Source organism: Micromonospora marina (genome assembly GCF_900091565.1).
GTDB classification, from domain to species: domain Bacteria; phylum Actinomycetota; class Actinomycetes; order Mycobacteriales; family Micromonosporaceae; genus Micromonospora; species Micromonospora marina.
In genome coordinates, this window is the sequence record NZ_FMCV01000031.1 from 1 (window position 1) to 54,675 (window position 54,675).

General features: G+C 72.6%; 50 protein-coding genes, 1 tRNA gene and 1 pseudogene. 27 read left to right on the forward strand and 25 right to left on the reverse strand.

Annotation, left to right across the window (positions count from 1 at the left end):
- The coding region (locus tag GA0070215_RS29360; RefSeq protein ID WP_244167152.1) for a transposase family protein at positions 1-196 on the reverse strand (196 nt) is incomplete at its 3' end.
- Positions 197-313: 117 nt separating this feature from the next.
- On the opposite strand from GA0070215_RS29360, the pseudogene GA0070215_RS25860 reads away from it, so the two are divergent.
- Positions 314-550: pseudogene (locus tag GA0070215_RS25860) on the forward strand (IS701 family transposase); the annotation flags it as partial.
- On the opposite strand, the gene GA0070215_RS28200 reads toward GA0070215_RS25860, so the two are convergent.
- Together GA0070215_RS28200 and GA0070215_RS29365 are read right to left on the reverse strand one after the other, a co-directional pair.
- Positions 547-1,209 (reverse strand): hypothetical protein, encoded by a 663-nt coding sequence (locus GA0070215_RS28200; protein WP_141708249.1) that lies wholly within the window; start codon positions 1,207-1,209, stop codon positions 547-549. The pseudogene GA0070215_RS25860 and the gene GA0070215_RS28200 overlap by 4 nt on opposite strands.
- A gap of 317 nt (positions 1,210-1,526) precedes the next feature.
- Positions 1,527-1,835: a hypothetical protein gene (locus GA0070215_RS29365; RefSeq protein WP_244167153.1), complete on the reverse strand. Its 309-nt coding sequence runs from the start codon at positions 1,833-1,835 to the stop codon at positions 1,527-1,529.
- Positions 1,836-2,045: 210 nt separating this feature from the next.
- On the opposite strand from GA0070215_RS29365, the gene GA0070215_RS25870 reads away from it, so the two are divergent.
- On the forward strand, positions 2,046-2,255 hold the full coding sequence (locus tag GA0070215_RS25870; protein WP_091050905.1) for a hypothetical protein: 210 nt from the start codon (positions 2,046-2,048) through the stop codon (positions 2,253-2,255).
- A 693-nt stretch (positions 2,256-2,948) separates the two neighbouring features.
- Here GA0070215_RS25870 and GA0070215_RS25875 read toward each other — a convergent pair.
- Positions 2,949-3,137: a hypothetical protein gene (locus GA0070215_RS25875; RefSeq protein ID WP_141708250.1), complete on the reverse strand. Its 189-nt coding sequence runs from the start codon at positions 3,135-3,137 to the stop codon at positions 2,949-2,951.
- A gap of 610 nt (positions 3,138-3,747) precedes the next feature.
- Here GA0070215_RS25875 and GA0070215_RS25880 point away from each other — a divergent pair.
- The 3 genes from GA0070215_RS25880 to GA0070215_RS25890 are packed head-to-tail and all read left to right on the forward strand — an operon-like array spanning position 3,748 to position 6,712.
- The gene (locus GA0070215_RS25880; RefSeq protein WP_091051025.1) at positions 3,748-5,298 is read left to right on the forward strand and encodes a replication initiator; all 1,551 of its coding nucleotides are present in this window, start codon (positions 3,748-3,750) and stop codon (positions 5,296-5,298) included.
- Positions 5,295-5,492 carry an excisionase family DNA-binding protein gene (locus GA0070215_RS25885; RefSeq protein WP_091050912.1) on the forward strand — a complete coding sequence of 66 codons (198 nt, stop codon included), beginning with the start codon at positions 5,295-5,297 and terminating at the stop codon, positions 5,490-5,492. The genes GA0070215_RS25880 and GA0070215_RS25885 overlap by 4 nt, the downstream gene beginning before the upstream one ends.
- Positions 5,492-6,712, forward strand: a complete 1,221-nt coding sequence (locus GA0070215_RS25890) for a tyrosine-type recombinase/integrase (RefSeq protein WP_091050915.1) — start codon at positions 5,492-5,494, stop codon at positions 6,710-6,712. Before GA0070215_RS25885 ends, GA0070215_RS25890 begins: the two co-directional genes overlap by 1 nt.
- A 78-nt stretch (positions 6,713-6,790) precedes the next feature.
- Here the strand turns inward: GA0070215_RS25890 and GA0070215_RS25895 are convergent.
- Both GA0070215_RS25895 and GA0070215_RS25900 read right to left on the reverse strand, forming a co-directional pair.
- Positions 6,791-6,862: transfer RNA gene (locus GA0070215_RS25895), tRNA-Val, on the reverse strand.
- 50 nt (positions 6,863-6,912) lie between these two features.
- A complete protein-coding gene (locus GA0070215_RS25900) occupies positions 6,913-7,452 on the reverse strand; it encodes a TIGR02611 family protein (RefSeq protein WP_208600424.1) in 540 nt (179 codons plus the stop codon).
- A gap of 274 nt (positions 7,453-7,726) precedes the next feature.
- Between GA0070215_RS25900 and GA0070215_RS25905 the strand changes: the two genes are divergently transcribed.
- Entirely contained in the window at positions 7,727-8,158 is a 432-nt protein-coding gene (locus GA0070215_RS25905; protein WP_007457244.1) for an SsgA family sporulation/cell division regulator, read from the forward strand.
- 74 nt (positions 8,159-8,232) lie between these two features.
- Here GA0070215_RS25905 and GA0070215_RS25910 read toward each other — a convergent pair whose 3' ends face one another.
- Positions 8,233-9,009 carry a RhlG family 3-oxoacyl-ACP reductase gene (locus GA0070215_RS25910; RefSeq protein ID WP_091050926.1) on the reverse strand — a complete coding sequence of 259 codons (777 nt, stop codon included), beginning with the start codon at positions 9,007-9,009 and terminating at the stop codon, positions 8,233-8,235.
- Between the two features lie 187 nt (positions 9,010-9,196).
- On the opposite strand from GA0070215_RS25910, the gene GA0070215_RS25915 reads away from it, so the two are divergent.
- Complete coding sequence (locus GA0070215_RS25915) at positions 9,197-10,114, forward strand: helix-turn-helix transcriptional regulator (protein ID WP_018788169.1); 918 nt, start codon at positions 9,197-9,199, stop codon at positions 10,112-10,114.
- A gap of 7 nt (positions 10,115-10,121) precedes the next feature.
- A complete protein-coding gene (locus tag GA0070215_RS25920; protein ID WP_091050931.1) occupies positions 10,122-10,577 on the forward strand; it encodes an RrF2 family transcriptional regulator in 456 nt (151 codons plus the stop codon).
- A 13-nt stretch (positions 10,578-10,590) separates the two neighbouring features.
- On the opposite strand, the gene GA0070215_RS25925 is transcribed toward GA0070215_RS25920, so the two are convergent.
- Positions 10,591-11,151, reverse strand: coding sequence for a flavin reductase family protein (locus GA0070215_RS25925; RefSeq protein WP_091050935.1), 561 nt, complete (start codon positions 11,149-11,151; stop codon positions 10,591-10,593).
- A gap of 362 nt (positions 11,152-11,513) precedes the next feature.
- Between GA0070215_RS25925 and GA0070215_RS25930 the strand changes: the two genes are divergently transcribed.
- A complete protein-coding gene (locus GA0070215_RS25930) occupies positions 11,514-11,693 on the forward strand; it encodes a DUF4236 domain-containing protein (protein WP_013284922.1) in 180 nt (59 codons plus the stop codon).
- Positions 11,694-11,803: 110 nt separating this feature from the next.
- Complete coding sequence (locus tag GA0070215_RS25935; RefSeq protein WP_018788172.1) at positions 11,804-12,322, forward strand: potassium channel family protein; 519 nt, start codon at positions 11,804-11,806, stop codon at positions 12,320-12,322.
- On the opposite strand, the gene GA0070215_RS25940 is transcribed toward GA0070215_RS25935, so the two are convergent.
- Complete coding sequence (locus GA0070215_RS25940; protein WP_091050941.1) at positions 12,288-13,190, reverse strand: hypothetical protein; 903 nt, start codon at positions 13,188-13,190, stop codon at positions 12,288-12,290. The two genes, GA0070215_RS25935 and GA0070215_RS25940, sit on opposite strands and share 35 nt — an antisense overlap.
- Before the next feature lie 113 nt (positions 13,191-13,303).
- Here GA0070215_RS25940 and GA0070215_RS25945 point away from each other — a divergent pair, with 113 nt between their 5' ends.
- Positions 13,304-13,597, forward strand: a complete 294-nt coding sequence (locus GA0070215_RS25945; RefSeq protein ID WP_244167154.1) for a hypothetical protein — start codon at positions 13,304-13,306, stop codon at positions 13,595-13,597.
- 48 nt (positions 13,598-13,645) lie between these two features.
- Complete coding sequence (locus tag GA0070215_RS25950; protein ID WP_091050945.1) at positions 13,646-15,205, forward strand: tetratricopeptide repeat protein; 1,560 nt, start codon at positions 13,646-13,648, stop codon at positions 15,203-15,205.
- A gap of 4 nt (positions 15,206-15,209) precedes the next feature.
- Here the strand turns inward: GA0070215_RS25950 and GA0070215_RS25955 are convergent, their stop codons facing one another.
- Positions 15,210-16,613, reverse strand: a complete 1,404-nt coding sequence (locus GA0070215_RS25955) for a sensor histidine kinase (protein ID WP_091050950.1) — start codon at positions 16,611-16,613, stop codon at positions 15,210-15,212.
- Positions 16,610-17,266, reverse strand: coding sequence for a response regulator transcription factor (locus GA0070215_RS25960; RefSeq protein WP_018788177.1), 657 nt, complete (start codon positions 17,264-17,266; stop codon positions 16,610-16,612). Before GA0070215_RS25960 ends, GA0070215_RS25955 begins: the two co-directional genes overlap by 4 nt.
- A gap of 95 nt (positions 17,267-17,361) precedes the next feature.
- On the opposite strand from GA0070215_RS25960, the gene GA0070215_RS25965 reads away from it, so the two are divergent.
- Complete coding sequence (locus GA0070215_RS25965) at positions 17,362-18,468, forward strand: LolA family protein (protein ID WP_091050954.1); 1,107 nt, start codon at positions 17,362-17,364, stop codon at positions 18,466-18,468.
- A gap of 241 nt (positions 18,469-18,709) precedes the next feature.
- A complete protein-coding gene (locus GA0070215_RS25970) occupies positions 18,710-20,932 on the forward strand; it encodes a HelD family protein (RefSeq protein ID WP_208600426.1) in 2,223 nt (740 codons plus the stop codon).
- A 198-nt stretch (positions 20,933-21,130) separates the two neighbouring features.
- Here the strand turns inward: GA0070215_RS25970 and GA0070215_RS25975 are convergent, their stop codons facing one another.
- Positions 21,131-21,553, reverse strand: a complete 423-nt coding sequence (locus GA0070215_RS25975; protein WP_167361574.1) for a hypothetical protein — start codon at positions 21,551-21,553, stop codon at positions 21,131-21,133.
- Positions 21,554-21,817: 264 nt separating this feature from the next.
- Here GA0070215_RS25975 and GA0070215_RS25985 point away from each other — a divergent pair, with 264 nt between their 5' ends.
- Positions 21,818-22,192: a hypothetical protein gene (locus GA0070215_RS25985; protein WP_036346738.1), complete on the forward strand. Its 375-nt coding sequence runs from the start codon at positions 21,818-21,820 to the stop codon at positions 22,190-22,192.
- Between the two features lie 61 nt (positions 22,193-22,253).
- Here GA0070215_RS25985 and GA0070215_RS25990 read toward each other — a convergent pair whose 3' ends face one another.
- The 3 genes from GA0070215_RS25990 to GA0070215_RS26000 form a co-directional block, all read right to left on the reverse strand.
- A complete protein-coding gene (locus GA0070215_RS25990; protein WP_018788182.1) occupies positions 22,254-23,243 on the reverse strand; it encodes a sporulation protein in 990 nt (329 codons plus the stop codon).
- Between the two features lie 102 nt (positions 23,244-23,345).
- Positions 23,346-24,122, reverse strand: coding sequence for a DeoR/GlpR family DNA-binding transcription regulator (locus GA0070215_RS25995; protein WP_091050961.1), 777 nt, complete (start codon positions 24,120-24,122; stop codon positions 23,346-23,348).
- A 34-nt stretch (positions 24,123-24,156) separates the two neighbouring features.
- Entirely contained in the window at positions 24,157-26,166 is a 2,010-nt protein-coding gene (locus tag GA0070215_RS26000) for a beta-galactosidase (RefSeq protein WP_091050966.1), read from the reverse strand.
- A gap of 243 nt (positions 26,167-26,409) precedes the next feature.
- Between GA0070215_RS26000 and GA0070215_RS26005 the strand changes: the two genes are divergently transcribed.
- From GA0070215_RS26005 to GA0070215_RS26020, 4 genes are read left to right on the forward strand one after another with little or no spacing between them, the layout of a single operon-like run.
- The gene (locus GA0070215_RS26005) at positions 26,410-27,777 is read left to right on the forward strand and encodes an ABC transporter substrate-binding protein (protein ID WP_244167155.1); all 1,368 of its coding nucleotides are present in this window, start codon (positions 26,410-26,412) and stop codon (positions 27,775-27,777) included.
- Positions 27,778-27,799: 22 nt separating this feature from the next.
- A complete protein-coding gene (locus GA0070215_RS26010; protein ID WP_091050975.1) occupies positions 27,800-28,753 on the forward strand; it encodes a carbohydrate ABC transporter permease in 954 nt (317 codons plus the stop codon).
- Positions 28,750-29,628, forward strand: coding sequence for a carbohydrate ABC transporter permease (locus GA0070215_RS26015; protein WP_091050979.1), 879 nt, complete (start codon positions 28,750-28,752; stop codon positions 29,626-29,628). The genes GA0070215_RS26010 and GA0070215_RS26015 overlap by 4 nt, the downstream gene beginning before the upstream one ends.
- Positions 29,625-31,832 carry an alpha-galactosidase gene (locus GA0070215_RS26020; protein ID WP_091050983.1) on the forward strand — a complete coding sequence of 736 codons (2,208 nt, stop codon included), beginning with the start codon at positions 29,625-29,627 and terminating at the stop codon, positions 31,830-31,832. Before GA0070215_RS26015 ends, GA0070215_RS26020 begins: the two co-directional genes overlap by 4 nt.
- On the opposite strand, the gene GA0070215_RS26025 is transcribed toward GA0070215_RS26020, so the two are convergent.
- Both GA0070215_RS26025 and GA0070215_RS26030 read right to left on the reverse strand, forming a co-directional pair.
- Entirely contained in the window at positions 31,829-32,785 is a 957-nt protein-coding gene (locus GA0070215_RS26025) for an SDR family oxidoreductase (RefSeq protein ID WP_091050986.1), read from the reverse strand. The two genes, GA0070215_RS26020 and GA0070215_RS26025, sit on opposite strands and share 4 nt — an antisense overlap.
- 207 nt (positions 32,786-32,992) lie before the next feature.
- Positions 32,993-34,357, reverse strand: coding sequence for a cellulase family glycosylhydrolase (locus GA0070215_RS26030; protein ID WP_091050989.1), 1,365 nt, complete (start codon positions 34,355-34,357; stop codon positions 32,993-32,995).
- 293 nt (positions 34,358-34,650) lie between these two features.
- Here GA0070215_RS26030 and GA0070215_RS26035 point away from each other — a divergent pair, with 293 nt between their 5' ends.
- A complete protein-coding gene (locus tag GA0070215_RS26035) occupies positions 34,651-35,613 on the forward strand; it encodes a TIGR03557 family F420-dependent LLM class oxidoreductase (RefSeq protein ID WP_091050993.1) in 963 nt (320 codons plus the stop codon).
- 263 nt (positions 35,614-35,876) lie between these two features.
- Here the strand turns inward: GA0070215_RS26035 and GA0070215_RS26040 are convergent, their stop codons facing one another.
- From GA0070215_RS26040 to GA0070215_RS26060, 5 genes are all read right to left on the reverse strand, one after another.
- A complete protein-coding gene (locus GA0070215_RS26040) occupies positions 35,877-36,674 on the reverse strand; it encodes an endonuclease/exonuclease/phosphatase family protein (RefSeq protein ID WP_091050997.1) in 798 nt (265 codons plus the stop codon).
- A 4-nt stretch (positions 36,675-36,678) separates the two neighbouring features.
- On the reverse strand, positions 36,679-38,169 hold the full coding sequence (locus tag GA0070215_RS26045; RefSeq protein ID WP_091051000.1) for a phosphatase PAP2 family protein: 1,491 nt from the start codon (positions 38,167-38,169) through the stop codon (positions 36,679-36,681).
- A gap of 98 nt (positions 38,170-38,267) precedes the next feature.
- The gene (locus tag GA0070215_RS26050; protein WP_026268559.1) at positions 38,268-39,269 is read right to left on the reverse strand and encodes a YihY/virulence factor BrkB family protein; all 1,002 of its coding nucleotides are present in this window, start codon (positions 39,267-39,269) and stop codon (positions 38,268-38,270) included.
- Positions 39,262-40,269 (reverse strand): diacylglycerol/lipid kinase family protein, encoded by a 1,008-nt coding sequence (locus GA0070215_RS26055; protein WP_091051004.1) that lies wholly within the window; start codon positions 40,267-40,269, stop codon positions 39,262-39,264. The genes GA0070215_RS26050 and GA0070215_RS26055 overlap by 8 nt, the downstream gene beginning before the upstream one ends.
- Positions 40,270-40,463: 194 nt before the next feature.
- A complete protein-coding gene (locus GA0070215_RS26060; protein WP_030275209.1) occupies positions 40,464-40,700 on the reverse strand; it encodes an HTH domain-containing protein in 237 nt (78 codons plus the stop codon).
- 98 nt (positions 40,701-40,798) lie between these two features.
- On the opposite strand from GA0070215_RS26060, the gene GA0070215_RS26065 reads away from it, so the two are divergent.
- The 4 genes from GA0070215_RS26065 to GA0070215_RS26080 all read left to right on the forward strand — a co-directional run bounded on the left by GA0070215_RS26065 (position 40,799) and on the right by GA0070215_RS26080 (position 45,901).
- Entirely contained in the window at positions 40,799-41,599 is an 801-nt protein-coding gene (locus GA0070215_RS26065; RefSeq protein WP_091051007.1) for a PP2C family protein-serine/threonine phosphatase, read from the forward strand.
- A gap of 83 nt (positions 41,600-41,682) precedes the next feature.
- Positions 41,683-42,510 (forward strand): universal stress protein, encoded by an 828-nt coding sequence (locus GA0070215_RS26070; RefSeq protein ID WP_018788199.1) that lies wholly within the window; start codon positions 41,683-41,685, stop codon positions 42,508-42,510.
- 128 nt (positions 42,511-42,638) lie between these two features.
- Positions 42,639-45,041, forward strand: a complete 2,403-nt coding sequence (locus tag GA0070215_RS26075; RefSeq protein WP_091051010.1) for a phosphoketolase family protein — start codon at positions 42,639-42,641, stop codon at positions 45,039-45,041.
- The gene (locus GA0070215_RS26080; RefSeq protein ID WP_091051013.1) at positions 45,038-45,901 is read left to right on the forward strand and encodes a universal stress protein; all 864 of its coding nucleotides are present in this window, start codon (positions 45,038-45,040) and stop codon (positions 45,899-45,901) included. Before GA0070215_RS26075 ends, GA0070215_RS26080 begins: the two co-directional genes overlap by 4 nt.
- Before the next feature lies 1 nt (position 45,902).
- Here GA0070215_RS26080 and GA0070215_RS26085 read toward each other — a convergent pair whose 3' ends face one another.
- Positions 45,903-48,251 (reverse strand): heavy metal translocating P-type ATPase, encoded by a 2,349-nt coding sequence (locus tag GA0070215_RS26085; protein WP_091051016.1) that lies wholly within the window; start codon positions 48,249-48,251, stop codon positions 45,903-45,905.
- Positions 48,252-48,418: 167 nt separating this feature from the next.
- Here GA0070215_RS26085 and GA0070215_RS26090 point away from each other — a divergent pair, with 167 nt between their 5' ends.
- Together GA0070215_RS26090 and GA0070215_RS26095 are read left to right on the forward strand one after the other, a co-directional pair.
- A complete protein-coding gene (locus GA0070215_RS26090; RefSeq protein WP_091051032.1) occupies positions 48,419-49,429 on the forward strand; it encodes an Acg family FMN-binding oxidoreductase in 1,011 nt (336 codons plus the stop codon).
- Between the two features lie 93 nt (positions 49,430-49,522).
- Entirely contained in the window at positions 49,523-51,190 is a 1,668-nt protein-coding gene (locus GA0070215_RS26095) for a sensor histidine kinase (protein ID WP_208600427.1), read from the forward strand.
- 6 nt (positions 51,191-51,196) lie between these two features.
- Here the strand turns inward: GA0070215_RS26095 and GA0070215_RS26100 are convergent, their stop codons facing one another.
- Positions 51,197-51,835, reverse strand: coding sequence for a response regulator (locus GA0070215_RS26100; protein WP_018788205.1), 639 nt, complete (start codon positions 51,833-51,835; stop codon positions 51,197-51,199).
- Positions 51,836-52,022: 187 nt separating this feature from the next.
- Here GA0070215_RS26100 and GA0070215_RS26105 point away from each other — a divergent pair, with 187 nt between their 5' ends.
- Entirely contained in the window at positions 52,023-52,997 is a 975-nt protein-coding gene (locus GA0070215_RS26105; protein ID WP_091051022.1) for an Acg family FMN-binding oxidoreductase, read from the forward strand.
- A 33-nt stretch (positions 52,998-53,030) separates the two neighbouring features.
- Here the strand turns inward: GA0070215_RS26105 and GA0070215_RS26110 are convergent, their stop codons facing one another.
- The gene (locus GA0070215_RS26110) at positions 53,031-54,032 is read right to left on the reverse strand and encodes an NAD-dependent epimerase/dehydratase family protein (RefSeq protein ID WP_091051035.1); all 1,002 of its coding nucleotides are present in this window, start codon (positions 54,030-54,032) and stop codon (positions 53,031-53,033) included.
- Positions 54,033-54,675 lie beyond the last annotated feature (643 nt).

Consider the following 54,675-nt stretch of genomic DNA (forward strand, 5'->3'; position numbering starts at 1 on the left):
TGTACGAGCGGTAGCCGGCAACCACGGCGCAGACCGCCGCGGTCACCACGACCGGCAGCCTGTGCCGCACACCCCGCCGGGCTCGCGGGTCAGGCAGACCGGCGAGTGCTGCGGGCAGCCCACCAGCGGTTTCGGCAACGGTCAGAGCCGGTGCGCAGGACAGAGAAGAGGTCAGCGATGATGGCAGTGCGGGCATGGCTCACTTCGGATAGGTCATCGTGGCGTAGAGAACCTTGATGATCTTCTGAACCGGTCATGCCCGTCTTGCTGCCACCAACACCGGCGCTTCTACTTCGAACCGCCCAAGCCGGACACCCTCACGACTTTGCCGGGGCCCTGGACCACACCCGACCAGCCACCACCGGCCGATCCCGGACTGATCCCGCTCACCGTGCCCGAGGTCGGACGACTCCTCGCCGACGCCCTGCACCACCCACCACCACCAGGACACGCCATCGACTGGCTCACCTGGCGACGCCGACACCAGGCCCGCGCCCGCTGGCACCACCAACGCACCCGCCTCAACCGCGAATACGCCCTGCTCACCTAGCAAATGGCGGCTGCCGTACTGGCGTCCTTACGGTCCCCACTGCGGGCATACACGGAGATTCCCCTACCGCCATGTTCGCCCCACTTCTTGACCACATCTTTGATATCGCGGAGCGCTTTGGCGGAATGGTGAATTCCGTAAATAACAAGCCATTGACTATTCTTGTATGCGGACCAATCAAGAACAGCCGTAGTTGGATCCATCTTCCGCCCACGCGAGTCCATGTACTCAACCTTCACGACATGCTCGTCGGGGAGATCAGTATCTTTGCGATTCATGCCGGAGTCCCAGAAGGTTCGCCATTCCTGTTGCGGCACCAAGATCGGCAGCACCTTGAAGAGTCCCACATCCTCGGTGCCGGCACCTTGCCCGGTACTCCTTTTCAGTGCCGGCTCGGCATAGATACGAACGTCACGCGCTGCCGTTGTCCCGAAATTCTTAATAACAAGATCGATGAATTCCATGTCCGCCTGGCTATGCTCCATGTAGGCCACCACATATGGTTGGGCCTGCTCCTCACGGAGTCGTCGAGCCTCTCGCACCTGCCGTAAGGCGGCGATGCTTGCAACAAGCGCAATCAATGCTGTCGTCCAACCTGCGCCAGCGGCCCATGCGTCGGGATTGGTTTTGGAGAGCCAGCCCCACAGTTCGGCGATCACAACCACTCCTACAATTTATCCCCAAGCGATACCATATTGTATGCGCTCAACGCTTCAGAAAATTGCGGCGACCCAACCTACCTGACAGGCGGACGCGAGCAGCCGGGCGACCCGCCGATGCCCAGAGGGTGTCGCCTACCGTCAAACTCCGGCAGCCTGACGACGACCTCAACCCGAATCCCGTCAACCCCTTGACCCCCAGGCAACCATTAGGATCTCTCCACCAGGGCCGCCCTTGGCCACACGCTGGCGCTCGCGTCCGGTGTCGTCCACGGAAGTCCAGCCCCGTGCACCCCGATCGTCACCCAGTTAGTCACTCAGTCGCCGGCTTCGACGTCGGCTGGCCGCAGTCGCACCTGCCAGTTGTGAGCAGCATGGTTGACCACGACCAGATCGAGGTAGACGCCAACGGCTGGAAGCTCGCCGCCGCGTGGAAGCGTGGTTATCTCCAACAGCCCAAGCGCATCCGGCTGGCTGTCGATCTCGACGAAGACGCCGAACGGCATCGCCGCGAAGACTCGGGCGCGGACTCGTTCACCAACAGGCAATGCCGACTTGACCTCTGACCACGAGCGCCTTGCGCGCTCACCTCTGCCGTCCAGCAGGCTCCAGGCGTCGGGGCTCATAGTTGCTCATCCTCGCACTGTCAGTTTGGGAATCGGGCTGACCTGTACCCTCAGTAACCCTTCCGCCCAGCAGACGAACACGCAGCGTCCGGTTTGCTGCTGCCAGAGTCCCGCTACGACCCGGTGTTGACCTCTACACCGGGCACGCATCGGGCACGCCCGCAACCCTGGCAATCTGGTCCTGTCGTACGTACCGGCCATACTGCCCACATGGATATTTCCCTGCGAACCGAAGAGTCTCGGGGCGACACCCCGGCTCTGAACCGTACCCGGGGGCCGGGCACGGACGAGATCGGCATCATCATCGACAGCGCGCAGGTCAAGAGGGGCCCCTATCTGGGGAAGACGATCTCGACGGTCCTCCTCGAGAGCACCGGCGAGTGCCGCTTCTACCTGGACGACCGCTTGGAGAAGCTGTAGAGCTAGCTCCAGTACATTCGCCATCCCGTCTGCCGTCGACCCGCACTCCTGTGGAGCGGGCCGCCGCCCGGCCCGCCACGTCAACCGGACCTTGACGCCCGTTCGGACGCTGGCGGGTCGGGCGGTGGTCTGCTCGGCTCGCCCGGGTCGACGGCGGGCGGGATGGCTCCCACCGCCACCACCCACGGACCGCGAGCCGCCGACGGAGCCCCGGCCATCCTGGAGCCGGAGCGCCCCCGCCGGAGGCGCAGTAACCGCAACCCCGCCACCGACCCGACAGCTGCCGACGCGGCCGGCGTGCGCTCCCCCACGCCGCGCGGTGCTCGCCGCGCGGCCCGGCCGGCTGCCGGCCCACCACCCCACCGGACAACGGCCTGTCGTCACTCGGCGGCCCACCGGGCTACCCGCCATCCGCGCCAGCCGCCGGGCGTGTTGCGTGATCGGAGTCGGAGCGCCAGCGGAGCGACGGGCACGCGCCCTGGCGGCGGCGCGTGCGGCCCGTCAAGGGCCGCCTTGATAGATGTACAGAAAGTTCTCCCAAACGGGCCGGCAACCGTGCCGGCAACCGTGCCCGCCTTCGCCTTACGCCCTCACGCGACGGCTTCCACATGATGCGCGACACGCCGCGCGCCCCGCCCGCTAAGCGGAGGAGGTCCGCGCTCCGCTTTCAGGCGCACCGATGCGAAGGAAGCACTATCGGGCCTTCGATGCGTCTTCTTCGTTCCAAATGGAAATGACGTGCCCGTCCCCGTACTCCTCGACCACGCCGATCCTCGCCTCATCGAGGGATCTGGCAAGAATGCGCAGGCGGATGCCCGGCTTGTCTTCGATCCAGATGAAGCCGACGTACTCCCGTAGCGGTGGGGTCTTGTCGGCGTTCACGGGGCGCTCCATTGGGTTACTTGATCGAGAAAGTGAGTCAGTGGCACCAGGGAATGATCTCCTGGCCAGACCTCTTACACATCCATTGTCGCCACGACCATCGGGATCACGGCGGGTTGACGTGTCGGTACCCGGTGCTACTCTGGCGCTCGTCGAGGACGCCAGCGCGGCCTTCCTGCCGGATCGCTGGACTTGACGTCGGAGATGCTGAGCGGCCTTTCTGCCGCTGATGCGGGCCACGTCCCGCCGGCTCTTGATCGCGCCGGCCACCATGCCGGCTCCCCGAATCCGCTGAGCGGCCCAGCACGGCCTTCCCTGCCGTCCACGATGGCCCGGATTCGCACACCTCACGGGTGGGGGCAGCCTGCGGCAACCCGCCGGATGCCGATATCCCAGGCTCCCCACCCGTGCCGGCCCTCAATTGCCAAGTCACGAGCGTGAAAGGACATGACCCATCGGCGGGCAGTGGCACGACCACACTTCCGCCCTCCGGCGTCAGCCGCCCTCTCGGCGGTGCCAGGAGACACGACGAACACCACCAGCGGACAGGCGTCCACGGCTGGTGGTGCCTCGTCTCCCGTCCCTGCCACCCCCGCACGAGGAGACAGCCATCTTCACCACCTACCGCCCCGGCCTCGCCGCCGGTCGTGACGCCCAGGTCCTGCACCGCGCCGCCACACCGGAGTTCTCCGGCTGGCTGGAGCACACCCGCCCCGCCGGCGGCTGCTCCCGCCCGATCCGCCTCACCGGCACCATCACCGCCGTCGACCGCGACACTGGCCGAGTTCTGAGCGAGCAGCACACCGACGAGCTACCCGACCGCACGCTGTACAAGGCGTGCGGCAACCGCCGCGAATCGGTGTGCCCGGACTGCGCCTGGGTCTACCAGGGCGACGCCTACCAAGTCGTCTGTCGCGGCCTGACCGGCGGCAAGGGCGTCCCCGCCTCGGTCGGCCGGCACCCGGTCGTCTTCGCCACCTTCACCGCCCCGTCCTTCGGACCGGTCCACCACCGCCACGTTCCTCGCCACACCTGCCGCCACCGGCAGCGCTGCGACTGCCGCCCCGCCCCCTGCCGCGCCCGCAGCAACGCCGGAACCTGCCCGCACGGGCAGCCCACGGCGTGCTTCGCCCGCCACGACGCCGACGATCCGCGGCTGGGCCAGCCGTTATGCCTCGACTGCTACGACCACGCCCACCAGGTCGTCTGGAACTACTTCTCCGGCGAGCTGTGGCGGCGCACCAAGCAGGCCGCTGATCGCCACGTCGCCGCAACGTGCCGTCGACGCGGCATCCGGAAGGTCGGCATCCTCACCGCCTCCGGCAAGGTTCGCTGGGTGCCGCCCGTGCGGGTGTCGCACGGCAAGGTCGCGGAGATGCAGCGCCGCGCAGCGGTGCATTTCCACGTCCTGCTGCGCCTCGACGGCGTCGACCCCGACGACCCGGACGCCCTCGTACCGCCGCCGGACGGCATCACCGTCGACGACCTGGAAGACGCGATCCGCGCCGCCGCCCGGCAGATCACCGTCACCACACCCGCGCACCCCGACCAGCCCGACGGCTGGCTGATCGCCTGGGGCGAGCAGGTCGACGTCAAACGCATCAACACCGTTGGCGGCGAACTGACCGATGCCAAGGTGGCCGCCTACCTCGCCAAGTACGCCACCAAGGCCACCGAAGCCACCGGCCACAGCTCCACCCGACTCACCCCCGCCACCGTCGACGACTACGCCGACCCCGGAGGCGACCACGTCGCCCGCCTCATCGACGCCTGCTGGCACCTCGGCCGCCCCACCCACACCGACACAACCGGTGGCGCCGCAACCGCCGACGACCGTCAAGACAGCCTTGACACCAAACCCAACATCTACGCCGGGCTGCGCCGCTGGGCGCACATGCTCGGCTTCGGCGGCCACTTCCTCACCAAGGCCCGCCGATACTCCGTCACCTTCGGCCAACTCCGCGCCACCCGCACCACCTACCGCCGCGAAGAGGACGACGAACCCGCCGACACCATCAGCGTCGGCACCCTCACCTACCTCGGCTCCGGCTGGCTCACCGAAGGCGACGCCCTACTCGCCAACACCGCCGCCCGACAGCGCCGCGAGAGCAGACGCATCGGCCGAGAAGAACTCGCCCACGAAACTTGGGTGGCCGCATGAGCCGAGACCTGACCCCGCGCTGGTACTCCCCCGCTGAGGTCGCCGTGCTGCTCGGCTTCGGCATCTCCAAGGTCAAGATGAAGATCGCCACCGGCGAGCTGCGCTCCATCAAGGACGGCAAGTACCGCCGCATCCTCCCCGAATGGGTCGACGACTACATCCGCGAACAGGTCGAACGTCAGGAGGCCGCCTGATGCCCGGACGCACCCGAGCCAACGGCGAAGGCTCGATCTTCCCGTACCGGAACGGCTTCGCCGCGTACGTATGGGTCACCAAGCCCGACGGGCGGCGCACCCGCAAGTACGTCTACGGCAAGACCCGCGAGGCCGTCCACGACAAGTGGATCAAGCTGCACCAGCAGGCGAAGCAAGGTCCGGTGGCGACCAGCGTCCCCACGGTCGGCAGCTTCCTCACGTACTGGCTGGCCGAGATCATCCAGCCGAACCGGGCACCCCTGACCTACGCCACCTACGAGACGTTCGTCCGCCTCTACATCGCCCCCGGCCTCGGGGCGAAGCGGCTCGACCGGCTCCAGTCCCGCGACGTGCAGACGTGGATCAACCAGGTGGCCCGGACCTGCCAGTGCTGCGCCCAGGGCAAGGACGCCGCCCGCCCCAAGCACAAGCGGCGCTGCTGCGCGGTCGGCCGCTGCTGCCAGGCAGTCCCGTCGACGCGGACGGTCAGCGACATCCGGGCCGCGCTGCGGGCCGCCCTCACCCACGCCCAGGCCGAAGACCTCATCGCCAAGAACCCCGCCGTCGCGGTCACCCTCGCCACGGTCCGCCGTCGGCGGGGTAGGTCCTGGTCGAGCGACGAGGCACGGAAGTTCCTGGAGTCCGCGAGAGCCGACGACGATCCGCTCTACGCCGCCTACGCCCTGGTACTCGTCACCGGTCTCCGCAAGGGCGAAGCGCTGGGACTCACATGGGAGGACGTCGACCTCGACGCCGGGGAACTGACCATCGGCCGCCAGCTCCAACGCGTACGCGGGCAGCTCCTGCACCGCGACACCAAGACCCAGGCGTCCGACGCCACCCTCCCCCTGCCCGACATCTGCCTGACCGCCCTCAAGCTCAGACAGCAACAACGCGACGAGGCAGAAGCAGCCGCCGGCAAGGCGTGGCACGAAACCGGACTCGTCTTCACCACCCGCTTCGGCACGCCCATCGAGCCCCGCAACTTCCAACGCTCCTGGCAGACGCGATGCGACAAGGCGAACGTCAAGCCGATCACCGTCCACGACGCCAGGCGAACCTGCGCCACCCTCCTGGCCGACCTCGACGTCCACCCTAGAGTCGCCATGCAGGTGCTCAGGCACGCCCGCTTCTCGGTGACGATGGAGATCTACACGCAGGTCACATCGACAAAGACGAGAGAAGCACTCAAGCGCCTCGGCGAATCACTGAGCCGCTGACGAGAACTGCTGTACAAAGCTGCTGTACGCAAGCAGAAAGGCCACCTCCCGAAGCCGGGAAGTGGCCTTTGACCTGCGTGGGCGATACTGGGATCGAACCAGTGACCTCTTCGGTGTGAACGAAGCGCTCTCCCGCTGAGCTAATCGCCCTCAGCGCGCATGACTCTACCCGATCACCGGCCCGGACCAAAAACCGGGCCTCAGTGCGTCGCGAGGTAGTGCAGCGCCTGCGCCACCACGTCGATGCCGAGGCTGTACTTGAGCGAGAGCCACACCACCACCGACACGAACACGAGCCCGACCGCGCCCAGCACGAGCCGCACGCCCAGCGACTGCCTGGTCACCCAGCGCGTCCAGGAGTTGACGTGCCGGCGGGTGAACGCGAGCAGCCGACGCGCCCAGTGGAACTCGACCGCCCAGACGCCGAGACCGGCGATGACCAGCAGCCAGCCGGGCCCGGGCAGCGGGATCAACGCGATGCCGACGGTGACGACGATGGCGCCGAGGATGCCGATAAAGATCTTCAGGGCAACGCGGCCGGTGGGGTTGGCGCGGATGAGGTCGAGCGTGGTGTGCAGGCGTCCGCGCCAGCCCCGTCGCCGCCGGCGCCGCTCCATGAGAGCGCCTTGCGACCGCCCTTCCACCGGCACCTCGTACCCCCGACTTTCGGCTGCTCGGGCCGCACCTTTCGGCGATTCGGCCGTGGTCCGCGACGTCACCGAGGGTCCCCTCGTGACCATTTCCACCCCTAGTGTCGCCCAGGACCGTCACCCCTGCTGACGACTGGACGTTACCGGAGTAAGTCGACGACTGAACCACCCGTTGCCGGGCGGGACGACGGAGTGGGCGGAACCCGAAATTCTATGCGGGGCCGAGCGGTCCCGGGGGCTTTCGGAACCCCTTCCCACCACTGGGTGAAGTCAGCGTATGGCGGAGCGTAGCCAGGAGCAGCACCTGAGTATGGGAAAAGCGGGACACGCGCGTTCCGCACGCGGTGCCGGGGGGAGAACGTCCATGAGTGTCATCCGACCGACGACCGTAGAGGTCGAGACGTCGCTAAGGCTCGTCGCGCCTGACGCCACCGCCTTGCCGGTGCGTGCCAGTCTGCGTTACGACCCTGCTGACCCGTATGCGGTCCATGTCCTGTTCCATGCCGAGTCCGCCGGCGGCGAGGCGGTGAGCTGGTCGTTCGCTCGCGAACTGCTGGTCACCGGGCTCGACGAGCCGGCCGGCATCGGTGATGTGCGGGTCTGGCCGTGGGCCACCCCGCGCGGCGACTTCGTCGCGCTGGCGCTGTCGTCGCCGGACGGCAACGCCCTGTTCGAGGTTCCGCGCAGCGTGCTGGTGCGCTTCCTGCGCCGGACCTACGTCGTCGTTCCGCGCGGTCGCGAGGCCGAGCACCTGGACGTCGACACCGCGGTGAACCGGCTGCTGGCCGGTCGCTGACAAGGCGGCACCCGGGGCCGCGCGGATCTGCCGAGTCCGCGCGGCCCCGGGCCGTTCCCGACCTGGGGTACGCCTCAGCCGCGCGTGGTGATCCCGCCGTCGACCGGGATGACCGCTCCGGTCAGGTACGCGCCGGCGCGCGACGCCAGGTAGATCGCGGTGCCGGCCATGTCCTCGGGCCGGCCGATCCGGCCCAGCGGCACCTGCTGTTCGATTGCGGCGCGCGATTCGGGGTCGTCCAGCGCGAACGCCATCATCTTGCTCTCGAACGGTCCGGGTGCGATCGCGTTGACGGTGATCTGCTCGCCGGCGAGCTGGTGGGCGAGGCCGCGGGTGAGCATGTGCACGGCGGCCTTGGTGGCCGAGTACGCGTACACCTCCATCCACGGCACCCGGATGCCGTCGATCGACCCGATGTTGATCACGCGGGCCGGGTCGTCGGCGCCGGCCGCGGCGCGCAGTTGCGGCAGCAACGCGGTGGTGAGCCGGAAGACGGCCTTGACGTTCACCGCCCAGAGCTTGTCGAAGGCGCTCTCCGGGTACTCCTCCAGCGGCGCTCCCCAGGTGGCGCCCGCGTTGTTGACCAGCACGTGCAGCCGGTCGTGGCGCTCCCGCACGGCCTCGGCGAGCGCCAGCGCGCCCGCGTCGCTGCCCAGGTCGGCCGGGATCGCCTCGCAGTGGCCCTCGGCGGACAGTTCCTTGGCCACCGACTCGCACACGTCGGCCTTGCGCGAGGAGATGATCACCCGGGCGCCGGCCCGGACGAAACCCCGCGCGATCATCAGCCCGATCCCGCGTGAGCCGCCGGTCACCAGGACCGTCTTGCCGTCGACCGAGAACAGATCCGTCATGTTCGTCCCATCGCCGTCTCCCGGCCGCGGGCCGGTCGGCCGGGGCCGCGTGGCCGGGTGCGGAGCGCACGCCGGTCCGGGTCTTACCGATCGGTAACCTAACCGCCCGGCTCGGCTGCCGACAAGAGCGGCCCGAGCGGGTGAAACCGTCGAGATGCAACGTGCGCGCGGGCCGGTTACCGTCGGGATGATGGTCACTACCGGTCAGCCCTCCCCGGCCACCCGCACCGGTCTGCCGGAGCTGCGCCCCGGCACCGACGAGATCGTCACCGGTGCGCTCGGCGACCTCGCCGCCGAGCCAGGCAGGCCCCGTCCGGTCCTGCTCGACCACGATCTGCTGGTCCTGGTCACCCACGGCCACGGCACCGCCGAGCTGGACTTCCGGCCGGTCCCCTGCCGTCCGGGCACGCTGCTGCGCGCGCACCCCGGCCAGGCGCTGCGGTTCGTCGGCACCCAGCTCGACGCGACCGTGGTGAGCTGGCGGCCGGACGCGCTGCGCGGCCTCGACGTCGACCCGGACGCGGTGCCCGCTCACCGTCAGCTCGCCGGTGAGGACGAGGACGCGGTGATCAGCGAGGTGAGCCAGCTCGCCGTGGACGCCGACCGGCACGCGCTGGTGCCGGCCGCCGCGGCGCTGCTGCGCCATCAGCTCGCCGTCCTGCTGCTGCGGCTGAGCCTGCTGCCGCATCCGGGCGACGGCGCGACGCCCCGGGCCGAGACCGAGACGTTCCGGCGGCTGTGCCGCGAGGTGGAACGCGGCTATCGGCACACCCGCCGGGTGGAGGACTACGCGGCCCAGATCGGCTGTTCGGTGCGTACCCTGACCCGGGCCTGCCTCGCGGTGACCGGCCGCAGCGCCAAGCAGGTGATCGACGAGCGGGTGGCGTTGCAGGCGTGCCGGCTGCTCGCCGCCACCGACGAGTCGATCGCCGCGATCGGCCGGGAGCTGGGCTTTCCCGAGCCGACGAACTTCGGCCGCTTCTTCACCCGGGAGGTCGGGGTGAGCCCGGGGACGTTCCGGGCCGAGCGCGAACGCCCGCTGGCCGTCCGTCTGGTGCGGCCCCGGCCGCCCGCCGACTCCCCCGCACCCGGCGGGCAGGCATGATGGCACTGTGCAGATCTCCGCGCGCGGCGACTACGCGGTCCGGGCGGCCCTGAGCCTGGCCACCGCGTACCCCACCCTGCTGTCCACCCAGGCCATCGCGGCGGAGCAGGACATGCCGCGCAAGTTCCTCGAGGCGGTCCTGGCCGACCTGCGCCGGGCCGGGGTCGTCCGGGCTCAGCGCGGCGCCGAGGGCGGGTACACGTTGGCCCGGCCGCCACGGAAGGTCACCATCGGGCACGTGTTGCGCGCCGTCGACGGTCCGCTCGCGGGGGTACGCGGGCTGCGTCCCGAGGAGACCCGGTACGAGGGGGCGGCGGAGAACCTGCCCCGGCTCTGGGTGGCGGTACGCGCCTCGGTGCGCCGGGTGGTCGACGAGGTGAGCCTGGACGAGCTGGTCAGCGGCCGGCTGCCGGCGCACGTGCGCAAGCTGACCGCGCAGCCGGACGCGTGGGAGCCGCGCTGATCTCAGCGCGCGGTCACCACGCCTCGGGCCGGTCGCCGAGCGTGGTGGTGTAGCCGCCCCGGTGATGCGGCAGCGGGTCGCCGTCCTCGCCCGCGCCGAGCGCGAGCGGCTCACCGAGCAGGAGGGTGTGGTCGCCCGCCTCGATCCGGCGTACGACCCGGCACAGCAGCACGGCGAGCGCGTCGCCGATCAGCGGCACGCCGAACGGGCCGATGGTCCAGCCCGGGTGGGCGGTGAACCGGTCGATGCCGGCGGTGGCGAAGATCTGCGCGGTCTCCTGCTGGCCGGAGGCGAGCAGGTGCACCGCGACGTGTTCGGCCTGCTCGACGGTGGGCCAGCTCGACGACGCGCCGAGGCAGACCGAGACCAGCGGCGGGTCGAGCGACACGGACGTGAACGAGGTGGCGGTGAAGCCGGCCGGTGGCAGGTCCGCCCGCATCCGGTTGCCGCGCAGGCCCGGGGCGGTGACGACGGTGACAGTGGACGCCTGGCGGCGCAGCAGGCCGCGGAACGAGTCGACGTCGACGGGCCGCAGCTCGACGGTGGCGGCACCGGGCCGGTCCACGGTGGTCACGATGCCACCGACTGCCGGCGCGACGGAGCGGGCACGTGGTCCACGGGAGCCTCCAGTCCAGGGGTAGCTGCGGCGGCACGGTGTTCTCTTCCGATACCCCCGGATGACCGAAGCGATGCGGGGCGACCAGCACTCATGGTGCCGATCGCTCTCGGCACCGGTCAACGCCGTTCCAAAGAGTGAGACTTTCCTCGCTGAGTCTGCCGCAAGCCTTCACCACCAGCATTTACAGCGCCGTAAGACCTACCCGTTGGATAGAGAACAGTCCTACCCTCCAGAGCGGACCGAGGCAGGGTTTCGCGAATCGTCGATCCGGGCATGTTCGATGCCGTAGAGGCAGGGAGACGAAGGAGGCACCCCCGATGGGCGTCCAGTTCCGCAAGCGCAAGAAGTACGGACCGCTGATCCTCCACTTCACCCAGAACGGCTTCTCGTCGTGGAGCATCAAGATCGGCCGCTGGTCCTGGAACTCGAACACCCGCGCCCACCGCGTGGACCTTCCGGGGCCGCTGTCCTGGAAGCAGGACAAGACCCGGGCCTGACACCCGGACGTGGATCGGGGCGCCGGCCGCTGGCCGCGCCCCGATCGTCGTGAGTACCGGCTTTTCCGGTTCTGCCGGCCGGGACGCTCCGGCGATCGGAGAATCGCCGCATGGCGGACCTGTCCCTGCGGCGGACACGACGGCGGGCCGTCGCGGCCTGCCTGCTCATGCTCGTCGGCTACTTCCTGGTGCCGGTCGAGGCCGATCCGAACGGCCTGCGGCTGGTCCTACGCTCGGCGGGCACCCTCGTCCTGGTGGCCGTCGTCGCGTTCCTGGTCACCGGCCAGGTCCGCCGTCAGCTCGTCCGCGACCAGCCGACCGGCCGGGACGCGGACCGGGCGCTGACCCGGCTCGCGGTCGCGCTGGTCGCCGGGCTGCTGGCCTTCGCGCTCGGCGACTACGTGGTGGCGAACACCCGGCCCGGCGAGTTCGCCGGCCTGCGGACCCGCGTCGACGCGCTCTACTTCGCGCTCGCGACGCTCACCACTGTCGGCTACGGCGACGTGCACGCCCAGGGCCAGATCGCCCGGGTGGCGGTCTGCGCCCAGATGGTCTTCAGCATCGGGGTGGTCGCCACCGGGGCGTCGATTGTGGTCAAGCAGATGACCCGGCGGTCGGCACGGCGCTGATCGACACGTCCCCGCCGAGCCGGCCGTGCTCCGGGTCGCGGGTCACCGCGCCCGAGGCGAGCAGCGAGGTCAGCGCACGGTTGACGTCGGCGGCCCGGTAGACCGTCGAGGTCGTGGCGAAGCGGCGCAGCTCGGTGACCGTACGCGGGCCGGTGCGGGCCAGCTCGGCCAGCAGTTCCCGGCGCAGCGGGCCGAGGTCGGGGTCGGACGAGAGGTCCAGCAGCCGGCCCTGCGGGTCGGCCGGGTCGCGGTAGCGCACGCCGGCGTACTCGTCGACCGCCCAGAGCGCCTCCTTGACCGCCTCCAGCCCGTGGTCGGAGCCGGTGCCGTAGCCGAGCAGCCGCGCCGGAGCGTCCCCGTCCGGCACCAGCTCGACCTCGGTGACGAGCGGAAACCCGGCGTCGATGAGCGCCGGGCGCAGCGACCGGCCGGGCGCGGTGACGAGCAGCAGTTCGGCCGGCCGCCCGGACACGGCGGCGGCGAGCAGTGCCGGGTCCGGGTCGGCGCCGTCGGCCACGGTGAGCAGCGGCGCACCGGCCGCGCCCGCCGCCTTGAGCGCCACCGGCAGCCGGTCCGGGCCGCCGGGCACCAGGTGCACGGCGACGTCGGCGGGCAGCGCGGCTTCCGCGGCGCCGAGGCGTGCCGGCAGGTCGGTGCCGTCGTCGGCCACCACCAGCACGGTCAGCCGCCGTCCGCGCAGCCGGTCGGCGAACTCGGCCACCACCCGCAGCGCCTCCTGGGCGCCGGTGGCGTCACCTCCGGCGTACGCGAGCGCGAGCGTGGCCCGCCGCGCCCGGTGCAGCGCGGCGGGAAGCCAGTGGTCGAGCCGGCGGACGAGCAGCTCGCGCAGGACGGCGTCGGTGGACATGCTGCCGTTTTTACCGCACGGCGCGGTGGGCCCGGCCGTGAACCCCCGCCGGTGGCTGGACCCCGACGAGCAGCGGACCCTGGTGGCCCTTCCTGACCGCCTCCCGGGCGCTCATGGACGTGCTCGACCGCGAGCTGCAGCACGACGGCGGCATGCCGCACGCGTGCCACGAGATCCTGGTCCGCCTCTCCGAGGCCGCCGGCCGGCGGCTGCGGATGAGCGACCGCCGCGGGCAGGCCGCCGTGCTCACCGACGAGGGCTTCGCCACCCTGGCCGCCGCCGCACCCGGCCACGTCGAGGGGGCGCGCCGGCACCTGTTCGACGCGCTCAGCTCGGCCCAGGTCGACCAGCTCCGCCGGATCAGCGAGACGCTCGCCGACCACTTGACGGATTCGGGACCAAACTGATCCACTCCGGGTCTTGTACATACCGTCGCCGGACGAGCACGATGGGGCGTGTCCTCCGGCTTCGCTGACCTGACCGTCCAGGCGCACCAACTGGTGGCCGAAGGCGACCTCGACGGCGCGCAACGGCTGCTCGCCGACGCGCTCAGCGACGCGGATCCCCGTCCCGGCAACGCCTCCCCCGAGCTGGCCGAGGCCGCCGGTCTCCAGGCCCGCGTGCTGGTCGCGCTCGGTGAGCCGCACTCCGCCCGTGGCTGGGCCGCGTTCGCGTACGCGGCGGCCACCCGCCTGTTCGGCCGCTCCGACGAGCGCACCGTCACCGCCGCCGCGACGCTCGCCGCGGTGCTGCACCGGGTCGGCAGCGACGCCCGGGCCGCCCGGCTCTACTCCGACGTCATCATCGAGCTGACCGCCCGCGACGGCCCGGAGTCCCAGCGGGTGCTCGCCGCGCACGCCGACCTGGCCACCGTGGAGTACGCGCGCGGCCAGTGCGAGGTGGCCCGCGACCGGCTGCAGGACGCCTGGGAGCTGCACCGGGAGGTCTACGGCGACGGCCACCCCAGCGGCATCAAGATGCTGGCGAAGCTCGGCGCGATGGAACGCGACTGCGGCCGGTACGCCGACTCCCACGAGCACCTGACGCTCGCCGAGGAGCTGTGCCGCCTGCACCTGGACGCCGACGACCCGCTCGCCGCCCAGGTGGCCGGGCTGGCCCGCGCCGCCGCCGACCCGGACCATGTCTGTCCCGAGCCCGCGCCCGCCCCGGCTCCCGAGCCGCCCGCCCGGACGACGCCGGTGGTGCCCGCCGCCCGGGTGCCCCCGCCGGCCGAAGGGCCGCACGACCTGCCGCCGTACTCGCCGCCCGCGCTCGACGACCCGGTCGAGACGCCGCTCTACCATCCGCCCGGCCGGGCCGCCGAGACCGCGCACGTGCCGACGCCGCGTACCGCGCCGGAGGCCGACGGGTTCGACGACTACCCGTGGCCGCCCTCGGCCGAGCAGCCGTGGCGCCCGGACGCCGACCCGCTGCCGCCCACAGTGGTCGGGCTCGCCGACGACCAGGCCGGGGTACGCCGGGTGTCGCCGCCCCCGCCCGAGCCGCCGTCGCGCTACCTGCCGGTGCACGTGCCCCGGCCGCCGGCGGCCGAGCGGCGCGCCCGCCCGTGGTTGCCGCTCGTGGCGCTCGGCGTGGCGGTGACGCTGCTGCTCGGCACCATCGCGGTGATCGCCGGGGTGTCCCGGGTGGACGACGGCCGCGACACCCCGCCACCGGCCACCAGCGCGCCGCCGCCGACCTCCGCCGGTCCCGCGCCGACCACTCCCGCAGCCGCCGAGCCGGGCACGCCGCCCGGGCGGTTCACGCTCACCGACCGGCGCGACAGCATCGTGCTGAGCTGGACGTACCCGGCCGGCGCGGAAGGGCCCGTGGTGGTCGCCGGGGGCCGGTCCGGGCAGCCGCAGGGCACGTTCGCGACGCTGCCCGCCGGGTCGGCCGACTACATCGCCTACGGGCTCGACCGCACCACCGACTACTGCTTCACGGTGGCGCTCGTCTGGTCCACCGACACGGTCGCCCGCACCGGCCCGGTCTGCACGAAACGCCGCCGTTGACCGCTCACTCCGGGTCCGGCTCGGCCAGCGCGGGCAGCCGTACCGTCGCGCGCAGCCCCGGCGCGGCGGCGCCGGGCGTCGCGTCGGCCAGCTCCACCGTGCCGCCGGCCCGGCGCACCAGCTCGCGCACGATGGCCAGGCCCAGGCCGGCGCCGCCCGCGTCCCGGGCCCGCGCGTCGTCGAGCCGGGTGAACCGGGCGAACACCCGCTCCCGGTCCGCCGCCGGGATGCCCGGCCCGTCGTCGGTCACCATGATCAGGTGGTACGCGCCGTCCGGCCCGCTCACCGCCAGCTCCACCGCGCAGGACGCGTGCCGCAACGCGTTGTCCACCAGGTTCACCAGCACCCGGCGCAGCTCCCCCGCGTCCCCCTCGACCCAGCGCGGCGCGTCCGGCGGCGTCAGCCGTACCGGCGGCGACGGGTAGCGGGCGGCCACACCGCGCAGCAGCTCCCCCAGCTCCACCGGGCCGATCGGGGACGGGCGGGCGTCCAGTTCGTCGAGGCGGGCCAGCAGCAGCAGGTCGTCCACCAGGCGGCTGAGCCGCTCGGTGTCGGCGAGCAGGTCGTCGGCGACCGCCGGCCAGTCGGTGTCGTCGCCGAGCCGCCGGGCCACCTCCAGCTCGGTACGCATGTTCGTCAGCGGGCTGCGCAACTCGTGCGCGGCGTCGGCGACGAACGCCCGCTGCCGGTCCCGGGACGCGGCCAGCCGGTCCAGCATGTCGTTGAGCGTCACCGCGAGCCGGTGGATCTCGTCCTGCCCGGCCGGTACGGGGAGCCGCTCCGCCCCGGCCCGCCCGGTGATCTCGGCCGCGCCGCTGCGCAACTGCTCGACCGGGCGCAACGTCGCCCCCACCACCCGCCAGGCCACCACGCCGAGCCCTGCGACCAGCAGCGGGAAACCGACGAGCAGGAGGTTGCGGACCACCTGCAGGCTGTGCCGCACGTCGGTGAGCGACTTGGCGACCAGCACCGTACGCGGCTCCTGCGCGGTGCCGGCCGGCACCGTGACCACCCGGACCGGGCCGGGCATGCCGACGCGCCGCCCGTCCACCACCAGCCGCTGTCGCTGCCCGGGACGCAGCTCGTCCGGGCCGAGCATCGGCACGAGGCGGTCCGCGTCGATCGAGGCGGCCCGGATCCGGCCCTGCGCGTCGACCACCTGCACCCGCAGCTGCCCGCCGGCCACCGGCAGCGGATCCGGCAGCGCGTCCTCGGCGGTCAGCAGCGCGACCGCGTCGGCGGTGCGCAGCGCCTCCTCGTCGACCGAGCGCTGCAGCGTCCAGCCCAGCGCGCCGAGCAGCAGCGCCCCGCCGAACGCGAACCCGACCACCAGTCCCACCACGCCGAGCGCGAGCAGCCGCGCCCGCAGACCCAGTCGCGGCAGCGGGCCGCGTACCCACCGGCTCATGTGGCCAGCCGGTAACCGGCGCCGCGTACCGTCTCCAGCCGCTCCCGGCCGATCTTGCGGCGCAGGTAGCCGACGTAGACCTCCACCGCGTTCGGGGCGGTGTCGATCGAGGCGTCCCAGACGTGGTCCAGCAGCTCGGTCTTGGAGACCACCTCGCCGGGGCGGCGCATCAGGTAGTCAAGCAGCGCGTATTCACGGCTGGTCAGCACCACCTCGGCGTCGGCCCGGGTGACCCGGCGGCGGGCCGGGTCCAGGCGCAGGTCGCCGACGGTGAGCACGGCCGGCCGCCGGGGCGCGCCGCGGCGCAGCAACGCCCGCAACCGGGCCAGCAGGACCACGTACGAGAAGGGCTTGGTCAGGTAGTCGTCGGCGCCGCAGTCCAGGCCGTCGGCCTGGTCGTACTCGCCGTCCTTGGCCGACAGCATCAGCACCGGCAGCCAGCGCTGCTCGGCGCGCAGCCGGCGGACCACCTCGTAGCCGGAGAGACCGGGCAGCATCACGTCGAGGACCATCGCGTCGTACTCGCCGTGCCGGGCCGCGTCCAGCCCGTCCGGGCCCGTGGCCGCCACGTCGACCACGAACCCCTCCGCCGACAGGCCCCGGCGCAGCGCCGCCGCGAGCCTCGTCTCGTCCTCCACCACCAGCAACCGCACCGGTCCAGGGTGCCACCACGGGGTCACCCGTAGGGGATCTCCTCAGCGTGGTCACAGCCACGATCGCGCAGCATGGTGCGCAGGAGGTGCACACTATGTCCGTGATGAAGAACCGCGCCGTGCTGCGCTGGCTGGTCCCGGTGACCGCGGGGGTCGCCGTGATCGGCGGTGGCGCCGCCGTCGGCACGTTCGCCGCCGGCGCCGACCCGGCCCTGCCGCCGCGCAGCGCCGCCCAGCTCCTGGAGGACCTGCGCACGTCCCGCCTGGACGGGCTCTCCGGCACCGTGGTGCAGCGCGCCGACCTCGGCCTGCCGCCGATCGCCGCGCTCGCCGGCCGGGCCGCCGGCAACGACCTGGCCGGCCTGGTCTCCGGTACGCACACGCTGCGCGTCTGGTACGGCGGCGAGGACCGGCAGCGGCTCGCCCTGGTCGACACGCTCGGCGAACAGGACATCCTGCGCAACGGGCGCGACGTCTGGACCTGGAACAGTCGGGAGAACACCGCCACGCACCGGGTGCTGCCGGCCGACGCCCCGGAGCGGGCCACCGTGCCGGCCACCCCGGCCGACGCCGCGGACCGGGCGCTGGAGGCGATCGACCCGACCACGGCGGTCACCGTCGGCCGCACCGCGACGGTGGCCGGGCGGGACGCGTACGAGCTGGTACTCACCCCGCGCGACACGGCGTCACTGGTGCACCAGGTCCGGATCGCGCTGGACGCGAAGGAGAAGGTGCCGCTGCGCCTGCAGGTGCTCGCCGACGGCCAGGACGAACCGGCGTTCCAGGTGGCGTTCACCCAGGTCGACTTCCGCACTCCGGAGGCGGACCAGTTCCGGTTCAACCCGCCGCCCGGGGTGAAGGTCACCGAGGCGACCGAGGGCGAGCGGCCCGCACCGGCCGGTAAGCGGTTCGACAAGAAGGACGCCGAGAAGCCGGACGTGCGTACCGTCGGCACCGGCTGGACCACCGTGGTGGTCGCCGAGATCGGCGACGCGGCGACCGGCGGCGCGAAGCCAGACGCGGACGCGCCTGATGCCCAGATGCTGGCGCAGGTGCTCGGTGACCTGCCGAAGGTCAGCGGCGACTGGGGCAGCGGGCGGCTGCTCAGCGGCAAGCTGTTCAGCGTGCTGCTGACCGACGACGGCCGGGTGATCGCCGGCCTGGTCACGCCGGAGCGGCTCTACGAGGCCGCAAAGGGCTGAGAACTGCCGTGCCCGGGGCTCGGCCGGCTGACGCCGGCCGGGCCCCGAGTCGTGTCCGGGCTTGGTCCGGTGGCGGCCGACGCGCTATCTTTCTCAGTTCAGGCACAAAAAAGGAATGGCTTCTGAATGCCATTCCTGCGGCAATTCTAGTCAATGAGGAGCCGGATTGTCAACGCACTCCGACGTGTCGGCTGACCTGCGCCAGGACGACGAGATCGGCCGGGAGCAGGAATACGTTTCGATGCTGTACGACCGGCTGGACGGTATGCGGGAACAGGCCGCCCGGCGGCTCGACGAGGAGTTGCGCCACACCGGTGGCACGCAGCAGGCCCGGTCGCAGCGCGACTCGACGGTGGCGATGTACGCCGACCAGGTCGAGCAGTTCGCCGCGGTGGAGAGCGGCCTGTGCTTCGGCCGCCTCGACGGCGACGACGACTCGGTCCGCTACATCGGCCGGATCGGGATCTTCGACACCTCCGGCGACTACGACCCGCTGCTGATGGACTGGCGCGCGCCCGCGGCCCGCCCGTTCTACCTGGCAACCGCCGCCAGCCCGCAGGGCGTACGCCGCCGGCGCCACCTGCGGACCCGGGACCGGAAGGTGACCGGGCTCAACGACGAGGTGCTGGACATCGCCGCCGCCTCCCCCACCGCCCACGAGGAGCTGACCGGCGAGGCGTCGCTGCTCGCCGCGCTCAACGCCGGGCGCACCGGCCGGATGCGGGACATCGTCGAGACCATCCAGGCCGAGCAGGACCGGATCATCCGCGCCGACCTGCCCGGCGTGATGGTGGTGCAGGGCGGGCCCGGCACCGGCAAGACCGCCGTGGCGTTGCACCGGGCCGCGTACCTGCTCTACACCCACCGCCAGCAGCTCTCCACCCGGGGCGTGCTGCTGGTCGGCCCGAATGCCACGTTCCTGCGGTACATCTCCCAGGTGCTGCCCACGCTGGCCGAGACCGGCGTGCTGCTGCGTACCCAGGCCGACCTGTTCCCCGGCGTGCACGCCCGGCGCACCGAGCCGGCCACCACCGCCGCGCTCAAGGGCCGCGCGGTGCTGGCCGACGTGCTCGCCGCGGCGGTCCGCGACCGGCAGTGGGTGCCGGACGAGCCGGTCACCATCGAGCTGCCGCAGCGGGAGGTGCTGACGCTCGACCCGGAGACCGTGCGGCAGGCCCGCGACCGGGTACGCCGCACCGGCCGCCCGCACAACCTGGCCCGCGCCCTGTTCGACGTGGAGATCGTGCACGCGCTCGCCGACCAGGTGGCCGAGCGGATCGGCGCCGACCCGCTGGGCGGGGAGAACCTGCTCTCCGAGGCCGACCGCGCGGAGATCCGCCGCGAGCTGCGCGAGGAGCCGGAGATCCGGGCCGCGCTGGACGAGCTGTGGCCGGTGCTGACCCCGCAACGCCTGCTCGCCGACCTGTACGCCTCGCCGGAACGGATCGCCACCGCCGCGCCGATGCTCACCGGCACCGAACGGGCCGCGCTGCACCGCGAGCCCGGCGGCTGGACGCCCGCCGACGTGCCGCTGCTGGACGAGGCCGCCGAGCTGCTCGGCGAGGACGAGCGCGCCGCCGTCGCCCGCCGGGAGCGGATCCGGGCGCTGGAACGCGAGTACGCCGAGGGTGTGCTGGAGATCTGGCGCGGCTCCCGCTCCATCGACGTGGAGGACGAGGCCGACGGCGGTGAGATCCTCGGCGTCACCGACCTGATCGACGCCGACCGGCTCTCCGAGCGGCAGGAGGAGTCCGACCGGCTCACCACCGCCCAGCGCGCCGCCGCCGACCGCACCTGGGCGTTCGGGCACGTGATCGTCGACGAGGCGCAGGAGCTGTCCCCCATGGCGTGGCGGCTGCTGATGCGCCGCTGCCCGAGCCGGTCCATGACGATCGTCGGCGACGTGGCGCAGACCGGCGCGCTCGCGGGCACGCCGTCGTGGGACGAGGCCCTGGCGCCGTACGTGGCGGACCGGTGGCGGCTGGAGGAGCTGACGGTCAGCTACCGCACCCCGGCCGAGATCATGGCGGTCGCCGCCGACGTGCTCGCCGAGATCGACCCGGCGCTACGGCCGCCCCGCTCGGTACGCGCCACCGGCGTACCGCCGTGGGACCGGACCGTACCGGCGGACCGGCTCGGGACGGAGCTGGTCGAGGCGACGGCCCGCGAGGCCGCGTCGCTGGGCGACGGGCGGCTCGGCGTGCTGGTGCCGACCGGCCGGGTCGACGAGCTGGGCGGCGCGGTCGTGGCGGCGCTGCCGGAGGCGGCGGTGGGCGAGCAACCGGAGCTGGCGAACCGGGTGGTGGTGCTGACCACCGAGCAGGCCAAGGGCCTGGAGTTCGACTCGGTGCTGGTGGTCGACCCGGCCCGGATCGTCGCCGAGTCCCCGAGGGGCCACAGCGACCTCTACGTGGCCCTCACGAGAGCCACCCAGCGCCTGGGCATCCTCCGCACCCCCTCCTGACAGTGATGATGTGGGAGCGGGTCACCCGCCCGTGCTCCTCGCGCCCCGGTACAAGATCGGCGCTCCTGCGCCAGATCGGGGAAGTTGCTATGTCACGCCCGCCCTGACCACACCACTTCCCCGAGGTGGCGGCGGCAGCGACCGCAGACAGGGTGGCGGGGGCGGCCGGCGGCCACCCCCGCTGCGCGTTCGTGCCGGTCAGCCCAGGTTGGGGCGGTCGTTGGTGAAGTTGCCCACCTGGGCACCGGTGGCCGAGTTGTCGCTCGTGGAACCACCGGCCGGGGTGCTCAGGCCGCCCGTGCTCGCGTCACCGGTCGTCGTCGGCGCGACCTTGCCCGGGTGCCTCTCCGGCTGGCGGGCCACCCGGCGCACACTCGCCGGGCCGGCCGTACCGCCGGTCGTGGTCACCGCACCCTGCCCCCGGGTCGGTCCGCCGTCGCGCAGCACCGTCGGGTCGACCGGCACGTCCGCCGGGTCGTCCGGGTCGAGTTCCTGCCGCACCCGCTCGACGTCGGTCTGCGGCACCGTGACCTCGTCCAGCGCACCCTCGCCGTACACGCCTCCGGCGACCCGCTGCTCGGCCCGCCGGGCGGCGTCCTGCCGCATGTCGTCCTCACGCACGTCAACCACCTCGCAGCTCTCTCGGGTATCGGTGTTGCGTGCCCGAGGGTGGGTCGCTGAAACCGGAACCGGCACCCGAACGGCCCGGCGCGTACCCGGATGTCCGGTTCGGGAACATCACGCCGACCGGCGGTTACCTTGTCTCCGGGCCCGGGTAGACCCAGGGTGCCCCCGCCAACGAGCGCGAACCGCGCCGTGGCCGACCTGCGGTAGCGGGGCGAGGGTGTGCAGGTTAACGACTCATCAAATCCTGAGGAGGACCAGATGAGCACGCAGGCTGCATCCACCAGGCCGATGAACCGGCCGATGTCCGACGTCCAGAACCGGTCGAGCATGCAGGACACGTCGACCCGGCAGATGCCGTCGATGCACGACGGCCACCGGGAGCAGATGCCGTCCCCGGGTACGGAGACGAAGCAGGCGTTCCTGACCACCGAGTTCTGGGTGTACGCCGCAGCGGTCGCGGTCGTCGTGATCGCCGCGTTCTGGCGAGGCGCCGCCACCGACGGCCTGAACATCAACAACCCGAATCAGGCCTGGTGGTACCTGACCGCGCTGACCGGCGCGTACCTGGTCAGCCGTGGCCTGTCGAAGGCGGGCAGCGCGCGCCGCTCCGGCAAGGAGCGCCGCGGACGCTGACCGCACGCCGCGCGAACGGCGACGCCCCCGGGATCCGTCCCGGGGGCGTCGTCGCATGTGCTCACTCCTCGCCGAAGTCCCCGAAGTCGTCGCCGCCCTCGAACGCGTCCTCGATCATCTCACCGGCGACCATGCCGCCGACGACACCGAGCGCGGCGCCCGCGACCACGCCGCCCATGCCCGGACCGCGCCGCCCGTGGCCGGCGTAGCCGTGGTGACCCGGGTAGCCGTGGCCGCCGCCGTGCGGCATGCCGAAGCCCTGGGCCCGCAGGCTGCCGTAGCGGCCGGTGGTCTCCCGCAGCCAGCCGTCGACGACCTGCACCCAGTCGGTGCGGCCGGCGTCGCTGTGCGGGATCGAGTACCGCCCGATGGCGTCGTGCCCGGCGCTGAGGAAGCCGCCGCGCTTGTCGCACTCCAGGATCACCTCGACGCCCTGCTGGCTGGTCACGAACGTCAGCTCGACCTCGGTGACCGTCTGCGCGTACTGCGGCGCGGCGAAGAACTCGATCTCCTGGTAGAACGGCAGCGTCTGCGGCACGCCGTAGATGTGGCCCCGCTCCAGGTCGGCGTGCTTGAACCGGAAGCCGAGCGCCTGGAACGCCTCCAGGATCCGCTCGTGGATCGGCAGCGGGTGCACCGACACCTGGTCCAGGTCCGACTTGTCGACCGCGCGGGCCACCGCCAGCTCGGTCCGCAGGCCCATGGTCATGCCGTGCAGGCGCTGGCCGTACACGTCGGTGATCGGGGTCTCCCACGGCACCGGCATCTGGAACGGGATGGAGAGCTGCTGCTTCGGTGCCAGCTCGAAGGCGCCGCTGACCGGCATCCGGTGGAACTCCATCACGCCCGCGAACTCGTGGTCGCCGCTCTCGATCTCGACCCGGGTCACCAGACCGACGGCGATCTGCTCGATGCGGGCCGGGGCGTCGCCGCCGACCAGGTTCACGTGCCCGTCCAGGGCCAGGCCCGGCCGGGTGTTCGGGTTGGTGAGCACCGTGTCGACGCTCGGACCGCCCACGCCGAACGCGCTCAACATCTTCTTGAAGACCATCGGTCACTCCCTGCGACTGCGCTCCGACATGGACCGTCGAGCGCCTCGTCAGGGCACCCTAGACGGTGGGGCTGAGAAGTGCCTGTGAGGCGCGCCGTGGCCTCAGTCCGCCCGGACCACCACCAGCTCGCCGACCTGCTCACCGAGCTGCCGGCGGGCCTCTGGCGGCAGGCCGGCGTCGGTGATCAGCAGGTCGGCCTCCTCCAGCGGCGCGATGGTGGCGATGCCGATGGTCTCCCACTTGGTGTGGTCGGCCAGCACCACCAGCCGGCGCGCGGACCCGATCAGCCGCCGGTTCACCGCCGCCTCCAGCAGGTTGGGCGTGGTGAAGCCGGTACGCGGGCTCATCCCGTGCACGCCGAGGAACAGCAGGTCGACGTTGAGCGCGGCGATGGCCGCCTCGGCGACCGGGCCGGTCAGCGCGTCCGACGGGGTACGGATGCCACCGGTCAACACCACTGTCTGGTCGGCGCGGGGATTCTGGTAGAGCGCGTCGGCGACCGGGATCGAGTTGGTGACCACCGTCAGCCCGCGTATCTCGGCCAGCCGGGCGGCCAGCGCAGCGGTGGTGGTGCCGGCGGACAACGCGACCGCCATTCCCGGCTCGACCAGCCCGGCGGCCCGCTCCACGATGGCGCGCTTCTCGGCCTGCTGGCGCACCGACTTGGCGGCGAAGCCGGGTTCCTCGGTGGAGCCGGGTCCGGCGAGCGTCGCGCCGCCGTGCACCTTGTCGATCAGGCCGCGGTCGGCCAGCACCTCCAGGTCCCGGCGGATCGTCATGTCGGACACGCCGAAGCGGCTGACCAGGTGACTGACCCGGACGCCGCCGCGCTGGCGGATCAACTCCAGGATGGCGCTCTGCCGTTGCTGGGCGAGCATGGGAACCTCCTCGGCGCGAACGGCCACGTACCGGTCAGGCGGTGGCGGGCACCGGCGCGGGCTGTTCGCGGACCACCGCCACCTCACCCGCCGGCACCTCCAGCTCGCCGTCGCAGCGGGTGCCGCCGAGCAGCTCGACGCCGCTGACCGCCAGCCGAACCGGCCGGCCGGTGTGGTTGACCACGAACAGCCAGCTCCGGTCCGCCGAACGGCGGCGGACCACCTCCACCCCGGCCGGCGCGCCGACCGGCGGGCGTACGCCGGTCTCGGTGAGCAACCTTGCCACCAGCCGGTCGGTGGCGTCGTCGTCGAGCCGGGTGCCGACGTACCAGGCGGCGCCCGCGCCGACCGCGTGCCGGGTCAGTGCCGGCACGCCGGGCAGGGGCCCGTCGGTGTACGCGGCCAGCACCTCCGCGCCCTCCGCGTGCAGCCACTCGGTCCACACGTCGGCGCGGGCGCCGTCGTCGAGGTGTACCGTCTCGCCGTCGCGCAGCGGGAAGAACTCCTCGACGCGTACGCCGAGCAGGTCGCGGAACGCGCCGGGGTAGCCGCCGAGCCGGATGTGGTCGTGCTCGTCGACGATGCCACTGAAGTAGGTGACCACAGCCGTGCCGCCGCCCTCCACGAACCGGCGCAGCGCTGCGGCGTCGGCGTCGCGGACGAGGTAGAGCGTCGGCGCCAGGACCAGCCGGTAGCGGGACAGGTCGGCCGACGGGTGCACCACGTCGGCGGTGATCCCGGCCCGCCACAGCGCGGCGTGCAGCGCCGACAGCCGATCGGTGTACGTGACGTCGACGCTCGGGTGGGAGTCGAGTTCGGCGCCCCACCACGCCTCGTAGTCGAACAGGATCGCCACGTCGGCGTCGACTCGGCTGCCGCGTACCTCCGCGAGCGCGCGCAGGTCGGCGCCGAGCCGGCAGACCTCGCGGAACACCTTGGTGTCCGGCCCGGCGTGCGGCACCAGCGCGGAGTGGAACTTCTCCGCGCCGGCCCGGGAGGCCCGCCACTGGAAGAACAGCACACCGTCGGCGCCGCGCGCGACGTGGGCGAGGCTGTTGCGGCGCATCTGGCCGGGTGTCTTCGCCACGTTGCGGGGCTGCCAGTTGACGGCGCTCGTGGAGTGCTCCATCAGCAGCCACGGCGCACCACCGGCGACGCCCCGGGTGTGGTCGGCGGCCAGCGCCAGGTTGACCTGCGGCTGCGGGTCGGCGGCGGTGAGGTAGTGGTCGTTGGCGACCACGTCCACGTCGGCGGCCCAGGAGTGGTAGTCCAGGTACTTGATGCCGGTGCCGATCATGAAGTTCGTGGTGACCGGCTGCGGGACGAGCCGGTTCAGCAGTTCCCGCTCGGCCCGCAGCTGGGCGCGCTGCTCGTCGGAGGAGAAGCGCAGGAAGTCCAGTTGCTGGGTGGGGTTGGCGAACGTCGGCGCGGTACGCGGCGGGTTGATCTCGGCCCAGTCGTGGTAGCGCTGGCTCCAGAAGGCGGTGCCCCAGGCCGCGTTGAGCGAGTCCAGGTCGCCGTAGCGCTCGCGCAGCCAGCCGCGGAACGACTCGGCGCTGACGTCGCAGTAGCAGTGCACGTTGTGGCAGCCGAGTTCGTTGGAGACGTGCCAGAGCACGACGGCGGGGTGCCGCGCGTACCGGCGGGCGACGGCCTCGACCAGGGCGAGCGAGTGGCCCCGGAACACCGGCGAGCTGGGGCAGTACGCCTGCCGGCCGCCGGGCCAGAGCACCGTGCCGTCGGCGCGGCGTGGCAGCGTCTCCGGGTGCCGGTGCGCGAGCCACGGTGGTGGACTGGCGGTGGCGGTGGCCAGGTCGACGCCGATGCCGCCGTCGTGCAGCAGGTCGATCGCCCGGTCCAGCCAGTCGAAGACGTACCGGCCGGGGGCGGGCTCCAGCAGGGCCCAGGAGAAGATCCCGACCGAGACGAGGTTGACCCCGGCGCGTCGCATGAGGTCGATGTCCTCGGCCCACGTCTGCTCGGGCCACTGCTCCGGGTTGTAGTCCGCGCCGTACCAGATGCCTTCGCCGTGCCAGTTCCGCATGACAGCAGAGGTTGCCCTCGAACAGCACCCAAGTCAACACTTTCCAACATCGACTGAAGTTCCAACGTTTACCGGGGCTTTGCGCCGCCTGACCGCCGACAGCGTCGCCTTTTTGCCCCCTTGACAGCGCCACGCCAAGGGGTAGCTTCAAGCGCCACCGGCTGTTTGTGTTCGGACGTGTGGATTCTCGGTGGATCTACCGCTACCGACATGAACACCGGCCACCGCCAACGATCACGGTCCATGAGCGCAGCGCACCTCTTCCCCGCAGGAGGCACCATGTCCCGTCCCCGCTCGCAAGCCGAATACCTCGCCCGGCTCGTACCCCCGTCCGTCGCCGGCCTGAACCGGCGTTCGCTGCTCGCCGGCGCGGCCGGCGCGGGAGCGCTGCTCGGCACCGGTCTGCTGGCCGGTTGCGGCGACTCCGACTCCGGGTCCGGCGGCGACGCCACGAGCGTCTCCCTCGGCTCGAACCAGTCGGACCCGAAACCCAAGGACGTCGTCGCGAAGGTGATGGACGGCTTCAAGACGTCCTCCGGCGTGACCGTCGACATCAACACGGTCGACCACAACACGTTCCAGGAGAACATCAACAACTACCTCCAGGGCAAGCCGGACGACGTGTTCACCTGGTTCGCCGGCTACCGGATGCGGTTCTTCGCCGCCAAGGGCCTGGCCGGTGACCTCAGCGACGTGTGGGGCAAGCTCGACGGCTACTCCGACGCGTTCAAGAAGGCGTCCACCGGCGACGACGGCAAGCAGTACTTCGTGCCGGCGTCGTACTACCCGTGGGCGGTCTTCTACCGCAAGTCGGTGTGGCAGCAGCGCGGCTACGAGGTGCCCCGGACGCTCGACGACCTGAACACGCTCGGCGCGCAGATGAAGAAGGACGGCCTGGACCCGATCGCGTTCGCCGACAAGGACGGCTGGCCGGCGATGGGCACGTTCGACATCCTCAACCTGCGGATCAACGGCTACCAGTTCCACATCGACCTGATGGCCGGCAAGGAGGCGTGGACCTCCGACAAGGTGAAGAAGGTCTTCGACACCTGGGCCGGGCTGCTCCCCCTGCACCAGCCGGACTCGCTCGGCCGCACCTGGCAGGAGGCGGCCCAGTCGCTGCAGCAGAAGAAGAGTGGCATGTACCTGCTCGGCCTGTTCGTCGGCCAGCAGTTCAGCGGCGCCGACCTGGAGGACCTGGACTTCTTCACGTTCCCCGAGATCGACTCCTCGATCGGCGCGAAGGCGCTGGACGCCCCGATCGACGGCTACATGATGGCCCGCAAGCCCAAGTCCCAGGACGCGGCGCAGAAACTGCTGACGTACCTGGGTTCGAAGGAGGCGGCGGACATCACCGTCAAGAACGACCCGAGCACGCTGGTCGCGAACAGCGGCGCGGACACCGGCGCCTACACCGCCCTGCAGAAGAAGGCGGCCGAGCTGGTCGGCTCCGCCACCGAGATCGCCCAGTTCCTCGACCGGGACACCCGGCCGGACTTCGCCTCCACCGTGATCATCCCGGCGCTGCAGCAGTTCATCAAGGACCCGAAGGACATCAGCGGGCTGCTCACCAGCATCGAGAACCAGAAGAAGTCGATCTTCACCAGCTGACGGCGGAAGGGGGAAGGACACCATGTCCGACCTGCCCCTGATCCAAGCGGATCACGCCGTGCCGCCGCCGGCCGCGACCACCAAGGGTGGTCGCGGTCGCCGGCTACGGCTCCTGTCCCGCACCGACCGCGTGGTGATCACGCTGATGGTGCTGGTACCCCTGCTGCTCGTCACCGGGCTGGTCTGGCTGCCCGCGGTGGCGACGGTGCTGCTCTCCGGCACGAACTGGGACGGCATCGGCCCGGTCTCCGAAATCGAATGGGTAGGGGCCAAGAACTACGACGACGTGGTGAACATCTACCCGCCGTTCGTCCCCGCCGTGCAGAACAACCTGCTCTGGCTGGCCGCGCTATTCGTGGTGGCCACCCCGTTCGGCATGTTCCTCGCCGTGCTGCTGGACAAGGAACTGCGCGGCAGCCGCTTCTACCAGACCGCGCTCTACCTGCCGGTGGTGCTGTCGCTGGCGCTCATCGGCTTCGTCTGGCAGCTCATCTACAGCCGCGACCAAGGACTGCTCAACGGCGTGTTCGGCGGCGACACCGACTGGTACGGCGACCCGGACGTCAACATCTGGGCCGTGCTCGTGGCGGCCGGCTGGCGGCACGTCGGCTACATCATGCTGCTCTACCTGGCCGGCCTCAAGGGCGTCGACCCGTCGCTGCGGGAGGCCGCCGCGGTCGACGGCTCCTCGGAGACCAGCACGTTCTTCCGGGTCGTCTTCCCGGTGATGCGCCCGATCAACATCATCGTGCTGGTGGTGACGGTGATCGAGTCGCTGCGCGCGTTCGACCTGGTCTGGGTCATCAACAAGGGTCGCAACGGGCTGGAACTGATCTCCGCACTGGTCACCCAGAACGTGGTCGGTGAGGCCAGCCGGATCGGCTTCGGCTCCGCGCTGGCGACCATCATGCTGGCCGTCTCGCTCGTCTTCATCACCATCTACCTCTGGACCGTGATGCGGGAGGACAAGCGATGACCGCCGTCTCCACCGGCCGCCGCCCCGTGCGGCCCGGCCGGGTCGTCCTGCACCTGTTCCTGGGTACGGTCGCCGTGGGCTGGCTGTTCCCCATCCTCTGGGCGGTGCTCACCTCGTTCCGCTCCTACGAGTACACGGCCGTGAACGGCTACGTGTCGCTCGGCGGCTGGACGATCGACAACTACGTCACCGCCTGGCGTACCGCCGAGTTCGGCAAGCACTTCCTCAACTCGGCGTACATCACGATCCCGGCGGTGCTGCTGACGTTGTTCCTCGCCTCGTGCGTGGCGTTCGTGATCGCCCGGTTCAGCTGGAAGCTCAACATCGCGCTGCTCGGCCTGTTCACCGCGGCGAACCTGCTGCCGCAGCAGGCGCTGCTCATCCCACTGTTCCGGATGTTCACCGAGATCCCGCTGCCGGCCTGGATGAGCGACTCGGAGCTGCTGTACGACAGCTACTGGGGGCTGATCCTGGTCAACGTCGCGTTCCAGTGCGGCTTCTGCGTGTTCGTGCTCAGCAACTACATGAAGGCGCTGCCGCACGAGCTGTACGAGGCCGCGATGGTCGACGGGGCGAACGTGTGGCGGCAGTACTGGCAGGTGACGATGCCGCTGTGCCGCCCAGCGCTCGCCGCGCTCGCGACACTGGAGGTCACCTGGATCTACAACGAGTTCTTCTGGGCCACAGTGCTCATGCGGACCGGCGACAAGTTCCCGGTCACCAGTTCGCTGAACAACCTGCGCGGCGAGTTCTTCACCGACAACAACCTGGTCTCCGCCGGTTCGGTGCTGGTCGCGATCCCCACCCTGGTGATCTTCTTCCTGCTGCAGAAGCAGTTCGTCCGGGGTCTGACGCTGGGAGCCTCGAAGGGATGACGATCGTCCACCTGCGCCGCGCGCGGACCAGCCTGGTGCTCGACGCACGCGGCCCGGGCCTGCCCCGGGTCGTGCACTGGGGCGCCGACCTCGGCCCGCTGCCCGACGGGGACCTGCCCGCGCTGGCCGACGCCACCATGCCGCCGGTCGTGCCGAGCAGCTTCGACGCGCCCACGGTGCTGTCGCTGCTGCCCGAGGCGAGCGCCGGGTGGAGCGGGCGGCCCGGTCTCGCCGGTCACCGCGACGGCCGGGACTGGTCCACGGCGTTCCGCCTCACCGGCCTCGACGTGCACGACGACCTCGCCGCGCCGCCTGAGCTGTTAGGAGGGGACCCTTTACCTGCACCAGGCGTTAACAGGGGGCCCTTCCTTACCGCAGGGCGGGTGGTGGTGCGGGCGGCGGACCCGGACGCGGGGTTGAGCCTGAGCGTCGAGATCACGCTGGACGCGGCGGGCGTGCTGACGCTGCGGCACCGGCTGCGCAACGACGGCGACGGCCGGTACGAGCTGCGGGAACTGACGCCGGTGCTGCCGGTGTCGGCGGTCGCCACCGAACTGCTCGACCTGACCGGGCGGTGGTGCCGGGAACGCGCGCCGCAGCGGCACCCGTGGCCGATGGGCGCCTGGGTACGCGAGGGGCGGCACGGCCGCACCGGCCACGACGCCACGCTGCTGCTGGTGGCGGGCACCGCCGGGTTCGGTTTCCGGCACGGCGAGGTGTGGGCGGTGCACACCGCGTGGAGCGGCGACCACGTCACCGCCGCCGAACGTCGCCCCACCGGTGAGTCCACGCTCGGCGGCGGTGAACTGCTGGCGCCGGGCGAGGTCGTGCTGGAGCCGGGCGAGGAGTACGTCACTCCCCTGCTCTACGCGGCGCACTCCGCCGACGGGCTGGACGGGCTCAGCGAGGCGCTGCACACGCACCTGCGGGCCCGCCCGTCGCACCCGCGCACACCGCGGCCGGTGACGTTGAACGTGTGGGAGGCGGTCTACTTCGACCACGACCTGGACCGGCTGCGGGCGCTCGCCGACGCGGCCGCCGAGGTCGGTGTGGAACGCTTCGTGCTCGACGACGGCTGGTTCCGGGGCCGACGGCACGACCAGGCCGGGCTCGGTGACTGGTGGGTCGACGGCGACGTCTGGCCGGACGGGTTGCAGCCGCTGATCGACCACGTACGCGGGCACGGCATGCAGTTCGGGCTCTGGGTGGAGCCGGAGATGGTCAACCCCGACTCCGACCTGTTCCGCGCCCACCCGGACTGGGTGCTCCAGACGCCGGGCCGGCTGCCACCGCCGTGGCGGCACCAGCAGGTGCTCGACCTGGCCCACCCGGACGCGTACGCGTACCTGCTCGAACGGCTCGACGCGGTGCTGAGCGAGCACGACGGGATCGCGTACCTGAAGTGGGACCACAACCGCGACCTCACCGAGGCCGGGCACGCCGGGCGGCCGGGGGTGCACGGGCAGACCCTCGCGGTGTACCGGCTGCTGGACGAGCTGCGCGCCCGGCACCCGGACGTCGAGATCGAGAGCTGCTCGTCCGGCGGCGCCCGCGTCGACCTGGAGATCCTGCGCCGCACCGACCGGGTCTGGGCCAGCGACTGCAACGACGCGTTGGAACGGCTGTCCATCCAGCGCTGGACCGGTCTGCTGCTGCCGCCGGAGCTGATCGGCACGCACATCGGGCCGGAGCGCTCGCACACCACGCACCGCGTGCACGACCTGGGTTTCCGGGCGGTCACCGCGCTGTTCGGCCACCACGGCATCGAGTGGGACATCACCGCGATCGACGCCACCGAGCGGGCCGAACTCGCCGCCTGGGTGGCGCTTCACAAGCGGCTGCGTCCGCTGCTGCACGGCGGCCGGGTGGTGCGGGTCGACCATCCGGACCCGGCCGTGCAGGCCCACGGCGTGGTCGCCCACGACAGCTCCCACGCGGTGTACGCGGTCAGCCGGGTCGCCACGTCGGCGGCGCAGGTGCCGGGCGCGGTGCGGCTGCCCGGGCTGGACCCGGCCCGGCGCTACCGGGTCCGCCCGCCCGACGGGGCGCCCGAGCCGGCGCTGCTGGAGCTGTCCCCGCCGGGCTGGCTGGCCTGGCCGGGTGATGGCGTCACGGTGAGCGGTTCGGTGCTGGGTTCGGTGGGCCTGCAACTGCCGGCTCTGCACCCCGAACAGGCCCTCCTGCTGGAGGTCGTCGCGGCCTAGCGGAACAGGTGGGCGTGCTCGGCCGCCCAGTCGTCGAAGCTGCGCGGCGGGCGGCCGATGAGGTCCGCGACGCTGGGGCGCTGGGCGTATGTCCACGCGGTCAGCTCGTCGAACCGCAGGTGGTACTCGCGCAGGGCGTACAGGGTCACGTCGATGCCGCTGTCGGTCCAGCCGTGCCGTCGCCAGATCGCCCGGCTGTCCTCGGGGGACACCTCGACGCCGGTGATCTCACACCCGATGGCCCGGCCGATGCCCGCCAGGCGGGACCGGGTGCTGATCGGCGGCCCGACCGCCTCCAGCACGGCGCCCACGTGGTCGTCGGTCCGCATCGCGACGGCGGCGACAGCGGCGAGGTCGTCCTCGTGGATGAACGGGTACTGGCCGCTTTCGAGGAGCGCCTCCCGTACGGTGCGCTCGCCGCGGATCGTCTCCGGCCAGTCCGACCCGGTGGCGGGGTAGGTGCCCTCGATCGCGGCGCCCATCACCGCGGACGGGCGGATGTGCGTCCAGCGCAGGCCCGATCGCTCGACCGTCTGCTCGATGGCCAGCCAGAACCAGGTCTCGGGCGGGTAGTCCGGCTCGTACTCGGTGCCGTGCGAGGACAGCACCACCACCTTGGTGGTCCCGGCGTCGCGGGCCAGCCACACGACGTCCGACGTCGTGTCGGCCACGGCTCCGGCGAGGAAGACCGTCCCGACGCCGGCGAAGACCGCGGCATGGTCCAGGGGCCGGGTGATCGAGCCTTCGACAAGGTCCACGTCGTCGGGCCAGCCGTCGGTCTGACCGGGTTCGGCCAACACCCGTACCCGGTCACCGGCGTCGAGGAGGCGCCGGGCCAGGCACCGCCCGACGATGCCGGTGGGACTGCTGCCGGCGTCCTTGCGGGGAGCGACGGCGGTGATCAGATGCAGCGGCGCGCCGTCGACGTGCGCGACGGGGATGACTCGGCGCAAGGCAAGACCCTCCTGGGCGACAGGTGGGGATCTTGCGCCGTCCTCGACGCCGAGGACGGTTGCGGATCCGGTGGACTCAACCTAACCCTCGGTAGAGGGCCGGTCAATCACGATCCGCCACCGCCCCGCCCGCGCCCCGTGATCAAGGAGTTCGTGTCCCGATCGGATGCCGACGGTGACACGAACTCCTTGATCACCGGATAGGGGTCAGGCGGGGGTGCAGGTCACCGCGGGGATGGAGTTGGTGCCCTGCCAGGTGCCGATGAAGCCGAAGCTGGTGCTCGCGCCCGCGCCGAGGCGGCCGTTGTAGTCGACGTTGCGGGCGGTGTACGTCGACCCGCTGTTGCTGACGGTGGCGTTCCACGCCTGGGTGACGGACTGGCCGTTGGCGTACGTCCAGCGGACCGTCCAGCCGGTGATCGCGGCGGCTCCGGCGGTCACCTTGACCTCGCCCTGGAAGCCGCCCTGCCACGAGTTGCCGACAGTGTAGGTGGCGGTGCAGCCACCGGACGGCGGGGGCGTGGTGGGCGGCGGCGAAGTCGGGCTGACGGTGGGGCTGACCGTCGGGCTGGCGGTCGGGGTGCTGCCGGCGTACACCGACGCCTCGCGGGAGGTGGCGGCGATGCCGTTGGCACCGTTGAAGATCCGCTGCCCCCAGCTGGTGAGCTGGGCCGGGTTGAAGCCGGTGGTCATGTCCAGGTACTCCACGCCACCGCCGTTGCCGCTCCACGACCAGCCGAGGTAGCCGATGCCGTTGGCCTGGCTGTACGCCATGATGGCGTCCTCGTCGGGGTTGCCGTCGGAGTGGTTGAAGCCGAACTCGCCGACCACGATGGGCAGCCCGGCGGCACGGAACCGGCCCAGGTAGTCGCTGATCTCGGCGGCGGTGTCGAACACGCCGTACATGTGGATGGAGAAGACGGTGTTGCGCTGCGCGTCGGCGGCGAAGACGGTGCCGGCGTTGTCGCGCATGGTGAACGACCAGTCCTGGCCCCAGTTCGGCGCGTCCACCATGATCGTGTGGGTCAGACCGGCGGCGCGCAGCCGCTTGATCGCGTTCGACGTGTCGATGGTCCAGGCGCTGTAGCCCTGGTTGCCGAACGGCTCGTTGCCGATGTTGACGATGACGTACTTCTCCTGGCCCTTGAGCACGTCGGCGATGCTCAGCCAGTAGTCGGTGGCCTTCGCCAGCGAGGCGGCGGCGCCCTCCTCGCCGTACCCGGTGGTGTCGTGCACCTCCAGCACGCAGATCAGCCGGTTGGCCCTGCACAGCGAGATCACGTTGGCCACGTCGGCGGCGCTGTTCTTCGTCCAGCGGTCGCCGCTGGACAGCACCACCCGGACGGTGTTCGCGCCGAGCGCCTTGATGTCGGCGAACGAGCTGGTCTGCTGCGGGTACCAGGTGTGCGCGTGGTTGACCCCGCGCATGACGAACTCGACGCCGCCTGCGTCGTAGAGCCGCCCGTTGGAGACGGAGAACCCGGTGGCGGCGTGGGCCGGCTGCCCGAGGGCGAAGACGGCGGCGAGGGCCGTCAGCAGGGCGGCGCCCGCGACGGAGAGCAGTTTCTTCATGGCTGTCCTCAGGGGAAGGTCTCCCCCGTGCCCGAGCGGGGGTGCGGTGACGGTGACGAGGTGGTGGCGACTGAGCCCGGTAGCCGCCGCCCGGTTCCCGAACGGACGCAGGCATCAGCGTAGGGCGATGGACACCTTGAGGCAAACGGTTAAGCGGCATCAGCGGGGAGAAGGTGACACTCGCCGGAGCGTGGAAGCTTAACCGGTTAAGAGCACCAGCGAAAGCGGACAGCAGGGTTGAGGCGCGCCGCGCGGGGTATCCGGGGACGATCCGCCCGGGAAGGAGACGTGCCATGGTCAACGTCGGTTACACCCTCATGTGCGAGCAGGCCGGCCCGAAGGAACTGGTCGACCACGCCGTACGCGCCGAGGCCGCCGGCTTCGACCATCTGGTCATGTCCGATCACTACTACCCGTGGCTGGAGTCGCAGGGCCACTCCCCGTACGCCTGGTCGGTGCTCGGCGCGGTCGCCCACGCCACCAGCCGGGCCGAGCTGATGTCGTTCGTGACCTGCCCGATCCGGCGGTACCACCCGGCGGTGGTGGCGCAGAAGGCCAGCACCATCGGGGTGCTCTCGGACGGGCGGTTCACGCTGGGCCTCGGCGCCGGGGAGAACCTCAACGAGCACGTGGTGGGCGGATGGCCGCACGTGCAGCAGCGGCACGAGATGTTCGAGGAGGCGCTGCAGATCATCCGGCCGCTCCTCAACGGCGAGACGCTGACGTTCTCCGGCAACCACTTCGACGTGCCGGACGCGTACGTCTGGGACCGCCCGGAGCGGCCGGTGCCGATGGCGGTGGCGGCGTCCGGGCGGCAGTCGGCCACGCTGGCCGCCGAGTACGCCGACGCCATGATCGCCACCGACCCGCTGCCCCACCTGATCGACATGTACGAGGAGGCGGGCGGCGCGGGCCGCCCCCGCTACGGGCAGGTCGCCATCTGCTACGGCCCGGACGAGGACGAGTGCCGCAAGATCGTGCACGACCAGTTCCGCTGGTTCGGCCTGGGCTGGAAGGTCAACGCCGACCTGCCCGGCCCGGACTCGTTCGAGGCGGCCACCCGGTTCGTCCGGGAGGAGGACGTGGCCGAGGGCATCTCCTGCGGCCCGGACACCGACCGGCACGTCGAGGCGTTCAAGAAGTTCGTCGACGCGGGCTTCACCCACGTCGCCCTGGTCCAGGTGGGCGGCGGCACCCAGCCGATGTTCCTCGACTGGGCCCAGGAAGAGCTGCTGCCCCGGCTGCGCGAGCTGTGACAGTCGCACCGCTACCTCCCCCGCTGAGGAGTTGACGCCATGCGTATCGGGAACACCGAGATCCGGCCCGCCGGAGGCGGGCTCGGCTGCCTGCTGATGATCCTCTTCTCGATCGTCGCCTCGGTGGTGCTCACCGTGCTGCTCAACCTGGTCCTGTAGAACGCGGCCCGGCGACCCCGGCGGCGACACCGCGCCGCCGCTCGCTGGCCTTCCTGGGCGGCGTGACGCTCGGCGTGCTCGGGCCGTTGACGCTCTGGGGTCGTTCAGCCGGCCGCGAGGTCCACCTCGGCCAGCACCGGGTAGTGGTCCGACGCCGTCTCCGCGTCACCGTCGCGGACCACCCGCACCACGCGTACCCGATCGGCGAGCGCCGGGGTCGCGAGCAGGTAGTCCAGCCGCATCCCGGCGAACTCGGCGCCGCCGTGCCGGGTCGGCACGGTCAGGCCGCCGGGCTCGTCGCCGCCGGAGCGCGGCCACAGGTCGGCCAGCCCGGCATCGAGCAACCGGGCCACCGCGCGGGTGTCCACGGTACGGCCGTCGCGGCGCAGGTGCCGCCGCCGGTACGCCGTCGCAAGCCCGGCCAGCCGGGCGGTGTGGTCGACGGTGGGCTCCAGCGTGTTCAGGTCACCGGCGAGCAGAGCCAGCTCTCCCCCGGTACGCCCGAGCGCGGCGGCGAGCCAGTCCGCCTCCATCCGCCGCCGCCCACCCGAGTACGGGCTCAGGTGGGCGCTGAACACGGTGAGCGGTCCCGCGCCGGTGGCGACCTGGACCCGGGCGGCGGCGTGGTGGAACGGGCGGCGGACCGGGCCGGCGCGCAGCGCCCGCAGCGGCGGGCGGACCAGCACCGCCACGGGCTGACCGAAACAGGACCGGGCGAGGTGCGCCGTCATGCCGAGCCGCCCGGCCAGGCCGCCGAGCGTGGCGTCCATGCCGCGCAGTTCCTGCAGGGCCAGCACGTCGGGGCGCTGCGCGGTGACGACCGAGACGATCCGGTCCCGGCGGTCGGTGCCGTCGCCGTCCCGCCCGCCGGTCCGGATGTTCCAGGTCATCACCCGCAGCATCGGCTCAGCCCGGCCGCGCGGCCTTGGCCAGCTCGTCGTCCAGCTCGTCCACCTGCTCGGACTCGATCGCCGGCCGGTTGCCCTCGTGCACGTCGGCGTTGGGCCGGATCACCCAGTACAGCAGCGACAGCCACAGCGTGCCGAGCAGGATCGCGCCCATGAAGTCGGTCGGGTGGTGCATGCCCCGGTACAACCGGGAGGTGGCCACGCCGACCGGCATCAGCACCGCCGTGCCCACGAACAGCCACCGCCACCACCTGTCGGTACGCGGGAACACGATGACCGCGATGGCGGCCCAGAGGCAGATGGTCGCCGCGATGTGCCCGGAGGGGAACGACGAAGTGGGCATCGGCCCGTCCAGGTTCTCCACCGGCGGCCGGGGCCGGTCCACCACCCGGGCGCTGGCCAGGAACAGGCTCAGCTCGCCGAACATCGCCAGCACCACGTACAGCACCGGTCGCCACCGCCGCCACACGGCCAGCACGATCGGACAGAACACCAGCGACACGAGCAGGATCGCGTGGGTGTCGCCGAACTTGCTCCACCACCAGCTCAGCTCCGTGAGCGCGTCGGTGTGCCGCTCGGCGAACCAGCGCGGCACCTCGGTGTCGAGCGTGTCGAAGAACGTGCCCTTGGCGTAGTAGCTGACGAACATGCCGAAGGCGTAGAGCACACCGAAAACGAGCACCCAGCCGACCAGCAGTTCGGCCACCGCCGAGCGCGGGTGCTCCAGCACCTTCTCCTCCTCCGGCGCGAGCGCCAGCTCCTCGCCCGCCTCCGGTTCCAGGCCCTCGCGCAGCGGCGGCACCGGCCGGCCGCGCTCGCGCCGCCACAGCCGGAAGGCGTACGCGGTGACGCCCAGCCAGGCCGCGCCGAGCAGCCAGCCGCCGATCACGTCGGACACGAAGTGCACGCCCAGCGCGATCCGGGTCAGCCCGACCAGGAAGATCAGCACGGCGGCGACGGCGATGGCGGGCTTGCGCCAGCGCGGCGACATGGCCGGCAGGAACACCAGCAGCAGCGCGCCGTACGCGACGAACGAGCCGAGCGCGTGACCACTGGGGAAGCTGTTTCCCGGCGCGCTGGCGATCGGCACGTCCACCACCGGGCGCAGCCGCCCGACCAGCGCCTTGAGCGACGGGTCGAGGATCAGCCCACCGGCGCCGGTGACGATCAGGTAGACCGCCAGCCGGGGCTGGCGGCGGATCAGCAGGCCCACCACCGCGATGGTGACCAGCCAGATCAGCACCGGCCGGCCACCCAGGTCGGTGACCGCCTGGAGCACGGTGACCAGCGGTCCGTGCGGGGCCACCAGGCCGTTGAACCACTCGGCCACCGCGTGGTCGGCGTCGCCCAGCGGGCTCCACCGGAACCGGACCAGCATGAGCAGCAGCCCGAACCCGACGCCCGCGCCGGCCACGACGAGCAGACCCGCCAGGCTCCGCTCGGCGAAATGGCCCAGCGGCCGGCGCCCGGTTTCCTTGACCGTGGTCACACCGCACCTCCTCTTCCTCTGCGAGGCGCGCTGTACCCGATCGGCCTGTCCCGTACACGCGGCACCGGCGCGGCGTCCACGCCGGACGGGCCCCGGCGTCAGAGCGAGGTCATCTCACCGGTGTCGAACATCTCCTCGCGTTGCGCCTCCGGCTCCCACAGGTCCGGTTTCGCGGGCTCCTCCACCCCGATGCGCATCGCTTCGAGCTGCGCGGCGAAGGCCAGTCCGCCGAACAGCGCGATCCCGGTGAGGTTGGCCCAGAGCAACAGGGCCATCATGCCGGTCAGCGCGCCGTAGGTCTGGCCGAATCCGCCGCTGTACTTCACGTAGGCGGCGAGCAGCAGGCTGGCCAGCCACCAGAGCGCGATGGCGATGGACGCGCCGAAGAAGAGCCAGGACAGGCCGGGTTGACGGCGTCGCGGGGCGTGCCGGAACAGCACCGCGACGGCGAGCACGGTCAGGCCGAGGCTCAGCGGCCAGCGGATCACCTCCCAGGTGGCCATGGCGAGGTCGCCCCACTCGTAGTGCCGCCGCACCGACTCGCCCATCGCCCGGCCGCCGACCAGGATCAGGAACCCCGCAAGCGCCGGTACGCCGGCGAGCACCGCGAGGATCGCGGCACGCACGTACTTGGGCAGCGCCGGGCGGTCCCGCTCGACGCCGTAGATCCGGTTGGCGCCCCGCTCGATCTGCGCCATCGTGGTGGTCAGCGCGACCAGCCCGGTGAGCAGACCGAGGGTCAGCGCCAGCTCACCGGCGTCCTCGGTGCGTTCGCTGTCGGTCAACAGGTCCTGCACCATGGCTTCGCTCTGGCCGGGCGTGATGGCCAGCACCGTGTCGGCGACGACCTTGCCGCCCTCGTCCACGCCCAGGTCGGTGATCAGACCGGTGAGCGCGATCAGGAACGGCACCACGGCCAGGCAGAGCTGCAACGCCAGCGCCCGGGAGTGGCTGAACCCGTCGCCGTAGCGGAACCGGATGAACGCATCCCGCAGCAGGCACCAGCCGCCGTGCCGGCGCAGCGTGTGCCAGGCGTCGTCGGCGGACAGCTGGTCCTCGGCCATCAACCGGGTCTCGGGGACAAGCTTCGTGCTACTCACGGCGGGCCTCCTCGATCAGGTGCTCGCCGCGCTCACCGGCCGCGTCGGCGTCCACCGCCAGGTCGGGGTCCTCCTCCGGGCGCGGTACGCAGAGCCAGAGCGACTCCGGGCGGACGGTGGCCTTCAGCGAACGGCCCGGCTCGATCAGGTCGCCGTCGAGCTGCCGGGGCTGCGCCCGGGTGCTGGTGATCTCGACCGAGCGGGCCCGGAACACCTCCAGCCGGGGCACGCTGTCGCGGCGGCGCAGCACCGCCCAGCCCATGGCGACCCAGTGGCGCAGCGTACGCGGCGTCAGCACCGCCACGTCGAGCCAGCCGTCGTCCGGTTCGGCCTCGGTGAGCAGGCGTACCCCGCCCTGGAGGCGCCCGACGTTGGCGACCAGGACCGAGCGGGCCCGGCGGCGCATCGGCGGCTTGCCGTCGACGCGCACCGAGACCCGCATCGGCCGGTCGCGCAGGTGCCGGACGGCGCCCACCACGTACGCGGGCCAGCCGATCCGCTTCTTCGTGGTCTCGGAGGTGGAGTCGAGCATCTGGGCGTCGAAGCCCATCCCGGCCATCACCGCGAAGCACTTGTCGCCGACCACGCCGACGTCGAGGCGGCGCATCCCGCGCTCGACGGCGACCTGCAGCCCGGCGGCCAGGTCGTTGGAGAGGCCGAGGTTGGCGGCCAGCAGGTTGCCGGTGCCCTGGGGCAGCACTGCGAGCGCCACGTCGGTGCCGGCCAGCGCGGTGACGCAGGCCATCACCGTGCCGTCGCCGCCGCAGGCGAAGACGACCTCCGCGCCCGCCTTCACGGCCTGTTCCGCCTGGCCGCGGCCCGGGTCCTCGACTGTCGTCTCGTACCAGGCCGGGGCCGGCCACCCGGCGGCGGCGAGCGCGCCGTCCACGGTGCGGCGGAACTCGTCCAGGTCGGCCACCTTCACCGGGTTGACCACCACTGCCGAGCGCGGGGTGCGGTTCTCCGCGTTCACCGGGCGCTTGTCGTCTGCACCGTCCACGGCGACAGTGTGCCGGACACGGGGCGTGACGGCGACCCGGCGAAGCGGGACGTTGCGAGGACCGCAAACAGGTTTGAAAACCTGGTGGCCTCAGGCGGCCTCACGCAGCGCCGCGTCGACGCGGCGTCGCAGGTCGTCGATGTCCACCCCGACCTCGGTCACGGCACGGGCCCGGTCGGTGAATCGTTCGAACATCACGCCTCCCAGCTCTCGCGCACCGCCGGTCGCCCGGCGTGCTTCTTGTGGACCGCCTGCCGGCTGACCTCGAGGGCGTCGGCGATCTCCTGCCACGACCAGCCCTGTCGCCGGGCGTTGTCGACCTGGATCACCTCGAGCCGCTCCAGCAGCCGCCGCAGGGCGAGCACGGCACGCAGGCCGACCTTGGGGTCGGTGCTGCCGGCTGCCGCCGCGAGTTCCGTCGCCTGACTCATGCTGTCAATGTAGGTTGACAGCCCGTCACCTGTCAACCTTGGTTGACAGGTGACCCGGCCTGCCGCTGTCCGGCCCGTCCCGGTGTTACGGTCCGCTGGTGTTCCGCCGCCGTCCGCTGGACCGGCCGGTCGAGTCCGCGCGCCGGCTCACCGCCGGCCGCCTCACCCTGGAGATCGCCGGGGGCAGCGTGGTCGGGCACCGCTACCCGGAGAACTACGACGTGCTGCACGTCGACCCGGAACTGCCGCTCGCGGTGCTCTGCGACGGGATGGGCGACGGCGAGGGCAGCCGGGTGGCCGGCACGACCGCCACGGAGACGTTCACCGCGCAGGTCCGCGCCGGCTGGCCCGCCGTCGGCGCCGCCGCGCTGCGGGCCGCCGTCGCCGAGACCCAACGGCGGGTACGCCAGGCCGGCGCCGCGCAGCCGGGCCTGACCGGGTGCACGCTGACCGCGCTCGTTGTCGAACCCGACGGCGACCAGGGCTGGCTGGTCCAGCTCGGCGACTCGCGGGCGTACCGGCTGCGCGACGGGCTGCTGGAACTGGTCACCGTCGACCACACCATGGCGTGGCTCGGCCTGCTGCACGGCTGGTGGCCGGCGGACTCGCCGGAGGCGGCGCGGGCGCGTTACCAGCTGCTGCGCTACGTCGGCCACCCGGACCGGCCCGAGCCGGACCTGCTCGCCGTGCCGCTGCGCCGGGGCGACACCTGGCTGCTGTGCACCGACGGCATCAGCGACCAGCTCGGCTACCACCGGCTGCGCGACCTGCTCTCCGCGCGGCGCGACCCGGCGCGCACCGCCGAGGCCCTGCTCGCCGCCAGTCTGGACGAGGGCGGCGAGGACAACGCCACAGCCGTCGTGCTGCGCGTCCACCCGGCGCTGCCCGCCCCGCGCTGACCGCCAGTTTCGCCGACCCGCTCCGGCCCACCCGGTCCCGCGACTACGGTGGGTGAAAAGCAGGGGTCGGGAGGTGAGCCGGGGTGGCCGCACCCAGCCAAGGCGCGGTGGTCGTCGGCGTCGGCCGGTCCGAGGCCGATCTGACGCTGGTCCGCACGGCCGCCGCCGAGGCCGCCGCCCACGACCGGCCGCTGCACCTGCTGCACGCGTTCAACTGGCCCGCCACCGGCCCCGCCCCGGCCGGCGGCACCCGGGTGGACGCGGAGAACGTGCTGGAACACGCCGGACGGGTGGCCACCGAGTACGCGCCACAGGTTCCGGTCACCGGCGTGATCGTCGAGGGCTCCCCGGTCGAGGCGCTGCTGCGGGTCGCCGACACCGCGTTCCTGATCGCACTCGGTGACGGAGGCGGCTCGGCTCACCCGGACCGCGTACCGGCCGACACGCCCGCCGTGGACGTGGCCGCCCGGGCCGGCTGCCCGGTGCTGGTCGGACGCACCGAGCCGGCCCCGCCCGGGCCGCTGCTCGTCGGCTTCGACGGCTCGTCCAGCTCCCGCGCCGCCCTCGCGTACGCCTTCGACTGCGCGCAGCACCGCGGCGCCCGCCTGCTCGCCGTCCGGGTGATCGAGCCGGAGTCCGGCGACCCCGACGACGGGCGGCTGGACGAGGCGGTCACCCGGCAGGCCCTGCGGTACCCCCGGGTCGCCGCCGACTGCGAGACCGTCCACGGTGAGCCGCGCTCCGTCCTGCTCGACCGCTCCCGCGCGGCGCAGCTCGCGGTGGTGGCCGCCTGGGGAGACGGGCCGTTGGGGTCCACACTGGGCGCGGTCAGCCAGTCCCTGCTCTACCACTCGCCGGCCCCGCTGATCGTCGTCCGGGGAGTCGCCACGGACGCCGGGGACGGGTCATGACGCCCGCACGAGGCGGGACCAACGGCCCTGACCGGAGCCCCCGAACGGGGGCGAGGCTGGACGTGCCGGGGAAGAAGATGTGGTCCCCGAGTGGCAGCCGACCCCGAGCCACGAGAGGCTAAGGCAGCATGGACACCGCGGTGAACCTGCACAGCCCCCTGACCGAAGACGAGTTGCGCCGGCTGGACGCCTACTGGCGCGCGGCGAACTATCTGACCGTCGGCCAGATCTATCTGCTCGACAACCCGCTGCTGCGCGAGCCGCTCAAGCCCGAGCACGTCAAGCCGCGCCTGCTGGGCCACTGGGGCACCAGCCCCGGGCTCAACCTGCTCTACACGCACCTCAACCGGGTCATCGTGAACCGGGACCTGTCCGCCATCTTCGTCACCGGCCCCGGCCACGGCGGCCCGGCGCTGGTGGCGAACACCTGGCTGGAGGGCACCTACAGCGAGCTGTACCACCACATCCCCCGGGACGAGACCGGCATGCAGCGGCTGTTCCGGCAGTTCTCCTTCCCGGGCGGCATCCCGAGCCACGTGGCGCCGGAGGTGCCGGGTTCGATCCACGAGGGCGGCGAGCTGGGGTACGCGCTGAGCCACGCGTACGGCGCCGCGTTCGACCACCCGGACCTGCTGGTGGCCTGCGTGATCGGCGACGGCGAGGCGGAGACCGGCCCGCTGGCCGGGAGCTGGCTGTCGAACGTGTTCCTCAACCCGGCCCGCGACGGCGCGGTGCTGCCGATCCTGCACCTCAACGGCTACAAGATCGCCAACCCGACGGTGCTGGACCGGATCCCCGGCGACGACCTGCGGGACATGATGCGCGGCTTCGGCTACCAGCCGTACGTGGTCGAGGGCGACGACCCGGCGACCGTGCACCAGCTGCTGGCCGCCACGCTCGACCGGGCGGTCGACGAGATCACCGCGATCCAGCGCCGGGCCCGCTCCGGCGAGCACGTCGAGCGCCCCCGCTGGCCGATGATCGTCCTGCGCACGCCGAAGGGCTGGACCGGGCCGTCGCAGGTCGACGGCAAGCAGGTCGAGGGTACGTTCCGCGCCCACCAGGTGCCGATCTCGCAGGTCCGGGACAACCCGGAGCACCTGGCCGAGCTGGAGCGCTGGCTGCGCAGCTACCGGCCGGAGGAGCTGTTCGACGCCACCGGCGGCCCGGTCGCCGAGGTGGCCGAGGCCCCGCCGACCGGTGACCGCCGGATGAGCGCCAACCCGGTCGCCAACGGCGGCAGACTGCTGCGCAACCTGGAGCTGCCGGACTTCCGCGACTACGCGGTCGACGTCCCGACGCCGGGTGAGCCGATGGCCGGCGCGACCGGTGTGCTCGGCCCCTGGGTCCGCGACGTGATCGCGCGCAACCCGGAGACGTTCCGCCTGTTCGGCCCGGACGAGGTCGCCTCGAACCGGCTCGGTGCGGCGTTCGAGGTGACCGACCGGGCGTTCGTGGGCACCGAGGTGCCCGGCGACGACCACCTCTCCCCCGACGGCCGGGTGATGGAGGTCCTCTCCGAGCACCTGTGCCAGGGCTGGCTGGAGGGCTACCTGCTGACCGGCCGGCACGGCATCTTCACCAGCTACGAGGCGTTCATCCACATCGTCGATTCGATGGTCAACCAGCACGCCAAGTGGCTCAAGGTGACCCGGCACATCCCCTGGCGGGAGCCGGTGGCGTCGCTGAACTACCTGCTGTCCAGCCACGTGTGGCGCCAGGACCACAACGGCTTCTCGCACCAGGATCCCGGCTTCATCGACCACGTGGTCAACAAGAAGGCCGAGGTGGTCCGGGTCTACCTGCCGCCGGACGGCAACACGCTGCTGTCCACCATGGACCACTGCCTGCGCAGCCGGCAATACATAAACGTGGTGGTGGCCGGCAAGCAGCCCGCGCCGAACTGGCTGACCATGGACGAGGCGGTCCAGCACTGCCGCCGCGGCCTGGGCATCTGGGACTGGGCCAGCAGCGACGACGGCACCGAACCGGACGTGGTGCTCGCCTGCGCCGGCGACGTGCCGACGCTGGAGACGCTCGCCGCCGTCGACCTGCTGCGCCGGCACCTGCCCGACCTGAAGGTGCGGGTGGTCAACGTGGTCGACCTGATGCGCCTGCAACCGCCGTCGGAGCACCCGCACGGCCTGCCGGACAACGAGTTCGACACCATCTTCACCCGCGACAAGCCGGTGATCTTCGCGTACCACGGCTACCCGTGGCTGATCCACCGGCTCACCTACCGGCGGACCAACCACGAGAACCTGCACGTGCGCGGCTACAAGGAGGAGGGCACCACCACGACGCCGTTCGACATGGTGATGCTCAACGACCTGGACCGCTTCCACCTGGTCATCGACGTGATCGACCGGGTGCCGGGGCTGCGGTCGCGCGCCGCGCACCTGCGCCAGGACATGGTGGACGCCCGCCAGGCCTGCCGCGACCACACCCGCCGCCACGGCGAGGACGACCCCCGGGTCGCCGAGTGGCGCTGGATCCGCGAGAACGACGCGGCCGTGCGGAGTGCCGAATGAGCGGCGAGGAGATCCTGGTCGGCTACGACGGGTCCGCCGACGCGGCGGTCGCCCTGAACTGGGCGCTGGACGAGGCGGGCCGGTCGGGGCGGCCGGTACGCCTGGCGTACGTCTTCGAGTGGTTGACGGTGACCGGCTGGATCGGGCCCGGCGTGGCGCCGGGGGTGTGGCCGGACGAGGCGGCCCGCCAGCAGGTCGAGGAGCTGGTCCGCAAGGCGGCGGACGCCGCCGCCGACCGGCCGGGCCTGACCGTGCACGGTGAGGTGTTCGACGGGCCGCCCGCCCTGGTGCTCCAGGAGCGGTCCGCCGAGGCCGGGATGCTGGTGCTGGGCAGCCGGGGCCACGGCGGGTTCGGCGGGCTGCTCGCCGGTTCCACGGCGGTCTCGGTCACCGCGCACGCCCACTGCCCGGTGGTGGTGGTCCGCGACGGCCAGACCGCCACGTCCGGGCCGGTGGTGGTCGGCTCGGACGGCTCCGAGTCGGCGCTGCGGGCGCTCGGCTTCGCCGTCGAGCGGGCCGCCCAGCGGGACGTGCCGCTGCGGGTGCTGCGGGCCTGGGAGCCGCCGGGTGACCGGTGGGTGCCGCCGGACTTCGACCCGGAGCAGGTCGCCGCGAGCGAGCGGGCCGCCGCCGAGGCGGAGCTGGCGCCGTGGCGGGAGAGCTTCCCCGACGTGCCGGCCGAGATCGAGGCGGTCCCCGGCAGCGCGTCGTCGCTGCTGGTGGAGGCGAGCCGGTCGGCGCAGCTGGTGGTGGTCGGCAGCCGGGGCCGCGGCGGCCTGCGCGGCATGCTGCTCGGCTCGGTCAGCCAGCAGCTCATCCAGCACTCGCACTGCCCGGTCGCCGTGGTACGCGAACGCTGACTCAGCGGCCGGGCGCGGTGGAGCCCTCCTCCGGGTCGAGCGAGAAGTACTCCTCCTCCTCCTGGGCCAGGTGCAGGCGCAGCACCGCGTCCAGGCCATAGAGCGCGGCGAGCAGATCGGGCACCTCGTCACGGCGCAGCCGGCCGTCCGGCTGCGCCGTGAGGTGCCCGCCGATCCGCTCCACCAGCCGCACGATCTCCACGTGCGCCCGGCTCATCGTGGAGGTCGCCTCGGCGCTGCCGAGCGGACCGGCCAGCGCCGGATAGAGCTGCCGTTCCTCGGCCGCCTCGTGCGGCAGCACCTCGTCGACCAGGCGCCGGTGCACCTCCCGCAGCGCCGGCAGGCACGCCGGGTCGTCCGGACGGGTGGCCACCAGGTCGGCGGTGTCGCGCAGCCGGTTCAGCACGTCGCGTACGCCGCCGTGCTCGCCCGCGTACCGGTCGAGCAGTTCGCGGGTGCGCGCGGGCAGGTCACGCCGCCGCAGGCCGCCGCCGAGCGCGCGCAACGCGTTGAGGATCACCACGACGTCGATGCCTTCCTGGAGGAACGCGCCGGCCACCGGGGGCAGCCGCCCCGCGGCGGCCACGAGCATCGCCAGCACCGCCAGGCCCATCCCGACAGTGGCGCTCTGCACCGCGATGCGGCGGGCGTACCGGGCGATCTCGACGGCGTCGGCGAGCCGGTCCAGCCGGTCCACGGTGAGCACCGCGTCGGCCACGTCCGCCGAGGCGGTCGCCCCGGTCGCGCCCATCGCCACGCCCACGTGCGCCTCGGCCAGCGCGGGCGCGTCGTTCACGCCGTCGCCGACCATCACCGTCACGGCGTGCGCCGACTCCTGGCGTACCCGATTGGCCTTCTCCTGCGGCGAACACCGCGCGATCACGTCGTCCACGCCCACGACCTGCGCCACCTGCCGGGCCGTGCCCGGACGGTCGCCGGTCACCATCACCAGCCGGGACAGGCCCGCCTCGCGCAGCCGCCGCACGGTCCGCCGGGCGTCCGGGCGGACCGGGTCCTCCAGCAGGATCGCGCCGAGCGGCCCGTGGTCGTCGCTGACCCACACCGCGGAACGCCCGGACCGTTCGGCGCGCTCACCGAGCCGGCCCGCCCACTCCGGCGGTTCCCCGGCGAGCTGCCCGACGCGCACCGTCCGCCCGTCGACGCGCCCGCTCACCCCACGCCCCGGCTCCTCGGTGACCTGCGCCGGCTCGGCCAGCGGCAGCCCGCGCTCGCGGGCCTGCCGGACCAGCGCGGCGGCCAGCACGTGCGGGGAGAGCTGCTCGACCGACGCGGCCAGCCGCAGCACCTCGCCCCGGTCGCCGCCCGGCGCCACCACCACCTCGGCCGCCCGGGGCCGCCCGGCGGTGAGCGTGCCGGTCTTGTCGAGCAGGAGGGTACGGGCGCGGCCGAGCTGTTCCAGCGACCCGCCGTCCCGGACCAGCACACCGCGGCGGGCCACCCGGGACAGCCCGGACACCACCGCGATCGGGGTCGCCAGCAGCAGCGGGCACGGGGTGGCCACCACCAGCACCGCCACCGCCCGGCTGAACTCGCCGGACAGCAGCCACGCCAGCCCGGCCAGCACCAGCGTGAACGGCACGAACGCGGCGGCGTACCGGTCGGCCAGCCGTACCATCGGTGCCTTGCGGGCGGTGGCCTCGCCGGCCAGGCGGACGATGCCCGCGTAGGTGCTCTCCGCCGCGTTGCGGCGGGCCCGCAGCCCGAAGCCGGCGCCCGCGTTGACGACACCGCTGGCCACCTCGTCCCCGGCCGCGCGGTTGACCAGCTGCGACTCGCCGGTCACCACCGACTCGTCGAGCGTGGCCGCCTCCTCGACCACGCCGTCCACCGGCACCACGTCACCCGGCCCGACCAGCAGCCGATCCCCCACCGCGACGCGGTCCAGCGGCACCACCTCGATCCCGCCGTCCCGGGTACGCCGTCGTGCCTGCCGGGGCGCGCGTTCCAACAGCGCCCTCAGGTCGCGGGTGGCGCGGCGCCGGGCGTACTCCTCCAGCGCCCGCCCGGTCGCGACCATCACCGCGATCACGGCGCCGGCCAGGTACTCCCGCACCAGCAGCGCACCGACCAGCGCCAGCACCGCGATGACGTCCACCCCGAACTGCCGCAGCCACAGCTGGCGCAGCGTCGTCCAGGCCGCCGGCACCAGGGCCACCACGGTGACCGCCGCCCAGACCAGCCGGGCGGCGTCGTGCGCGCCGGCGAACCACAGCGCCGCCCCGGCCAGCACGGCCACCGTGAGCAGCACCAGCGGCGCCCACTCGGCCCGCGCCCACCGCCGGGCACGGGCCGGCTGCTCGGGTACGCACTCGCGTGGCTCGCTTCCCACGTGCGGATCGTCTCAGTCCGGACGTGGTGCGGGCGGGGCGACGCGGGTAATCCGGGGGCGAAGGGCCCCTGCGGGGGCGGCCGGGCATGCCCGAGGATGGAGCGGCATCCCCACCCGGGGCGTCCCGGGCGTGGGGCACGATGGGGAAAACAGGAAAGGTCGTGACGATGAGCCACGAGACGCCGCCCGGCGATCGCCCGTTGACCACCGCGCTCGCGGAGGCCGCCGGAATGGCCGGCCACGCCCCCTCGGTGCACAACACGCAGCCGTGGCACTGGACGGTCCTGCCCGACGCGCTGGAACTGCGGGTGGTCCGCGAACGGCACCTCAGCGCCCTGGACCCGGAAGGGCACCTGCTGGTGGTGAGCTGCGGCGCCGCGCTGCACCACGCCCGGGTGGCGCTGGCCGCCGAGGGCTGGACCCCGGTGGTGGAGCGGCTGCCCGACCCGACCGAACCCGACCTGATGGCCCGGATCACCGGCCTGAAGCACACCGGCGCCGAGCCCGACGCCATGCGCGTCGTGCAGTGCATGCAGGTACGGCACACCGACCGGCGGCCGGTCAGCGACGAGCCGATCCCCACCGCCGCGCTCGACGACATCGACCGGGCGGCCACGCTGGAGGGCGTGCACCTGCAACTGCTCGACGACACCCAGAAGATCCAGCTCGCGGGCGCCGCCCAGCAGGCCGCCGCCGTCGAGGCGGACAGCCCGGAACTGCTCGAGGAACTGGCGTACTGGACCAGCCGGGCCGGCACCGGCACCGGGCTGCCGCCGGAGGTGCTGCCCGAGCGGGCAGCCCAGACGACCGTTCCGGCCCGCGACTTCGGCCGCGCCGGCTCACTGCCGATCGGGCCCGGCCACGACAAGGCCGCCGTGTACGGGATCCTCTGGGGCTCCGACGACGAGCCGATGAGCTGGCTGCACGCCGGCGAGGCGCTCTCCGCCGCCTGGCTCACCGCCACCCGGCACGGGGTGTCGCTGGTGCCGCTGTCCGGTGTGGTGGAGGTCGAGAGCACCCGTCAGGTCCTGCGGCAGATGCTGTCCGGCCTCGGGTTCCCGTACATCAGCATGCGGCTCGGCGTGGCCGACCCGGCGCACGCCGGCCCGCCGCACACGCCCCGGCTGGACGTCGCGCAGACGGTCGACACCTCGGCGGTCCGCGACCGCCTCGCCTGACCGGTCTCGATCAGGGCGGCCACCCGGCGATACCATCGCCGGGTGGCCGCCGCACCCCAGTCCCGGCACGAGCACCTCACCCCGTCGCTCGGGCTGACCCCGCTGTCCCGCGTCCGCCTGGACGAACTGCTCCAGGAGATGCTCGACCGTGTCGGCGAGGTGGTGACCAGCCGTGAGCGGCTCCGCGCACTGCTGGACGCGGTCGTCGGCATCGGGTCCGACCTCGACCTGCGCAGCACGCTGCAACGGATCGTGCAGTCGGCGTGCGAGCTGGCCGGCGCCCGCTACGGCGCGCTCGGCGTGATCGGGCCGGACCGCCTGCTGCACGACTTCATCGTCCACGGCATCAGCCCCGAGCTGCACGCGAAGATCGGCGAGCTGCCGCACGGGCGGGGCGTGCTCGGCCTGCTCATCGACGACCCGAAGCCGGTCCGCATGCCGGACATCACCACGCATCCCAACTCGTACGGCTTCCCGCCGAACCACCCGCCGATGCACAGCTTCCTCGGCGTGCCGGTGCGCATCCGCGACCACGTCTGGGGCAACCTCTACCTGGCCGAGAAGCAGGGCGCGGCCGAGTTCACCGAGGACGACGAGGAGATCGTGGTGGCGCTGGCCGCCGCGGCCGGGGTCGCGATCGAGAACGCCCGCCTCTACGCGCTGGCGCACCGGCGGGAACGCTGGCTGGCCGCCGCCGCGGAGATCACCTCGGTGCTGCTCGGTGAGGTACGCCGTACCGACGCGCTGACGCTCGTGGCCCGCCGCGCCCGCGAGGTCGCCGAGGCCGAACTGTCGCTGGTGCTGCTCTACGACGAGGACGAGGCGCAGTTCACCGTCGAGGTCGTCGACGGCGCCGACCCGGTCGCCCGGGAACTGGTCGGCGCGGTGCTGCCGGCCGCCGAGACCAGCTTCGCCGCGTCCGTCACGCAGGGCCGGCACGACCAGGTCGACGACCTCGCCGCCGCGGCGCCCTGGCCCCGGCCGGTGGTCGCCGGGCCGGCCGTGATCTCCCCGCTCACCGCCGCCGACACGCTGCACGGCGTCCTGGTGATCGGCTACCGGCCCGACCACGGACCGGCCGCCGACGACGACCTCGCCCTGCTCGCCAGCTTCGCCGGCCAGGCCGCACTCGCCATGGAACGGGCCCGCGGGCAGGAGGAGCGGGAACTGCTGGTGGTGCTGGAAGACCGCGAACGCATCGCCCGTGACCTGCACGACGTGGTGATCCAGCGGCTGTTCGCCACCGGCCTGCAACTGCAGAGCGGCGCGATGAACGCCCGCCCCGAGGCGGCCAAGCGGATCAACCAGGCCGTCGACGACCTGGACGCCACCATCCGCGACATCCGCCGCACCATCTTCGAGCTGCGCACCCCGATGAGCGCGGCGCTGCGCACCGAGATCCGCGAGGCGATCGAGGTGGCCGCCGAGTCGCTCGGCTACCGGCCGGACCTGGAGCTGATCGGCCCGATCGACAGCGCCGTTCCGGACGACCTGCGCCCCGAACTCACCGCCGTGCTGCGCGAGGCGCTGTCGAACGCGGTACGCCACGCGCAGGCCGACCGGGTGTCGGTGCGCGTACGCGTCGGCTCCGGCCGGGTCGAGATCACCGTCACCGACGACGGGGTCGGCTGCGACCCGGAGGCGGCCCGCAGCGGCCTGGTCAACCTGCGGGAACGGGCCGAGCGGCTGGGCGGCGAGTTCGCACTGCGCCGGGCCGAGCCACGCGGCACCGAGGTGCGCTGGAGCGTCCCGCTCGACTGACCGACGTCAGGTGTTCCTGCCGAGCAGCCGGGTGGCCAGCACCGCCGCCTGGGTGCGCCGCTCCAGGCCCAGCTTCGCCAGCACGCTGGAGACGTAGTTCTTCACCGTCTTCTCGGCCAGGAACATCTTCCCGGCGATCTCCCGGTTGGTGAGCCCCTCGGCCACGTACTCCAGGATCCGCCGCTCCTGCTCGGTGAGCGACTTCAACTCCCGCGGCTGCTCCACCCCGCTGCGGATGCGCTCCAGCACGCGGGTGGTGATCGCCGGGTCGAGCAGGGACTGCCCGGCCGCCACCCGGCGGACCGCGTCCACCAGGTCGGTGCCGCGGATCTGCTTGAGCACGTACCCGGCGGCGCCCGCCATGATCGCCGCGAACAGCGCCTCGTCGTCCTCGTACGAGGTGAGGATCAGCCCCTTGATCGAGGAGTCCACGGCGCGGACGTCCCGGCAGACGTCGATGCCGTTGCCGTCGGGCAGCCGGGCGTCGAGGATCGCCACGTCGGGGCGCAGCGCCGGGATGCGGCGCGCCGCCTCCTGGGCCAGGCCGGACTCGCCGACCACCTCGATGTCGCCGCTGCTCTGCAGCAGGTCGGCAAGGCCACGACGGACGACCTCGTGGTCGTCGAGCAGGAACACCCGGATCATCCGTTCTTTCTACCCGCTTTCCCGCCCCGGTGGCACGGGTCGAAAGTCCCGTGCTGCCCGAGCCCCGCGGGACCGACGGCCGGGCCCAGGTGGGGACCTCCGGCCCTGCTCACCGCACCGCCCGCTGACGCACCGTAGTGGCGTACCCGGCCGGGAAAGCCGGCGCCGCACGGGAGGGAGCACCACCATGACGATCGAATACACCGGCGAGCAGTTGCGGGCCACGGTCGCCGACGCGGTCCGGGCGCCGTCGCTGCACAACACCCAGCCGTGGCGGTTCCGGCTCGTCGACGGCGGCATCGAGGTGTCCGTCGACCCGCTGCGCGGCCTGCCCGCCACCGACCCGACCGGCTGGGGCGCGCGGATCGCCGCCGGGGCGGCACTGTTCAACCTGCGGCTGGCGCTCGCCGTGGCGGGCACCCCGGCCACTGTGCGGCTGCGCCCGTACCCGGCCGACCCGGACGTCGTGGCCCGGCTGGTGCCGGACCTGCCGCGCCGCCCCACCCCGGTCGAGCAGAGCCTGTACGGGGCGATCCGCCGCCGGTTCAGCAACCGCGCGCCGTTCTGGCCCGACCCCGTGCCGGCCGAGGCCCGCTGGCGGCTCGGCGAAGCGGCCCGTGCCGAGCAGTGCTGGCTGGAACTGGTGATCGGCACCAGCGCCGTCAACGCGGTCGCCGAGGTCGCCCGCAGCGCCCACCGCGTGCTGGAACGCGACCCCGCGTACGTGGCCGAGCGGGCCGAGTGGATCCGCTCCGAGCCGGCCCCGGACGGTGTGCCCGCCGGCGCCGGCGGGCCGCAGAGCGAACCGCAGGACCTGCTGCCCCAGCGCGGCTTCGGGGGACGCAACCGCGCTCCCGGCCGCGACTTCGAGCCGGAGCCGCTGGTCGCGGTGCTCGGCTCCGCCGGCAACACGTCCGCCGACCAGATCCTCGCCGGGCAGGCGCTGCAACGGGTGCTGCTCACCGCCACCGACGCCGGGCTGAGCGTGTCGATGCTGTCCCAGCCGATCGAGGTGCCCGCCGCGCGCGAGGCGCTGCGGATGTCGCTGGGCCGGTTCGGCACCCCGCAGATGGTGATGCGGATCGGGTACGGCCAGCCGGGCCGCGCCACCCCGCGCCGCCCGGTCGAGGAGGTGCTCGACCTGCCGGTGGTGCCGGCCTGACCCGTACCCCCTCCGCGGCCCTCTCTGTCCGGGTCAGGTGGGGAGCGCGGCCAGCAGGGCGACCTCCCGTTCCGGCGCCAGGCCGACCGGGGCACGCGCCGGGCGTCCCGCCCGGTCCGGCACGCGCCCGACCTCGCACAGCCACCGCCAGGTGTCGGCCACCGTCTCGGTCACCGACCGGCAGACCAGCCCCGCCGCATACGCGCGTGCCACGTCCCGCTCCTGCAACCAGCGGTACTCGTGCCCGCTGGGAATCCACACCGGCAGGTCGTTCCACGGCTCCACCCCCGCGGCCAGGATCGGCTCCGGCGCGGTCCACCGCAGCGTCGCGTCCGACCCGGTCACCGCCACCGCCGCGTCGAGCAGGTCACCCATCGTCGCGTGCCCGGTGCGACCCACCACGTTGTACGCCCCGCCGACGCCCTCGGCACCCCGGTCCAGCAGCCAGGTCGCCAGGTCCCGGACGTCCACGTACTGGATCGGCAGGTCACGCGGCCCCGGTGCCAGCACGTCCCCACCCCGGGCGACCCGGTCCAGCCACCACGGCAGCCGCCCGATGTCCTCCCCCGGCCCCAGGATCAGTCCGGCGCGCGCCAGCAGTGCCCGGTCGCCGAAGACCCGCGTCGCGGCGAGTTCCCCGCCCGCCTTGTTCGCCGGGTAGTCACCGTCGTCGGCGTCCGGGTCGGCCGGCACTGTGGGCGCCTCCTCGCCACTGCCGGGCGCGGCGGGTGGCGCGTACACCGATCCGCTGGACACGTACACGTAGTGCGGCACCGCGTCGACGAGCGCCGACGCCGCGTCCCGTACCGCCCGGGGCGCGCCGTCCCAGGTGTCCACCACCAGATCCCACTCGCCGCCGGTGAGCGCGGCCAGCCCGTCCGGCGCGGTCCGGTCACCCCGCAACCTGTGTACGCCGTCCGGCACCCGCCCGTGCACACCCCGGTTGAACACGGTGACCCGCCAGTCGCGGCGCACCGCCTCGGCCACCACCGCACCGCCGACGAAACCTGTACCGCCGAGCATCAGAATTCGCATGCGTCCCAGCGTGCCGTCCAGCAACGTCCGGCACAGTCCCCGTTCACGGTAAGCCGATCTGCCAGCGGCAGAACCCGGCCTCCCGCCGCCGTCAGCCGCCGCCCGCCCCGCGCCCGATAGGCGCCCGGAGGGGGTCCTTTGGTAGGTGATCAAGGGGTTTGTGTCCTTGTCGGTGCCGGGGGTTGCCGCGAACTCCTTGATCACCGGGGTGTGGGCGCGGTGGTTTCGGCTGGGCCCGGTTGGGGGTCGGGTGTGTGGGGGGTTTGTGGCATGGTGTCGGGTTCGGGGGTGGTGGGCGGCACTGTGGGGGTGGAATCGGCGGCGGATGGGTGGCGTTGTAACCGGGTGAACGACCGAGCAGCGGCCGAGCCCCGGAGAAGGGGTCGTGCGGCCTGCGGGAACAGGCCCGGCTGCCGGTTGTCGAGTTCGGTTCCGGCGACGTGAGCCGCAGGGAGTCATCCTGGTCGGCTGGTCGTTGACGATGGATCCGGCGACGCGTGAGGCCCCGGGAATGATGCCGGGTGGCGGGTCGTTGGACATGCTTCCGGCGCCGCGATGTGGCACCCCCTGCCCCGCGTGCGGCCGGATCCCCTCGAAGACTTTCTTGAGCGCACCCGCGCCGACCCCCGTCGGTACGGGCGTC

Coding starts and splice junctions, on each gene's coding strand:
- GA0070215_RS25940 (WP_091050941.1), bottom strand. CDS start 13,190: ATGTCCACCGACGCCGTCCTGCGCGAGCTGCTCGTCCGCCGGCTCGAC.
- GA0070215_RS25910 (WP_091050926.1), bottom strand. CDS start 9,009: ATGACGGATCTGTTCTCGGTCGACGGCAAGACGGTCCTGGTGACCGGC.
- GA0070215_RS26020 (WP_091050983.1), top strand. CDS start 29,625: ATGACGATCGTCCACCTGCGCCGCGCGCGGACCAGCCTGGTGCTCGAC.
- GA0070215_RS26040 (WP_091050997.1), bottom strand. CDS start 36,674: ATGCTGCGGGTGATGACCTGGAACATCCGGACCGGCGGGCGGGACGGC.
- GA0070215_RS26105 (WP_091051022.1), top strand. CDS start 52,023: ATGACGATCGAATACACCGGCGAGCAGTTGCGGGCCACGGTCGCCGAC.
- GA0070215_RS26100 (WP_018788205.1), bottom strand. CDS start 51,835: ATGATCCGGGTGTTCCTGCTCGACGACCACGAGGTCGTCCGTCGTGGC.
- GA0070215_RS25965 (WP_091050954.1), top strand. CDS start 17,362: ATGTCCGTGATGAAGAACCGCGCCGTGCTGCGCTGGCTGGTCCCGGTG.
- GA0070215_RS26035 (WP_091050993.1), top strand. CDS start 34,651: ATGGTCAACGTCGGTTACACCCTCATGTGCGAGCAGGCCGGCCCGAAG.
- GA0070215_RS26110 (WP_091051035.1), bottom strand. CDS start 54,032: ATGCGAATTCTGATGCTCGGCGGTACAGGTTTCGTCGGCGGTGCGGTG.
- GA0070215_RS26060 (WP_030275209.1), bottom strand. CDS start 40,700: ATGAGTCAGGCGACGGAACTCGCGGCGGCAGCCGGCAGCACCGACCCC.
- GA0070215_RS25970 (WP_208600426.1), top strand. CDS start 18,710: ATGCTGTACGACCGGCTGGACGGTATGCGGGAACAGGCCGCCCGGCGG.
- GA0070215_RS25930 (WP_013284922.1), top strand. CDS start 11,514: ATGGGCGTCCAGTTCCGCAAGCGCAAGAAGTACGGACCGCTGATCCTC.
- GA0070215_RS25885 (WP_091050912.1), top strand. CDS start 5,295: ATGAGCCGAGACCTGACCCCGCGCTGGTACTCCCCCGCTGAGGTCGCC.
- GA0070215_RS25870 (WP_091050905.1), top strand. CDS start 2,046: ATGGATATTTCCCTGCGAACCGAAGAGTCTCGGGGCGACACCCCGGCT.
- GA0070215_RS29365 (WP_244167153.1), bottom strand. CDS start 1,835: ATGAGCCCCGACGCCTGGAGCCTGCTGGACGGCAGAGGTGAGCGCGCA.
- GA0070215_RS25955 (WP_091050950.1), bottom strand. CDS start 16,613: ATGAGCCGGTGGGTACGCGGCCCGCTGCCGCGACTGGGTCTGCGGGCG.
- GA0070215_RS25995 (WP_091050961.1), bottom strand. CDS start 24,122: ATGCTCGCCCAGCAACGGCAGAGCGCCATCCTGGAGTTGATCCGCCAG.
- GA0070215_RS26080 (WP_091051013.1), top strand. CDS start 45,038: ATGAGCGGCGAGGAGATCCTGGTCGGCTACGACGGGTCCGCCGACGCG.
- GA0070215_RS26000 (WP_091050966.1), bottom strand. CDS start 26,166: ATGCGGAACTGGCACGGCGAAGGCATCTGGTACGGCGCGGACTACAAC.
- GA0070215_RS26090 (WP_091051032.1), top strand. CDS start 48,419: ATGAGCCACGAGACGCCGCCCGGCGATCGCCCGTTGACCACCGCGCTC.
- GA0070215_RS25945 (WP_244167154.1), top strand. CDS start 13,304: ATGGACGTGCTCGACCGCGAGCTGCAGCACGACGGCGGCATGCCGCAC.
- GA0070215_RS26075 (WP_091051010.1), top strand. CDS start 42,639: ATGGACACCGCGGTGAACCTGCACAGCCCCCTGACCGAAGACGAGTTG.
- GA0070215_RS25905 (WP_007457244.1), top strand. CDS start 7,727: ATGAGTGTCATCCGACCGACGACCGTAGAGGTCGAGACGTCGCTAAGG.
- GA0070215_RS25900 (WP_208600424.1), bottom strand. CDS start 7,452: ATGGTCACGAGGGGACCCTCGGTGACGTCGCGGACCACGGCCGAATCG.
- GA0070215_RS26030 (WP_091050989.1), bottom strand. CDS start 34,357: ATGAAGAAACTGCTCTCCGTCGCGGGCGCCGCCCTGCTGACGGCCCTC.
- GA0070215_RS25935 (WP_018788172.1), top strand. CDS start 11,804: ATGGCGGACCTGTCCCTGCGGCGGACACGACGGCGGGCCGTCGCGGCC.
- GA0070215_RS25985 (WP_036346738.1), top strand. CDS start 21,818: ATGAGCACGCAGGCTGCATCCACCAGGCCGATGAACCGGCCGATGTCC.
- GA0070215_RS25990 (WP_018788182.1), bottom strand. CDS start 23,243: ATGGTCTTCAAGAAGATGTTGAGCGCGTTCGGCGTGGGCGGTCCGAGC.
- GA0070215_RS26015 (WP_091050979.1), top strand. CDS start 28,750: ATGACCGCCGTCTCCACCGGCCGCCGCCCCGTGCGGCCCGGCCGGGTC.
- GA0070215_RS26010 (WP_091050975.1), top strand. CDS start 27,800: ATGTCCGACCTGCCCCTGATCCAAGCGGATCACGCCGTGCCGCCGCCG.
- GA0070215_RS26005 (WP_244167155.1), top strand. CDS start 26,410: ATGAGCGCAGCGCACCTCTTCCCCGCAGGAGGCACCATGTCCCGTCCC.
- GA0070215_RS25915 (WP_018788169.1), top strand. CDS start 9,197: ATGATGGTCACTACCGGTCAGCCCTCCCCGGCCACCCGCACCGGTCTG.
- GA0070215_RS25890 (WP_091050915.1), top strand. CDS start 5,492: ATGCCCGGACGCACCCGAGCCAACGGCGAAGGCTCGATCTTCCCGTAC.